This window comes from Nocardia sp. NPDC058499, assembly GCF_042719915.1.
In the GTDB taxonomy this organism is placed as follows: Bacteria; Actinomycetota; Actinomycetes; order Mycobacteriales; family Mycobacteriaceae; genus Nocardia.
On the sequence record NZ_JBHXMZ010000016.1, the window covers coordinates 1 to 56,107 of the forward strand.

Genomic DNA, 56,107 nt, shown 5'->3' on the forward strand with positions numbered 1-56,107 from the left:
TTGCGTCCAGCCATGGTCCCTATCGTCCCTTCTGGCCCTCACCAGGGCCAACGAGACTCTAATTCCGGCTGGTCGCATCCATGGGGAGCGGGTCATCCGTATCCGAGGTCGATACGCCACCGCGACCGGTCACCGGGCTGGGGGAGTACCGCTCGCGGCACGACTGCGGGAGGCAACTCGGGTACGGCATTCGTCGTGCCCACACTTCTCTGTTACCGAATATCAGTTAATTCGGATTGGTGCGTGCTGGCGTAGCGTACCGCCGACCGACCGGCGCGCTACCGAACCAGGGCTTGTGTATGCGATCGAACGCGGCGGCTTGTTCGTCGCCGCGCGTGCGACGCTGGTTCGGATCTGACCCGAACGGCAGCAGTTGTATCAGGTACTCGGTGCCTCGACCGAGTTTCTTTGGGTGTTCGGCCCGGCCGCCCGCGATGTCGGTCTCGCCGAGCGTGGTTCCCCATGGCCTCCGGCTGCGTCCGAACTGGGAGGATGCTCCCGCCTTCGACGTACTGATGCACAACCTGCCGCTCTGAACCAGCTCGACTTCGCGACTACCGTTGCGTATGACCGGTTCCGGGGTTCCACCATTCTTCGAGAGTCGGTCTGGTGACCTCGCCGGACGAGTAGGCCAACGGCTCAGTGATCCCACAGTGTCGAGATCGGGAGCGCCCAGAGTCGATCGCCGAAGGATCGCGAGGCGGTCCCTGTATGGAGTACGACCCCGGCGATGAATCGGTCGCCCAGGAGATCACGGAGGAACGTGAGCCCGTTGAAGTCAGGACTGCGGGGGCTGGTGGTCGTTTTTACCTCGATGCCGACTATGTCGCGCCGGCGGTCTTCGAGGATGATGTCGACCTCGTATCCGCCCCGGCCACGGAAATGCGATACCCGGGTCGACTTCGCCGACCACGTGCTCTGCTTGGCGAGTTCGCCGGTGACGAAGCCCTCGACGAGGCCACCGGTCAGCGTGGACGAGATCTCCCGTTCTAGGCCGTCGACTTCGACGCCGGTCAGGTGGGCGGCGAGTCCGGTATCGGTGATGGCGACCTTCGGCCGGGATATGGCACCGGAGGCGATATTCTTCGACCATCCCGGAATCGACCGTACGAGGAACACTGATTCGAGCGCGCGCAGGTAGGTGGGGATAGACCGTTCGGGGATATCGAGTTCGCGGCCGACACGAGCGGCGACGAACTCGCCCGCGTTACGGGCGGCGATCACGCTGAGCAGTGGTTCGAGACGGTCGGGGTGATAAATGCCGGTGATATCGCTCGAATCTTTCGACACCACGCGTTGCGTGTAGTTGGACAGCCACCGGTCGCGCTGCCGGGCGGTGCGGTCCACGATCTCGGGGAATGTAGGTGTGGTGACGAGTTCCAAGTAGTCGCGGCGAGTGAGGCCGGATCGATCGTCTGGGGTGCCGGTGGTCGGCAGCGACCACGCGAAAGAAGCGAAATCAGCGGATCGGCCGGACAACTCGTCACGGCTGAGTCCCTCGAGCGGGATGGTCTGTGCGCGTCCGGCGAGCGATTCTTGCGCGCCTCGCAGGGACAGTAGGTCGGCGGATCCGGTGACGATGAATCGCCCGGGGCGGCGGTCCCGGTCGACAGCCGCCTTCAATGCGGTGAGCAGCGCGGGGACTCGCTGGATCTCATCGATCGCGAGAAGTCCCCCCGGGTACTGCGCAGCGAACCCATCGGGATCGGCTTCTGCGGCTTCGCGGTCGATGGTGTCGTCGAGACTGACCACACGTGCGTCACGATCACGGACGAGTTGCTGCATGAGGGTGGTCTTGCCGACCTGACGCGCGCCACTGATGACTGTGATCGGTGTATCGGCGAGTGTCTCCTGGGCGAGAGGAGCCGCGTTCCGCCTGATCAGATCGCTTGTCATGCCTGCCATGGTAGGCATGAGTTGCGGATTTTTCGAAGTGCTTCTGCGGATTTTTCGAGCCAACTTTGCGGATTTCTTGAGGGAGAGTTGCGGATTTATCACGCTGACGTTGCGGATTTCTCGAGCATTGGTCGCGCTCCGCAGGGGTGAGGCGAGGATGCGTCTACGCCGGAGTCGGGGCCGCGCGGTGACGGCTCAGCGCGTAGACGACGCACCTGCGTCTCAGTGGACAGAGCGCGCGAACCCCGCTGCGCCGGGCTGTAGTGCGGCGGTGGTGGTGCGCCGCGCCGGTGCCTCTTGATCTGGACGAGGTGATGTTTCCCCATGATCTGCAGGCGGTGGCGGACGGAATGGACTCCCACGATTGGACTGCTGCGGACTGCGTGAAGGTGGGAGCGATGGCCGGGAATCGGAAACACCGTCCGACCTTGGTGCCGAGTGTGGGACTCGAACCCACACGTCCTTTCGGACAACGGTTTTTGAGACCGTCGCGTCTGCCAGTTCCGCCAACTCGGCGCACCGGGTGCAAATGATAGCCCGCGCCGGCCGGATCGCCGAATTCCGGGTCGGGTGCGGGGGTGGGCGGTGCGGTAAGCAGGGTAAATGCGACGGCGTTCCTGGTGAACGGTAGTCTCTACACCACCCGATCGCGTGACGGCGGATCGACGGCCGGGCATCGGTGTCGATCCGCTGTCCGCGATATCGGGACGAGGCATCGGAACCAGAGGGGTCGTTTATGGGCACTAGTGCGGACGCCGCGGCGAAACGTGTGGTTGTCGCCGAGGACGAGGCGTTGATCCGGATGGATCTGGTGGAGATGCTGACCGAGGAGGGCTACCAGGTCGTCGGGGAAGCGGGGGACGGGCAGCAGGCCGTCGACCTGGCGGTGGAGCACCGGCCCGATCTCGTGATCATGGATGTGAAGATGCCGCGCCGCGACGGGATCGATGCGGCGGCCGAGATCGCGTCGAAACGGGTTGCGCCCGTGGTGATTCTGACCGCGTTCAGTCAGCGGGACCTGGTGGAGCGGGCGCGGGACGCCGGTGCCATGGCCTATCTCGTGAAACCGTTCACCAAATCGGATCTGGTGCCGGCGATCGAGCTGGCGGCGAGCCGGTTCCACGAGATCACGGCGCTGGAGAGCGAGGTCGCCAATCTGGGGGAGCGGCTGGAGACCCGCAAGCTCGTCGAGCGGGCCAAGGGGGTGCTGATGCAGACGCAGGGGCTGAGTGAACCGCAGGCGTTCAAGTGGATTCAGCGCACCGCGATGGATCGCCGCACCACGATGAAGGCGGTGGCGGAGGTCGTGCTGGAGAATCTCGCGCCGCAGTGAGACGACCCGCTCGCCGGCGAGTTCCCGGTGAGTGGGACGGTTTTACCAGCTCGAAACAATACTCGGGCAAGAATCCGCGACGAGATCATCGCGATGATCCGAATGTCACGCGCGATCAACATACCGGAGTTATGTTTCTCACAGGCCGGCGTAGTCGGCTACCCCGGTCCGGCCGGGGATTGATGAGGAACATAGGGGTAGATCGTGTTCGTTTCGACATGGTCGGGTATGCCGCGGCGAAGCCGCCGAGTACGCGGAATTCTGGCGGTCGCCGCAGCGGCCACATTGGTTCTGGCAGGTTGCGGGGACAAATCCGCGAGTGATGCGGACGGGTCCGGTGCCGGCGGACTGTCCATCCAACCGCTGATGCAGATCGATGCCGCGGGCAAGGAAGTCCCGGCCGCCGATGCCGCCGCCGCGGCCGATCCGGCGGGCGACGGTAAGGCGACCTGCCCGCCGACCACATCCATTGCCATGGCCGGTGCGCTGACCGGCCCGGATGCGGCACTCGGCATCAATATCGTCAACGGTGTGCACCTGGCGATCGACCAGCACAACAAGGCCAATCCAGGGTGCCAGATCCAGGTGAAGCCGTTCGATACCGAGGGCGACCCACAGAAGGCGAGCCAGGTCATTCCGCAGATCGTGAACGATCCGTCGGTCATCGGTGTGGTCGGCCCCGCGTTCTCCGGCGAGACCAAGGCCACCGGGCAGATCCTCAGTGATGCCGGGCTGGTCGCGGTGTCGTCGTCGGCAACCAACGCGACCCTCACGCAGAACGGCTGGAAGACCTTCTTCCGCGGTCTGGCCAACGACGACGTGCAGGGCCCGTCGGTGGCGAAGTACCTGGTCGATACGGCCGGCTACAAGAAGGTCTGCGTGGTCCAGGACAACACCGATTATGGTGTCGGGCTGGCGAAAAGCATCACGGCGAGTCTGGGTGCGGCTGCCGATCCGGCGTGCGCGGCCAGTATCAAGAAGGGCGACAAGGATTTTTCCGCCACCGTCGCCAAGATCGCGAACGCACAGCCGGACGCAATCTTCTACTCGGGCTATTACGCCGAGGCGGCGCCGCTGGTGCAGCAGCTGCGGGACGGCAATGTGGAAGCGACGTTCGTCTCCGCCGACGGGACCAACGATCCGCAGTTCGTCAGCCAGGCCGGCGATTCGGCGGCCGGTGCGGTGCTGTCCTGCCCGTGCGGTCCGGCGCCGGCAGAGTTCGCCACCGCCTACGAAGAACTGCACGGTCAGGCCCCCGGCGTGTATTCCGTGGAGGCCTACGATCTGGCCACCATCCTCGCGACCGGTATCGACGCCGGTGAATTGACCCGCGCCGACCTGCTGGAATACGTCCGCGGCTACGACGGTGACGGCCTCGCCCGGCACTACAAGTGGGACGCGGACGGCGAACTGTCCGCCGCGTTGATCTGGGTGTACGAGGTCGGCTGACCGCTGCGCGAGCGGTACGCGCACCGGGCCGGGTCCGGGCGCGTACCGCTCGCTGCCCCGGTGCAGATCCGATGGATGAGGGCGGATAGCCGATGACAGCAGCCATTGCGGCCGATGTGGCCGTCTGGGCGCAGGGATCGATCGATTTCAACTACGAGGGGGTCATAGATCAGTTTTGGCGGCTGACCGTCGACGGACTGTCCTACGGCGCGATTTATGCGCTGGTGGCGGTGGGCTACACCCTGGTCTACGGGGTGTTGCGGCTGATCAACTTCGCCCATTCCGAAGTGTTCATGCTCGGGATGTTCGGCCAGTACGTGGGCCTGATGCTGCTGGGTTTCGCGCCCAGCGGTAATGCCTACAGCGAGGGCATCGTGCTCACCGTCGTCTATCTCGGAGTGGCCATGCTCATCGGTATGGCGGTGTCCGGGGCGGCCGCGGTCGGGTTGGAGCGGGTGGCCTACCGGCCGCTGCGGCGCCGCGGCGCGAAACCGCTGACCTTCCTGATCACGGCGATCGGTATGTCGTTCGTACTGCAGGAGTTCGTGCATTTCGTGCTGCCGGAATTGTGGCCGGGCCTCGGCGGGAACAACGCCCAGCAGCAGATCACCCTGGTCGAGCCCGAAACGCAGTTCACCATAGCCGGGGCCGAGGTCACCAATGTGACCCTGGTGATCGTGGTATCGGCGGTGGCGCTGGCGTTGCTGGCCGAGGTGCTGATCAATCGCACCCGGTTCGGCCGCGGTATCCGCGCGGTGGCCCAGGACCCCGATACCGCGACCCTGATGGGGGTTTCGCGGGAGCGGGTCATCATGCTCACGTTCCTCATCGGCGGCCTGCTGGCCGGTGCCGCCGCCATGCTGTACGTGATGAAGATTCCGCATGCCGTGATCTTCAACGGCGGATTCATTCTGGGTATCAAGGCTTTCGCCGCCGCCGTGCTGGGCGGTATCGGCAATGTGCGCGGCGCGGTGCTGGGCGGACTGCTGCTCGGCCTGGTGGAGAACTACGGGCAGATGCTGTTCGGTACCGAATGGCGCGATGTGGTGGCCTTCCTGGTGCTCGTGCTGGTGTTGTTCTTCCGGCCGACCGGCATCCTGGGGGAAAGTCTCGGAAGGGCGCGCACATGAGTATTGCGGCGACCGAGAAGAAAGGTCACGGGTTCGGCGACGAGCTCCGGGCGTGGTGGACCGGGCTCAGCAGGCCGGCGCAGTGGGCGGTCGGGATACCGGCGCTGCTGCTGCTCGCGCTGCTTCCGCTGTTCCCGCCTCCGCTCCTGGACACCCCTGGTACCAGTTTCGGTGGTGTGCTGGCGCAGTTCGCGATGTACGCGCTGATCGCCATCGGCCTGAACGTCGTTGTGGGACAAGCCGGCTTGCTGGACCTCGGTTATGTCGGGTTCTATGCCGTCGGCGCGTACACGGTGGGTCTGCTGACGAGCCCGAACAGCCCGTGGAACCAGACCGAGGGCGGCTGGCTGAACTCCGATTGGGCCTGGCTGGCCTGTGTGCCGCTGGCCATCATGGTGACCGCGGTATCGGGTCTGCTGCTCGGCTCGCCCACTTTGCGCCTGCGCGGTGACTATCTGGCCATCGTGACCCTCGGTTTCGGTGAGATCGTCCGCCTGCTCGCCGACAACCTGGGCGAGCTCACCAACGGCAGCCTGGGCCTGTCCGGTATCGCCTACCCGCGGGTCGGCGAATCCGAGACGCATCCCAACGGCGTGTTCTCCGCCGGGAATGTCGGCGCACCGGAAAGCTCGAATCTGCTCGACCGCGCCAGTTCCGGCACCTGGTGGTATTGGGTCGGAATGTTCGCGGTGGTCGTGGTGCTGCTGGTGGTCGGCAACCTGGAACGGAGCCGGGTCGGCCGGGCCTGGGTGGCGATCCGGGAGGACGAGGACGCCGCCGAGATCATGGGCGTACCCACTTTCAAATTCAAACTGTGGGCGTTCATGATCGGCGCCGCCATCGGCGGTCTGTCCGGGGCGCTGTTCGCCGGGCAGGTGCAGTTCATCAATCCCACCGGATTCAACATCATCAACTCGATGCTGTTCCTGTGCGCGGTGGTGATCGGCGGTCAGGGCAACAAACTCGGGGTCATCGTGGGCGCTTTCCTCGTGGTGTACCTGCCGAACCGGTTGATGTCGGTATCTATCGTCGAGACCCGGGCCGACGCCTATGTGCAGCTGGCGGTCGTTGCGATACTTTGCGCGGCGCTGCTGGCGGGCTGGCGGTGGCGGTTCCGGGGGCTGGCGGGCTGGTCACGGTGGGTGTACCTCGCGGTGAGCGTGCTGGCGGCGGTGTACGCCGTACTGCTGCTGAGCAGTCTGCTGCTCTTCGACGAAGGCGGGGAACAGCGCCTCGGCGACCTGAAGTATCTGTATTTCGGTATCGCACTGGTGGTGATGATGATTCTGCGTCCCCAGGGCCTGTTCCCGGTTCGCCAGAAACTGCTCGCTTTCGGCCGGCAGATCGTGCGGGCGGTTCGGCGCCCGGCGCCGGGGAAGAGCATGGAGGCGACCTCGTGACCGGCCCGCACGCAGGCGATGCCCTGTTCGACAACGAGGATATGGCGGCGGGCTATACCGCCGAACCCCGCGCCGAATCGGTGGGGGAGGTGGACGTGACCGCGGTAGATCCGGCGCTCGCCGACGATGCCGCGGTGGCCGAGGCCGTGGCCGCGCACCGGGAGATCCGGACCGAGGTCGGCGAACCGCTGCTGCGCACGGAGGGGCTCACGGTGCGGTTCGGCGGGCTCACCGCCCTGGATTCGGTGAGTTTCGAGATCCGCCGCGGTGAGATCCTGGGACTGATCGGGCCGAACGGTGCCGGGAAGACCACCTGCTTCAACGCCATCACCGGGGTCTACCGGCCGAGCGCGGGGACGGTGTTCTTCGACGGGAAACCGCTCACCAAGACCAAACGGCACGCGATCACCAGGCTCGGTATCGCGCGGACCTTCCAGAACGTGCGCCTGTTCGGTGAGATGACCGCCCTGGAGAACGTGGTGGTGGGAACCGACGCCCGCCACCGCACCTCCGTACCGGGCGCGATTCTGCGGACCGGGCGGCACCGGCGCGAAGAACACGATGCCATCGCCCGGGGGATGGCCCTGCTGGAATTCGTCGGTATCGCCCCCCGCGCGGTGGAGAAGGCCCGCAATCTGTCCTACGGCGACCAGCGCCGGTTGGAGATCGCCCGGGCACTGGCCACCGAGCCGAAACTGTTGTGCCTGGACGAACCGGCCGCCGGATTCAATCCGAGCGAGAAATCCGCGCTCATGGATCTGATCCGCAAGATCCGCGACGACGGGTTCACGGTCCTGCTGATCGAACACGATATGCGGCTGGTCATGGGCGTGACGGACCGGATCGTGGTGCTGGAATTCGGCCGCAAGATCGCCGATGGCCTGCCCGCCGATATCCGGACCGATCCCGCGGTGATCGCCGCGTATCTCGGGGTGCCCGACGACGAACTGACCGCTGAGGATGTCTCGGTGTCCACCGTGGCGCTGCGCGCGGAACACGATCCGGCCATGGGTGCCGGCGAGGAATCGGAGGACCGGTGATGACCGCACCCGAGCGCGGGAAATCCGGTGGCGAACCGCTGCTCGAGGTCGAGGATATCGTCGTCGGCTACGGCAGAATCGAGGCGCTGCACGGTATTTCACTGCGGGTGGCCGAGGGGGAGCTGGTGACCCTGCTGGGTGCCAACGGTGCCGGGAAGACGACCACCATGCGCGCGCTCTCCGGCCTGCTCCCGCTGACCCGCGGACGCATTCTGTTCGAGGGCAGTGATATCAGCCGGGTCCAGGCGCACCGGCGGGTGCTCGCGGGGCTGGTGCAGGCGCCGGAGGGTCGCGGGGTGTTCCCCGGGATGACGGTGCGGGAGAACCTCGATATGGGGTGCTACGCCCGGCCCTTCCGGAACAAGGGCGATCATGCCGCAGCCTTGGAACGGGTTTTCGAACTCTTCCCGCGGCTGCGGGAACGGGAGAAACAGGTCGGTGGCACGCTGTCGGGCGGCGAGCAACAGATGGTGGCCATCGGCCGCGCGCTGATGGCGCGGCCGCGGCTGCTGCTACTGGACGAACCGTCCATGGGTCTTGCGCCGATGGTGATCCAGCAGATCTTCCGGATCATCGCCGAGATCAATGCCACCGGCACCACCGTGCTGCTGGTGGAACAGAATGCGCGGCAGGCACTGGCCCGCAGTGACCGCGGCTACATCCTGGAGACCGGTGCGGTGACCAAATCCGGGCCCGGTCGCGAGCTGCTCGACGACCCGGCCGTGCAGGCGGCGTATCTGGGCGTCGGTTGACCGCGCAGGTCTGCCGAACCGCCGCCTCGGTCGCGGTTTCGGTGGTCCGGACTCGGCCCGGGTGGTGATTGCCGGCCTGGACGGCAGGCGTTCGTCGGGCACTGGGCGGGAGGGTGTTCGCCGGACGCTGTGCCGACGGTATTCGCCGGGTGGAGTCGGAGGGGCGGACGGTGTTCTGTCAGAGGGCGGGACGGAGTTCGCCGGGTGGGGTCGGACTGTGCTTCTCGGCCGGGTGGGTTCGTTGGCTCGCTGCCGGCCGTTGTATCGGCGACACCTCCTGCCGACGGTTGGGCCGGCGACACTCGCCGGGCCGGCTGTCGGGGGGAGTCCCTAGACTCTCCGGGTGTGACCCCACCGACCACTGCGCAGCCGAGCCTCCCCGCCACCGCCGATACCTCCGGATCGCCGGAAACCCGGCCCACGCTGCTGCTACTGGACGGGCATTCCCTGGCCTACCGTGCGTTCTACGCGCTGCCGGCGGAGAACTTCCAAACCGTCACCGGCCAGACCACGAATGCGGTGTACGGGTTCACCGCCATGCTCATCAACCTGCTGCGCGACGAGAAACCCACCCACGTCGCCGCCGCCTTCGACGTTTCCCGGCAGACGTTCCGCGTGGATGCGTTCCCCGAGTACAAGGCGAATCGGGCGAAAACCCCGGACGAATTCCGCGGCCAGGTCGAACTCACCAAAGAGGTGCTGGGTGCCCTCGGTATCCCGGTGATGGCGATCGAGGGCTATGAGGCCGACGACATCATCGCCACCCTCACCACCCAGGCGGTGCCGCAGGGCTACCGGGTGCTCATCGTCACCGGTGACCGCGATGCCATTCAGCTGGTCGACGAGAACGTCACCGTGCTCTATCCGCGCAAGGGCGTCTCCGAACTCACCCGGTTCACTCCGGAAGAGGTGGACAAGAAGTATGGGCTGAGCCCGGCGCAGTACCCGGACTACGCGGCGCTGCGCGGCGACCCGAGTGACAACCTGCCCGGAATTCCCGGGGTGGGGGAGAAAACCGCGGCCAAATGGATCCGTGAATACGGCGATCTGAACACCCTGGTCGACAAGGTGGACGAGGTACGCGGCAAGGTCGGCGACGCGCTGCGTGCCAATCTCAGCAGTGTGGTGCTAAACCGCCAGCTCACCGAGATGGTCCGCGATGTCCCGCTGCCCTACACCCCGGATCAGCTCGCCCAGGGCGCCTGGAACCGGGAGCGGATCCACCAGTTGTTCGACGATCTGGAATTCCGGGTCCTGCGTGACCGGCTGTTCGAAACCCTGGCCCCGCCCACTGTCGAGGCCGAATCCGGTTTCGAGATCAGCGGGCAGACGCTGACACCGGGCAGTGTCGCGGATTGGCTCGGTGAGCATGCCGGAGCCGGTGCGCGGCACGGTATTTCGATTGTGGGTAGCGGTGCTCCGGCCGCGGGGGATGTGCGTGCGCTCGCGATCTCCGCCGCGGACGAAGAGTCCGCCTATATCGATGTCACCGCCCTCACCCCAGAGGACGAGACAGCGCTCGGGGCCTGGCTGGCCGACCCCGGCCCGGGCAAAGCTCTGCACGAGGCCAAGAGCGCGCTGCACGCGCTACGGGGTCGCGGCTGGACGTTGGCGGGACTCACCAGTGATACCGCCCTCGCCGCCTACCTGGTCCGGCCGGGCCAGCGCAGTTTCAACCTCGACGATCTGTCGTTGCGCTATCTGCATCGTGAATTGCGCACCGAAACCGAGGCGGCGCCGCAGCTTTCGCTCCTGGATGCCGAGGATGCGGTCGATACCGAACTCGCCCAGGGGGAGATGCTGCGCGCTCGCGCCGTGGCCGATCTGTCACACGCACTGGACGAAGAGCTGGACAAGATCGAATCCCGGCCGCTGCTGGACGAAATGGAACTGCCGCTGCTCGGGGTGCTCGCCGAACTCGAGGACGCCGGGATCGCGGTGGACAACGACCAGCTCACCGCGCTGCAGCGGCAGTTCGCCGATAAGGTCGCCGATGCCGCGAACGCCGCCTACGGCGTGATCGGTAAGCAGATCAACCTCGGCTCGCCGAAACAGCTGCAGGTGGTGCTGTTCGACGAGCTCGATATGCCCAAGACCAAACGCACCAAAACCGGCTACACCACCGACGCGGACGCGCTGGAATCCCTGTACGAGAAAACCGAGCACGCCTTCCTGCAGCATCTGCTCGCGCACCGCGATGCCACCCGCCTCAAAGTCACCGTGGACGGCCTGCTGAAAGCCGTCGCCGACGACGGCCGGATCCACACCACCTTCAACCAGACCATCGCCGCCACCGGCCGGTTGTCCTCCACCGAACCCAATCTGCAGAACATCCCGATCCGAACCGATACCGGCCGGATGATCCGGGATACGTTCGTGGTCGGCGACGGCTACGAATCCCTGATGACCGCCGACTACAGCCAGATCGAAATGCGCATCATGGCGCATCTGTCCGGTGACGAGGGACTCATCGAGGCCTTCAACTCGGGTGAGGATCTGCACAGTTTCGTCGCATCCAAGGCCTTCGATATCCCGATCTCCGAGGTGTCGCCGGAACTGCGCCGCCGGATCAAGGCCATGTCCTACGGGCTGGCCTACGGTTTGAGCTCCTACGGGCTGTCGGCCCAGCTGAAGATCAGCACCCAGGAGGCGAAGGAGCAGATGGAGGTCTACTTCGCCCGGTTCGGCGGGATCCGCGATTATCTGCAGGCAGTCGTGGACCAGGCCCGCAAGGTCGGCTACACCCAGACCCTGTTCGGCCGCCGCCGCTACCTGCCCGACCTCGACCACAGCAACCGGCAGCGCCGCGAGTCCGCGGAACGGATGGCGCTCAACGCCCCCATCCAGGGCACGGCCGCGGACATCATCAAGGTCGCCATGATCAACGTGCACCGGGCGCTGGCCGACTCGGGCCTGCGGTCCCGGATGCTGCTGCAGATCCACGACGAACTCGTCCTCGAGGTGGCGCCGGGAGAGCAGGAGCAGCTGCGCGACCTGGTTCGCGACAAGATGTCCTCGGCGATCGAACTGTCTGTGCCGCTCAGCGTTTCGGTCGGTATCGGGCGCAGCTGGGACGCCGCCGCGCACTGAGCCGGCAGTGCCGCGGAGCGCATGGGATATCGGTCGCCGCGCCGGCGCGGCCAACGCGCTCGAGGGGCGGTGACGGTGTTCGAGCGCGGCGGCTCCGCATGGTCAACGCCGCATGGTCAACGCCGAGCTTCCTGCGGGCGGCGGGACTATCGGTGCGGAGTCTGCTGCGTCACCGGCGGGTCCCGGGGAAATTCCGGGTTACGTGTCGATGACCAGCGAAAACACTACTGCGGGGTAGCGCAAACCGCGGCGTGTATGTGGTTGCTATCCGCCGGGTGAGTCTTTATCCTCGACACCGTGCAAATCCACGCCGACGGCCTACGTGCCGCGCCGATTCTCGCGGACCGCGAGGGCGCGGCGCTTCTTGCGCGTATCGCGAAGCCGGCCGGGCGGGTTCTTGCCGTAGTAGTAACCCGCCGTAGCGGGGTCTGATTCGGACCGGCCCCCTCGCTGCGGGCCCCTTTTTCTCGATTTTTGCTGGTCCCCCAACCTGCCGACCTTCTCTGGGAAGACCTACGTGCTCATGACCACACTGACGCTGGACAACGACGCCCTGACCACTGCCGCTCCCCGTAGCCTGCGCACCGAATGCGCCGAGCTCACCGCGGCCCAATTCCACGAACGTTTCGGCGAATGTGCCGGTCCGATCAGTCTCGCGGGCTGGTCGTCCACCGGTGCCCGCGGCGGCGCGTTCACCGCCACCCTCGAATTCCCGGGGTGGTCGCGGTCGGTGGTGGCCGCCGGTAGCCCGATCGCGGCCATGACCTCCGCGCTCTACGAGGCGGGCTACCCCGTGGAGATCCTGCGCTTCCATCAGCGCCGGACCGCTGCGGGAACCGCCACCTTCGTGCAATGCGAATTCGACGGCCGGCGCGGCTGGGGTGTGGCCCTCGCGGCGGACGGTGCGCAATCCTCGGTGCGCGCGATGATCGCCAGCGTGAACCGCTTGGTCGCGCAGCGCTGAACCGTGATCCGGTGCCGGGGCGAGACCCGGCACCGGATATGACACGACGGCGGGCTCTACACCATCCCCGGAAAGTGTGGAGCCCGCCGCCGTGTGTCGATTCTATTCGGCCACTTCGCCGTTGGCTGCTTGCTGCTCGGCGAGTTGCTTACGAACCTCGTCCATATCGAGCGCCTTGACCTGGGAGACCAGATCCTCGAGCGCGGCGGGCGGCAGCGCGCCCGGCTGGGCGAAGACCAGGACGCCTTCGCGGAAAGCCATGATGGTGGGGATGGACTGGATATTGGCGGCCGCGGCCAGGCCCTGTTCGGCCTCGGTATCGACCTTGCCGTGCACGACATCGGGATGTGTGTCCGACGACGCCTCGTAGGTGGGTGCGAAACTGCGGCACGGTCCGCACCAGGAAGCCCAGAAATCGACGAGTACCACGTCGTTGCTGGTGACTACCTCATCGAAATTCTGTTGCGTCAGTGTCTGGGTGGCCATGACGTCCTCTCGTGGTCGGTATACAGGCTGCAACGCCGGCCCCGGCCGCGGTTGTTCCACGGCGGTGTCGTACGCCACCGGGCCCCACCCTACGTTGTCATATATGGGCTTGCCTGGGCGTCCGGTCAGCCGTGTTCGGCGATCGGCCAGGCCCGGCGTCGGTCCCCGTCCCAGCGCCGCAGACCCACCACGGTCGCGGCGGTGTCCCTGTCCGCGGCCACCGCGCTCACCGCCTCCCCGATCCGTTGTGGCAGCACCCGCCGGGCCAGCGTGATGTGGGGCGTCCACTGGTTCGGATGCAGGTTCGCCGGAACATCCGGGCACGGTGCCACGATCTGATACACCCGCCGATGCCAGGCCAGTAGTTGTTCCGACGGCACCACCGCGCGCACCAGAATCGGCCGCCGCGCCCCGAACACCAGGACACCGCCGAGGCGGATCGGGAAGGGCCGGAAAGGCAGACGGTCCAGGTCGGTGTCGATCCGCGGCCAGATCTGCCGGGCCACCGCCACGGTGATATGCGGCCGGTGGCTGTCGGTGTCCCCGGCGCGGGCCCCGCGTCCCAGGCCGGGCAGGCCCGCTTCGGCGAGCAGTTCCCACTGTCGCCGGATCCGCTGCTCGGACGCCTCGTCGAGCAGTAATTCCACCGACTGCACCATGATCTGCAGACGGTAGCCGTTCGACCGCCCGATATCCGGCGGATCGGCCGGGCTCGTGCTGCGCCCGGGTCAAATCTCGGTTACTACGGCCGTGTTGCACCCGCGGTTCGCCTACTGTGCTGACAACGTCCTCGAGTGGAAGTGCCGGCAGTGTCCACCGAGGCGGCTGCGGGCCCGATTCCTTGTGACGGCAGGTGGTGTGACGGTGGCTGATCCCGGTTCCCGGATCCGGCGGATGATGTGCGTGATCGCCGGTGTGCTGCTGACGGCTGGATGCGTGACGAATATCGAGGACACCGGGCCGGTCCCCCCGAAGATCACGGTGCAGACCGTGCCGGAACTCGCGGCCCGCCTGCCACCCGATATCGCCGCGGCGGGGGAGGTGGTGGTCGGGGTGAACGTGCCGTATCAGCCGAACGAGTACCGCGACCGGCACGGCGCGATAGTCGGCTTCGATATCGACCTGATGGATGCGGTGACCGCGGTGCTGGGAATCCGCGCCCGCTACACCGAATCGGCGTTCGAGAAGATCATCCCCGCCGTTCAGGCCGGGACCTACGACGTCGGGATGTCGTCGATCACCGATACCCCCGAACGGGAGCAGCAGGTCGATTTCGTCACCTACTTCAGCGCCGGTGTGCAGTGGGCACAGCGCACCGGTGACGATATCGATCCGGAGAACGCCTGCGGTAAACGCGTGGCGGTCCAGGCCACGACCGTGGAACATATCGAGGAGGTCCCGGCCAAGAGCGAAGCATGTGTCGCCGCCGGGAAGGACCCGATCATCATCGACGCGTTCGACGAGCAGAGCTCGGTCACCAACGCCCTGGTGCTCGGCCAGGTCGACGCCATGTCCGCGGATTCCCCGGTGACGGCGTACGCCATCAAACAGACGGACGGGAAAATCGAACCGGCGGGCCCGGTATTCGATGCGGCACCGTACGGGTGGGCGGTGACCAAGGGTTCCCCGCTCGCGCCGGTCCTGCGGGATGCGGTGCAGCATCTGATGGACAGCGGGCAGTACCGGCAGATCACCGAGAACTGGGGTGTGCAGGAGGGTGCGCTGCGCACCTCCGTGATCAACGGCGCGAGGAGCTGACGCCATGACCACCGACCCGGTCGCGATCCGCGACGACCACGAGCCCGAACCGATCGCGGCTGTTCCCCTCCGGCGCCCGGGCCGATGGTTCGCGGCGGTCCTGATCCTGATCCTGGTGGGCCTTTTCGTCTACGGTGCGGCCACCAACCCCGCTTATCGCTGGGATGTGTACTGGCAGTATCTGCGGGATACCAGGATCGCGTCCGGTGCCGTGGTCACCCTGGAGCTGACCGTGCTGGCGATGGTGATCGCCGTGGCGCTCGGCACCACGCTCGCGGTGATGCGGTTGTCGCCGAACCCGGTACTGCGCGCCACCGCCTGGGTGTATCTCTGGATCTTCCGCGGCACTCCGGTGTATGTGCAGCTGGTGTTCTGGGGCCTGGTGCCGTCGCTGTACCAGCATGTCGCGCTCGGTGTGCCGTTCGGCCCGCGCCTGTTCGAGCTCGATGTACAGAGCCTGCAGGCGGCATTCGCGTTCGCGGTGATCGGGCTGGGCCTCAACGAAGCGGCGTATATGGCCGAGATCGTCCGGGCCGGGATCAACTCGGTCGGGGAGGGGCAGCGGGAAGCCTCCACGGCCCTGGGAATGTCCTGGTCACAGACCATGCGCCGGACCGTGCTGCCGCAGGCCATGCGGGTGATCATCCCGCCGACCGGTAACGAACTCATCAGCATGTTGAAGACCACCGCCCTGGTCACCGCCATCCCGCTCAGCACGGACCTGTTCGGCCGGGCCCGCGATATCTACGGCGTGAACTTCCTGCCCATCCCGCTATTGCTGGTCACCGCGACCTGGTACCTGGCGATCACCAGCGTGCTGATGGTCGGCCAGTACTACCTGGAGAAATACTATTCCCGCGGGATATCGCGGAAGCTGACGGCCAAACAGCTCCAGGAGTTGGCCGACGCACAAGGGGAGGCTCGGGCGAAATGACCGCGACCAGTACGGAGCCGATGGTCCGTGCCGACCGGGTACACAAGAACTTCGGTGCGTTGCGCGTGCTCAACGGGATATCGCTCGAGGTCCACCGCGGTGAGGTGCTGTGCCTCATCGGGCCCTCCGGGTCGGGAAAATCCACCTTCCTGCGCTGTATCAACCATCTCGAACAGGTGAGCGCGGGGCGGTTGTATGTGGCCGGCGAACTCGTCGGCTACCGGGAGAAAGCCGGGCGGCTCTACGAACTGCACCCCCGCGACGCCGCGCGGCAGCGCCAGGGGATCGGGATGGTTTTCCAGCATTTCAACCTGTTCCCGCACCGGACCGCGCTCGGCAATGTCATCGAGGCACCGATGCAGGTGAAGAAGGTGCGCAAGGCCGCGGCGACCGCCCGCGCGAAGGAACTGCTGGATCGAGTCGGATTGGCGGACAAGGCGAATGCCTACCCCGCGCAATTGTCGGGCGGGCAGCAGCAGCGGGTCGCGATCGCGCGCGCCCTGGCGATGGACCCGAAACTCATGCTCTTCGACGAGCCCACCTCCGCCTTGGATCCGGAACTGGTCGGTGAAGTACTCACGGTGATGCGTGAACTCGCCGACTCCGGAATGACCATGGTGGTCGTCACCCACGAGATGGGTTTCGCCCGGGAGGTCGCCGATCAGCTGGTGTTCATGGACGGCGGTGTGGTGGTCGAATCGGGCCCGCCGCGGGAACTGCTGGCGCGTCCGGAACACGCGCGCACCAAAGAGTTCCTGTCACGATTGCTGGAGTAGTGGGTGGGAACTGTTCCAGCGCACGGTATCCGGTTGCCGCGCACCCCTGGGCCGGTCATCGGGACCGCAGCGATCGCGGCACACCGAGCGATCCCCGGTGCGTCGCAGTCGCTGCGGGGGATCGGTCGGTACGCAAACCTTGCGCACAGACCGGCGGCGCGCCCCACTCTGCCCTGACCGGTTGCCGTGCCGGCGAGTCGGTACGCCGGGCCGGTCGGCCGACGTCACAGTGGGCGCCGGTGGACGCGGTGCGCGGCCATCGCCCACATCACCGGAACCGATCCCTGCCCGTTGTTCGCCCGCACCGGCGGTCTCGCGCGTTCCGTGACCGGCGAGCACCAGGGGCCTCGCTCGTAACGCGTCAACGGCGGTGGATGCGTGCGGTGACCTGCTCGGTGAATTCCGCGGTCGAGGCCGGCCCGCCGAGATCCGCGGTGGCGATACCGGCGGCATATGTCGCGGCCACCGCGCGATCGATCCGATCCGCCGCGTGCGCCAGGGGTGGATGCGCGCGGCGCTGTGCGAGCCAGCGCAGGAGCATGGCCGCCGAGAGGTGCAGGGCCACGGGGTTCGCCCGGTTGTGGCCCGCCAGATCCGGTGCCGCGCCGTGTACCGCCTGCGCCATCGCGCGGGTGGCCGAGCAGTTCAGGGAGGCCGCGGTGCCCAGTGATCCGGCGAGCTGGGCGGCGAGGTCGGAGAGGATATCGCCGAAAAGGTTCTCGGTGACCAGGACGTCGTAGTCGCCCGGTGCGCGGACCAGATGGGCGGCCGCCGCGTCGACGTGTTCGTCGTCCACTGCGACGCCGGGGTATTCGCCCGCCACCGCGTAACAGACGTCGCGGAACAGGCCCATGGTCAATGGCAGCACATTCGCCTTGTGCACGATGGTCACCCGGCCACGCCTGGTGGCGGCGAGCCGGAACGCCTCGTGCGCTATCCGCTCACACGCCGCGCGGGTCACCAGGCCGACCGACAAGGCGATATCCGGGGTGGGACAGAATTCGCCCGACCCGACCGCCATGTTCCGGTCCGCGTAGAAACCTTCGCTGTTCTCCCGCACGATCACCAGGTCGATATCGGCCGATACGGCCCGGATTCCGGGAAACGCCTGCGCCGGACGGATATTGGCGTACAGGCCGAAATGACGCCGGATCGCGCCGCCCGGAGCGATGCGGTGCTGCGGGGGATAGGACGCGTTATCGTGCGGGCCGAGGATCCAGCCGTCGGTGCCGGCCAGGCCTTCGAGGGTGGATTCCGGTAGGGCCGAACCGAACTCGTCGATCGCCCGGTGGCCCATCGGCAGGCCGACCCATTCCGCGGCAGGACATCCGGCGGCCGTCAGCGACTCGTCCACCACCTGCCGCGCCGAACCCACCACCTCGGGGCCGATTCCGTCGCCCTCGACGAGGCCCAGTCGAAGCCGCTGTCCCGATGCCATCCCGTCCATCCGGTCATCGTCGCAGAAGTGCGCACCCGGCTCGGTCGGCGTGCTCGCCGCGCTGGGCGAAGCGCACCCGGCCGGCCGTCGATGTACCGGATCACGGTGTCGAGATTCGGCGAGTGCGCGGGCCGGCCGCACCGGGCGGGAGGCAGCGTCGGGTTGCCGAGGTGACCGCTCGTTGCTATCTTAGTGATATCACTTTGATAGAGGGAGGATGTCATGAAGTTCCGGGACGCCGCACGGGTCAACGGGTTCGTGGTGTTGCTGATCTGGCTGGTTCTCACGATCGCGCTGGCGGCCGTGGCAGTGGCCGGTTTCGTCGCCTTCGGGCAGAACCAGAACGCTGCGGCGCTGGCCGGGGCGATCGTGGCCTGTGTGGTGGCTGTACTGCTGTTCCTCGGAGTCACCGGGCTGACCGTGGTGAACCCCAACGAGGCCAAGGTCGTCCAGTTCTTCGGCCGCTATATCGGGTCGGTGAGCCATCCCGGTTTCTTCTCCGTCCTCCCGCTGACCGACCGGCGCAGTATCTCGTTGCGAGTCCGCAACTTCGAAACGCAGAAGCTGAAGGTCAACGACGCCGACGGTAACCCGGTGGAGATCGCCGCGGTGGTGGTCTACAAGGTGGTCGACAGTTTCAAGGCCGCGTTCGCCGTGGATGACTACGAAGAGTATGTGGCGACACAGTCCGAGGCCGCGGTCCGGCATCTGGCCACCACCCACCCCTACGACGCCCACGACGACGACCGCACCAGCCTGCGGGACGGCGCCGAAGTCGCCGGGGAACTCACCGTCGAACTGCGCGAACGCACCGAAACCGCGGGTATCGAGGTCATCGAGGCGCGGATCACCCACCTCGCCTACGCGCCGGAGATCGCCCAGGCGATGCTGGTGCGCCAGCAGGCGAACCAGGTTGTCGCGGCGCGGGCCCGGATCGTGGAGGGCGCGGTCGGCATGGTCGGGATGGCCTTGGAGCGACTCACCGCCGAAGGCATGGTCGACCTGGACGAGGAACGCAAGGCCACCATGGTCTCGAACCTGCTGGTGGTGCTGTGCGGTGACCGGCCGGCGCAGCCCGTGGTCAATGCGGGATCGCTGTACAACTGATGGCCGAACGCAAGAAGGTCCTGCTCCGGCTCGATCCGGCGGTATACGACGCGGTGGCGAAATGGGCGGCCGACGATCTGCGCAGCGTCAACGCGCAGATCGAGTTCGCGCTCCGGCGCGCTCTCGACCAGGCCGCCCGTTCACCGCGGACTTCCCGCAGCGACGACTCCTGAACAGTTCCTCCCATCCTCCGGTCCGCGGACGCCGCGGCCCGGAGGATGCCTTTCTGTGCGGCCAGAACCGCTTACTCCGGTTTATGGCTGACGAATATGGCCGTACCAGGGAAAATCTGTCCCCGCAGCGGGCTCCACTGCCCCCATTCCCGATCGAGCCACTCCGGCCAATCGGGCTCGACGATATCGTCGAGCACCAATCCCGCGCCCACGATTTCCCGGACGCGATCACCGATCGTCCGATGGTGCTCCACATAGGTGCAGCGGCCGTCGCCGTCGAACTCGGTGTACGGGGTGCGGTCGAAATAAGGGAGCACGGCCTCGAGGCCGTCCGGCCCCGGATCGTCGCGGAAGATCCAGCGCATCGGATGGTTCACCGCGAAAACCCAGCGGCCGCCGGGGCGCAGCACCCGCGCAACCTCCCGCATGACGCGCGCGGAATCGGCGACGAAAGGCACGGCACCGAAGGCCGAACATGCCAGATCGAACGATTCGCCGGCGAACGGCAGGTCCTCCGCACCCGCCTGGACCAGCGGGACCCGGGGCCCGCCCCGCTCCATCGCGGCAACCCCCCGAGACAACATCCCCATCGACAGATCCAGGCCCACCGGATGCGCCCCCTGGCCGGCCAGCCAGCGCGCGCACGGCGCCGAACCGCAGCCGAGTTCCAGGATCCGCTTCCCGGCGATCTCGCCGAGCAGGTGCATATCGCCCTCGTGCAGGCCCTCCGGGCACCATACGAACTCACCCCCCGGGCTAGCGGTGCCCAGGAACTCTCCATGGGTATCGTGGTAGTCGCCGGCGTCGGCATCCCACCAGCGTCGGTTCGCCCGCTCGCTTTCTTTCGAATCGACTCGCGAGCGTGCGGCACCCGTGGTTCCCAGTAGTGCGGTGGCCTGAGCGTGGCGATCTTGAACGAGGTCGTCGGACACGACGCGAAGCTTATAGATCCGCAGCGGGGGGTCGTTTGCCCGGCTGGATACGGGTCGCGTACGCTGAACCCGCAAGTGATCACACCCGGAGCCGCTGGGTGTATCGCAGCGTACCGAAAGTCTCAATGTCCGCAACCGATCACAATCCGTCCGGAGCAAACCGCCACATGCCCACCACCGTCACCTCGCCGCAGGTAGCCGTCAACGATATCGGCTCCGCCGAGGATTTCCTCGCCGCCATCGACGCCACGATCAAGTACTTCAACGACGGCGATATCGTCGAAGGAACCATCGTCAAAGTCGACCGCGACGAGGTCCTGCTCGACATCGGTTACAAAACCGAAGGCGTCATTCCGTCTCGCGAGCTCTCCATCAAACACGATGTCGACCCGAACGAGGTCGTTTCCGTGGGCGATGAGGTGGAGGCCCTGGTCCTCACCAAGGAGGACAAAGAGGGTCGCCTCATCCTGTCCAAGAAGCGGGCTCAGTACGAGCGCGCCTGGGGCACGATCGAGGAGCTCAAGGAGAAGGACGAGGCCGTTCGCGGCACCGTGATCGAGGTCGTCAAGGGCGGTCTGATCCTCGATATCGGTCTGCGCGGCTTCCTGCCCGCGTCGCTGGTCGAGATGCGCCGCGTCCGCGATCTGCAGCCGTACGTCGGCAAGGAGATCGAGGCCAAGATCATCGAGCTGGACAAGAACCGCAACAACGTGGTTCTGTCGCGCCGCGCCTGGCTGGAGCAGACCCAGTCCGAGGTGCGCAGCGAATTCCTGCACCAGCTGCAGAAGGGCCAGGTCCGCAAGGGTGTGGTCTCCTCCATCGTCAACTTCGGCGCCTTCGTCGATCTCGGCGGTGTCGACGGTCTGGTGCACGTCTCCGAGCTGTCCTGGAAGCATATCGATCACCCGTCCGAGGTGGTCGAGGTGGGCAACGAGGTCACCGTCGAGGTCCTCGACGTCGACCTGGACCGCGAGCGTGTCTCGCTGTCGCTGAAGGCCACCCAGGAAGATCCGTGGCGGCAGTTCGCCCGCACCCACGCCATCGGCCAGATCGTGCCGGGCAAGGTCACCAAGCTCGTCCCGTTCGGCGCGTTCGTCCGCGTCGAGGAGGGCATCGAGGGCCTGGTGCACATCTCCGAGCTGGCCGAGCGCCACGTGGAGGTCCCGGACCAGGTCGTGGTCGTCGGCGACGACGCGATGGTCAAGGTCATCGATATCGACCTGGAGCGTCGCCGGATCTCGCTGAGCCTCAAGCAGGCCAACGAGGACTACAGCCCCGAGTTCGATCCGTCGAAGTACGGCATGGCCGACAGCTACGACGAGCAGGGCAACTACATCTTCCCCGAGGGCTTCGATCCCGAGACCAACGAATGGCTCGAGGGCTTCGACAAGCAGCGCGAAGAGTGGGAAGGCCGCTACGCCGAGGCGGAGCGCCGGCACAAGATGCACACCGCGCAGATGGAGAAGATGGCGGCCGACGCCGCAGCCGAGGCCGTCAACGGCAGCGGTTCGTCGAACTACTCCTCCGAGAGCGGCGCGCAGTCCAGCGCTCCCGCGGAGTCGGGTGGTTCGCTGGCCAGCGATGCCCAGCTCGCGGCACTGCGGGAGAAGCTGTCCGGTAACGCCTGAGGCGTGATCGGGTAGCCCCGAAGACCGAACAAAGACCCCCGGTTCATTGCGAACCGGGGGTCTTCGTTATCGGTGCCCTGCCGTGAACCGCCGCTGGGTACACCTCGCAAATCGTCCTCGTCCAGCGCTCCACCGCGAGACTCCCGATCGAGGTCGGGACGGCCACCGGTATCGCGCCCAGTCGTTCGCCTCGAGGCGATCCGGGATGCGATGCGATGCCCGAGCACGCTACGGGCGGCCGGATCACCGCCGGCGCGAAAGAATGCAGGCCTGGCGGTGGAGCTCCGGGTTCGGGGCCGGCGAGGGTCTGATTCGGGCGAAGACGGTAACGGGCATCGTAGTCGGGGCGGGCGGTGACCACTCCGGTCGACGCCCGAGGGATGGGTACGGAAAACGGCGACGGCCCGGCACCTCGGTGCCGGGCCGTCCGCCAGTGTTTCCCGTCAGCCCGCGGGCGCGGGAATCCAGCGCATACGGACCCGGGGGACGACGGGCCGGTGCCGTTTGGCGGCGAAACTGTGTTGCGCCGGAACCAGGAAAACGGTGAACCACGAACGCCGATTTTCGCGCAGATATCTCGCGACGGCCGGAATAAAAACGCAATGCACGCGACCCGCCGAACCCAGCCGGTGGCGGCCTGTACGGATTTCTCTGGTGCGCATACTCTTTCCTTTGCTTGTCGTAACAAGTGCTATCGGAAAAAGGGCAATTTCCGTCGATATTGCGGCAAGCGCAGATTATCCGAGTGAATCTCGTGGTCCGGACATTTCCGGATCGGGCCCCCGTGGGCGTGTCGGGCAGCGCCCGCGGTGCGACCTGTTCGGCGGGGGGCGTGCCCCGGATGCGAAACTGACCCAATGTTACGAATCGGCCTCACCGGAGGTATGGGCGCGGGTAAATCGACCGTCGCGCGGGCACTCGCCGAACACGGGGCGGTGATCATCGACTCCGACGTCATCGCACGGGAGGTGGTGGCCCCCGGAACTCCCGGACTGGCCGCCCTCGTCGAGGCGTTCGGCGCGGATATCCTGGCCGCCGACGGCAGCCTCGACCGGCCCGCCCTCGCCGCCAAGGCGTTCCGCGACGACGAATCCCGCGCGACCCTGAACTCCATCACCCATCCCCTGGTGGGGCAGCGCACTGCCGAACTGCTCGCCGCGGCCGCACCGGATGCCATTGTGGTGCAGGATGTTCCGCTTCTGGTGGAGAACAATATGGCGCCGTTCGTGAACTTGGTGCTGGTCGTGGACGCCGCCACCGAAACCCGGTTGCGTCGGCTGGTCGACTTCCGCGGTGTGGACGAGGCGGACGCACGCGCCCGGATCGCGGCGCAGGCCACCGACGAACAGCGCTACGCCGCCGCCGATGTGCTCCTGGACAACAACGGTGCCGCGGGCGCGGTGGAAGCCGAGGTCGCGGGGCTGTGGGAAAGGCGGCTGGTGCCGTTCGAGGCGAACATGCGTGCCGGTATCGCGGTGCGACCCGAGTTCGGCCTCGTGGAAGCCAGGCCCGAGTGGGCCGCGCAGGCGCAGCGGCTGATCGCGCGGTTACAGGTCGCGGCCGGCGCGGCAGCGGTGCGGGTGGACCATGTCGGTGCTACCGCCGTTCCGGGCCTACCCGCACCGGATGTGCTCGAATTGCAGCTCACGGTCGGCGACGAGGCCGCCGCCGGCGGTATTCGGGATGCTTTGGCCGGTGCCGGATTCCCGGAACTTCCGGCGCTGGTCCACGAGCCGGCGCTCGGGGAAGGAGGCGGGCTCACCGAGGGTCTGGTGCACGGTAGTGCGGACCCGGGGCGGCCTGCTTTCGTGTACTTGCGGGTGGCGGGAAGCCCCCGGCAGGAATTCGCTCTGGCGTTCCGCGACCGGTTGCGGGCCGATGAACAGATCCGCGCCGAGTACTCCCAGGTGGTCCATGCGGCGGCGGCAAAGGCCGAGGGTCTCGCGGGGGACGAGGCGTGGGCGGCGTTTACCGCGGCGCGGGAGCCTTGGCTGACCGGAATGGTCCAGCGGGTGGTCGGCCGGAACGCCGAGCGCCGGGGATGATGAGCTGACCGGAAGCTACCGGGCGCCACCCCCCGCCGAGTTCGCGGTTTCGACGGCGCCCGGCTGGTCACGGGTGGTCGCCATGCCCCCGAGTCTGGGGGCCAGGGGTGCCCGCTGACCCCGCCGGGCGTCGCAGTCGCGCCGGGCGTCGCACTCGCGCCGGTCGGCGCTGCGCAACTCCGCGGAACTTCCCGGCCGGGCGCAGCTGAATAACACAGTGACGCGCCCTACCCGGGTTCGGTGTGGCGGACAGTCCGGGATGACCATGGCTCCTGGGCCTCCGACCACGAGGACGGAGTTCACAACCAGGTCAGTGGCATGTCCAGGGACTCGGTCCAGGCCAGGAAGTCGTGACCGTGGGCGGCGATACCGTCGATGGCACGGGTGGCGGTGGCGACAGCTTGTTCGGCGGTGGCCGCGTCGATCAGGCCGGTGGTGTGGGCGGCGAGGAGTTCGTCGACGTCGAGGAGCTGGGTTTCCCGGCCGGTCCGGACCACCAGGTCGAGGTAGTGGTCGACAGAGCGCCAGCGTTTCGGCTCGAATTCGCCGAACTCGCCGATATCGATGTAGTAGTCCTGATCGCGCATATGCGCCGGATGGAAGTGGAACACCGTCGCCCGTAGGCCGAGCGAGGGCAGCAGCCAGGATTCGAGGTAATGGAACTGGGGGTGGTCGGCGGTCCGGGCCATGTACAGGCCCCAGGGCTCGAGGTGGTAGCGCTCGACGGCGCGGACGAACCCCTTCGGATCGGTATTGGTCAGTTCCGCGATATCGAAGTACTCCACCTTCGGCCGGTGGACGTGCACACTGGCTGCGTTGGTCACAGCTGGAGAATCTACCCAGGACGGCGGTGATGTGCGCGACGCCGTTCCCGGTGGGACCGCCGGTCGCCGAGCGGTGTGGCCGCTCCCGTGGTGGAGGCCGGAATCATGTCGGTGGGCGGGCTTAGTCTGGGGATATGGCATTCGCAACCGAACTCCGTGCGGCCGGCGTCAGCGGAACCGAGGCCGACGGGCAAACTCCCCTGGCGAAATCGGAGTTCCGCCCGGTCGGGGAGATCGAGCGGACCGGCGGGCAGTTCCAGGTCGTCAGTCCGTATCAGCCCGCCGGCGATCAGCCCGCCGCGATCGAGGAGCTGGAACGCCGGATCACGGCCGGGGAACCCGATGTGGTGCTGCTGGGCGCCACCGGTACCGGTAAATCCGCCACCACGGCCTGGCTCATCGAACGTTTGCAGCGGCCCACGCTGGTGATGGCCCCGAACAAAACCCTCGCGGCGCAGCTGGCCAACGAACTGCGCGAAATGCTCCCGCACAACGCGGTGGAGTATTTCGTCTCCTATTACGACTACTACCAGCCCGAGGCCTATATCGCGCAGACCGATACCTATATCGAGAAGGACAGCTCGATCAACGACGATGTGGAGCGGCTGCGCCATTCGGCCACCTCCGCGCTGCTGTCCCGGCGCGATGTGGTGGTGGTGGCCTCGGTGTCCTGTATTTACGGCCTGGGCACCCCGCAGTCGTATCTGGATCGCTCGGTGCTGTTGGAGGTGGGCGCGGAGGTCGATCGCGACGCGTTCCTGCGGATGCTGGTGGATGTCCAGTACACGCGTAACGATATGGCCTTCACCAGGGGGTCGTTCCGGGTGCGCGGCGATACGGTCGAGATCATCCCGTCCTACGAGGAACTGGCGGTGCGGATCGAATTCTTCGGCGACGAGATCGAAGAACTCTATTATCTGCACCCGCTCACCGGGGACGTGGTGCGCAAGGTCGATATGGTGCGGATCTTCCCGGCCACCCACTATGTGGCCGGTCCGGACCGGATGGCGCGGGCGGTCACCGATATCGAGGCCGAGCTGGAAGAACGGCTGGCCGAACTGGAAGGTAAAGGAAAACTGCTCGAGGCGCAGCGGTTGCGGATGCGCACCCAATACGACCTGGAAATGATCCGGCAGGTCGGCTTCTGCTCGGGTATCGAGAATTATTCACGGCATATCGACGGGCGGCCCGCGGGTTCGGCCCCGGCTACGCTGCTCGATTATTTCCCGGATGATTTCCTGCTGGTCATCGACGAATCCCATGTCACGGTGCCGCAGATCGGCGGTATGTACGAGGGGGATATGTCGCGCAAACGCAACCTCGTCGAGTACGGGTTCCGGCTGCCGTCGGCGGTGGACAACCGGCCGTTGACGTGGGAGGAGTTCGCCGAACGGATCGGTCAGGCGGTGTACCTGTCGGCCACCCCGGGCGATTACGAACTGGGCCGCGTCGGTGGTGAGGTGGTCGAACAGGTCATTCGCCCGACCGGTCTGGTCGATCCGCAGGTGGTGGTCAAACCCACCAAGGGGCAGATCGACGATCTGGTGCACGAGGTGCGGCAGCGGATCGAACGCGACGAGCGGGTACTGGTCACCACGCTCACCAAGAAGATGGCCGAGGATCTCACCGACTATCTGCTCGGGCTGGGTTTGCGGGTGCGCTACCTGCATTCCGAGATCGATACCTTGCGCCGTGTCGAGTTGCTGCGTCAGTTGCGTCTCGGCGAGTACGACGTGCTCGTCGGTATCAACCTGCTGCGTGAGGGCCTGGACCTGCCGGAGGTTTCCCTGGTGGCCATTCTGGACGCCGATAAGGAAGGGTTCCTGCGCAGCACCAAGAGCCTCATCCAGACCATCGGCCGTGCCGCCCGAAACGTCTCGGGCGAGGTGCACATGTACGCGGACAAGATCACCGATTCGATGCGCGACGCCATCGACGAAACCGAACGCCGCCGGGCCAAACAGCTCGCCTACAACGCGGAAATGGGGATCGATCCGCAACCGCTGCGCAAGAAGATCGCCGATATCCTCGACCAGGTCTATTCCGAGGCCGACGACGAGGTCGCGGTCGGCGGATCCGGTCGTAATGCCAGCCGCGGCCGGCGGGCCCAAGGGGAGCCCGGCCGGGCGGTGAGTGCCGGCATCGTGGAGGGGCGCGATATCAAGTCGATGCCGCGGGCCGAGCTGGCCGATCTGGTGGGCGAGCTCACCGATCAGATGATGAACGCGGCCCGCGAACTGCAGTTCGAGCTCGCCGGCCGGCTCCGCGACGAAATCGCCGACCTGAAGAAGGAGCTGCGCGGAATGGACGCGGCCGGATTGAAATGACCGCGTCGCGTTCCCGCAGGCAGTCAGCCCTGGGTGGCCATCCATTCCTCGACCCGGCGTTCGGCCTCCTCGCGGGAGACGTCCTCCACCCGGGTCATCACCACCCAGCGGTGACCGAACGGGTCCAGCAGGGCCCCGTAGCGATCGCCGGTGACGAAGGTGGCCGGATCGTCGGCGACCTTCGCGCCGTGCTCACGCGCGCGGGTGATGACGGCGTCGACATCCGGGCAGTAGTGCACCAGCGAGGTGTGCACCCATTCACCGGTCGGGGCCAGCACGTTCTGGTCCGGTACCGGCATGCCCAGCTGGATCGTGGAATCGCCGATCTTCAGTTCGGCATGGGCGGGCTGCCCGTCGGGCATATCGTTGCGGGAGAGCACCTCGGCACCGAACACGGCGCTGTAGAAGTCGATGGCGGCTTTGCCGTCGGGGACCGCGATGAACACGGTGATCGAGTGGTAGCCCTCGGGAATCGGATTCACTGTTTCGCTCATGAGTTCGAGTCTGCCGGGGCACGCCGGACGGTTCTTGTAAGAATGCGACAGCCGGCCGAAGCCGGTGACGGGCCGGTCCGGCGCATCGGCGTGGCACCGGTGGCCCTCGTCCGGGGGCCGATCGGCGCACCCGGTCGCGGGTGCTCTGTGGGCGGCGATCGGAGCCGGGGCCCCAGGTGCGCCGGGTCTCGGCGTGCCGGGGCGCGCCCACCGGTTCCGGTAGGAAAGCCCCAGCTCGCCGCAGTCGACGCCGTGACCCGGTACCGGTCGGTGCCGGGCATGGAGGTGCAGCGCGCCGACCCTTTCCGGTGCTTGCACCGCAACAGCCCGTCGCTCAGGGGCAGCGGGTACCTCTATCGCGAGCAGCGGCGTCCGGGCCGAATCGTCGGACGGCCGCCTCGCGGTTTCGGCCCGGATCAGCGGTCCGGCACCACCGCACGCGGGGCGGCCGTCCCCGGCCTGCTGCCCTCCGGAGTTCGAGGGTTCTGCGCATCGGTATCCGGCTCACCGTGGCCGGGACCGCGGGCTCGGCGGTGCCCGGCGGGTCATGGGCGCCGGCGGGACAGGACCGTGCCGTGAGCGGCCCGGAATCCTCGGTGCGCCGCGCCGCGCCCGCGGCGGATGATCGGAAGGCGATTCTGCATCCGCATGAGCAGGAGCGGTATCGCACGCTCGAGCGGTTGCCGACCGGCCCGGACGTTGCCGAGTACATCGAGTGGTATTGGGCCGTGCGGTGGGATATGCGCGGGCGAGCGCCCTACTTCGCCGAGGTGCTTCCGTTTCCTTGTGTGCATCTCACCTTCGAACGCGACGGCGACCGTTTCGGGGGATTCGTCAACGGTGTATGCACCCGGAAATACGTCCGGGAACTCGCCGGTCGCGGGGAGACCTTCGGGGTGCGGTTCCGGCCAGGCGGGTTCGGGGCGTTCACCGGTCTCGATGTCGGCGAGTTGCGGGACCGGGCCGTGCCCGCCGTGGAGGTACTGCCCGATATCGGAGATCTCGCCGAGCGGGTGCTCGCTACGCCCCCCGATCCGGACCGGCGCCGGTTGGTGGAGGACTATCTGCGTACCCACACCCGGCGCGACGACCCGAACTACCGGCTCGTGCTGCGGATCGCGGCCGCGATGACGCAGGAGCCGGAACTCACCCGGGTCGATCAGGTCACCGAGCGGTTCGGTGTCTCGGCGCGGACCCTGCAGCGGCTGTTCCGCCGGTATATCGGTGCGGGACCGAAATGGGTGTTGCGCCGGTACCGGCTCCAGGACGGCGCGGATCTACTGGCCCGCGGCCGCACCGCCGATCTCGCCGCGCTCGCCGCCGACCTCGGATATTTCGATCAGGCGCATTTCACCCGCGAGTTCACCGCGGAGGTCGGAATGGCGCCGCTGGAATATGCGAAGAATTCGTTACGCTCGCGCGATGAGGTGACTTCCAAGGTGCTGCCTGCCTCATAATCGAATTTCGGATTCGGCATATAAGCGGTACCCGTCGGTGAGAGCGAGGAGCTGCACATGGATGTCGTGGTATTGATCGGCCGGGTGATGTTCGTCATCCTGTTTCTGAGCTCGGCGCTGGGGCATTTCACCCAGACGAAAGCAATGGCCGGCTACGCGCAGGCCAAGGGTGTGCCCATGCCGGAGATGGCGGTCCGGGCCTCGGGTGCGCTCATGTTGCTCGGGAGTATCAGCATTCTGCTGGGGATCTGGGCCGACCTGGGTGCGTTGCTGTTGCTGGTGATGATCGTGCCCACCATGATCATGATGCATAGTTTCTGGAAGGAAACCGATCCCGAGGCAACTCAGTCGGAGACCATTCAGTTCAACAAGGATCTCGCCCTCGCGGGTGCCCTGGTGATGCTGTTCGGTTTTTTCTCTCATACCGAGGAATTGGGACTGACGATTACCGGTCCGCTGTTCTAGCAGCGGCCCCTATTCGGTGATCCGGCGCCGGTTGCGGGCGGTGGGTTGTGAGGAAAATCCCACGGCGCCAATGGTGTTCACTCATCTTGTGATGTCTCACATGTTCGATCGTGTGGGCACGGGAAGGTCCAGGTAGACGCGGTCGCTACCGCTCCGGGAAGCAGAAATGTGAAACACTGATGCCGCCCCGAAGCACTGTGATGTAGAACGAATCAGGTTACTCGGGCCTCGGTTACGGCTATGGTCTACGCAGTCGCTGCGCCGTTGCCGACTTTCCGGCAGCGTTCGGCGCAGCCGCGTTTATACCCCGCACAGTTGGAGGAGAGAATGACCGCCTACCGGACCATTGTCGTCGGTACCGACGGCTCGGACTCGTCGTATGTCGCCGTGGACAAGGCCGCCGCATTGGCGGGAGCCGCGGGTTCGACACTGATCCTGGCCTGCGCCTACTACCCGACCGACGACCGTGACGTCGCCGCCGCGAGCGATATGCTCAAGGACGAGGCGTACCAGGTTCGCGGTTCGGCGCCCACCAACGAGATCCTGCGTACCGCGCGGGACCGGGCCGTGGCGGCGGGCGCCAAGGAGATCGTCGAGAAGGCGATGGTCGGCGAACCGGTCGAATCCCTGCTGGACCTGGTCAAGGAAACGCAAGCGGATCTGCTCGTGGTCGGTAACCGGGGCCTGAATACGCTGGCCGGGCGGTTGCTGGGTTCGGTGCCCTCGGATGTGGCGCGTAAGTCGAAGTCCGATGTCCTGATCGTGCACACGGTGCGCTGACCCCGCATCGCCGGCTTTTCGCCCCGCCCGGAACATGATCCGGGCGGGGCGTTCGCTATCGGGCGCGGCCGCCGGTGCACCCGGTCGGCACACCACAGGATCAATCCGTGTGGCGCACGTTACAACGCTGGATGCCCCTGCTGCGGGTCGCCGATGAGCGGTGTCGCCGGACTACCGCTTCGGCTCCGGGAGCTGGGCGATGGCGGCGATTCGAACGCGCGCGGGATACCGGGTGTGATCGGAAACTCGCCCGGGTGACCCGGATCAGCGTCCCAGGCGGTGCAGTTCGGGCGGGAGATCGGCGCTGTGCACCACGGTGAGCTGCTGGGTCGCGCGGGTCAGGGCGACGTACAGATCGTTGCGGCCGCGTGGTGAATCGGCGATCACCGCGCTCGGTTCCACCAGGTACACCGCATCGAATTCCAGGCCCTTGGCCTCGGTCACCGTGAGCACCCGGACCGATTCGCCGGCCAGATGGGCGAGTTCGCCGATGTTCTCGGCCGGGGCCAGTACCGCCGCGGTGCCCGGACCCCGCTGCTCGGCGAGCAGGGCGGCCAGCGTGTCCGCGATCTCCGCCGCCGGCACCCGCTGCGCCTGCGGTAGGCGGCCGGTTTCCCGGACCGAGCGCGGCATCTGGGCGGTGGGGTCGATGGCGGCCAGCACATCCGCCGCGACCGCCATGATCTCGGCGGGGGTGCGGTAGTTCACCGTCAGCTCGGTGCGTTTCCAGCGTTTGGCCACATACGGTTCCAGCATCTGAGCCCACGAATGGGCACCCGCCGGATCACCGGTCTGCGCGATATCGCCGACCACGGTGACCCACCGGTTCGGTATCCGGCGCATCACCATGCGCCAGGCCATCTCCGACAGTTCCTGCGCCTCGTCCACGATCACATGCCCGTAGGTCCAGCTGCGGTCGCCGGCGGCCCGTTCGGCGGTGGTCTGCCGGTTGCGCACCTGCTGACGTTCTGCGAGCTGGCTCGCGTCGATCAGGTCGTAGGCCATCAGGATTTCCGGGTCGAGTTCGTCTTCCAGATCTTGCGGGGCCGAACCGGTCAGGATGTCCAGGGCGTCCTGTGCCTCGGCGAGCTGGGCGCGCCAGCGCCGCCGGGCGCGTTCACGTTCCTCCGCATCGTCGGTGCCCAGGAGTTCGGCGAGCTCGTCGAGCAGGGGCGCGTCGGCGGCGCTGAACTCGCCGGTGCCGGTGCGCAGGAGTTCGGCGCGGTCTTGCGGATCGAGGATCTTGCCGGCGGCCCGGTCGAGCCGTTCGGCGTCGGCGAGTAGATCGCTGAGGACCTGCTGCGGGGTGAGCAGTGGCCACAGTTCGGCCAGCACCCGGGTGACCGTGGCGTCGGCGCGTAGTTCGTCGCTGATCTCGCTGAGATCGGCGGCGCTGAGCAGGCTGCGGCCACCGCCCAGCGGGTCGGCGCCCATAGTCTGCGCCAGCTGGTCGGTGAGCGCTTCGATCACCATCGATACGAAGATCGGGCGGGCCAGATTGTGCGGGCGGCGTGAGGAGCGGGCCCGGCCCCGGGCGCGGGTCACGATCTTGCGGTCCAGGGTCACCGGATAGCCGTCGAAGGTCAGGGTGATGGGCTCGCGCGGCACCTCCTGGCGGTCGCGGACGGCGTTCTTGAGGATGTCGAGAACTTGCAGCGATCCCTTGAGTTCGCCGGCGCGCAGCGAATCGTCCAAGGTCGCCTTCACGCCCGGATACAGGTCGCCGATGGTGGACAGCAGCACCCCGGTCTCACCGAGCGACGGCAGGACCTGGCCGATGTAGTCGAGGAAGGTGGCATTGGGGCCGATGATCAGCACACCGCTCTTCGCCAGCTGCTGGCGATAGGTGTAGAGCAGGTAGGCGGCGCGGTGCAGCGCGACCGCGGTCTTACCGGTACCCGGCCCGCCCTGTACCACCAGAACGCTTTTGTGCTCGGCGCGAATGATCGCGTCCTGTTCGGTCTGGATGGTTTCCACGATGTCGGACATATGCCCGGTGCGTGCCGCGTTGAGCGCCGCGAGCAGCGCGCTCTCGGTGCCGACCCCGCCGTCGGTGGCGGTGGCGCCGGCCCGGCGGGCGGCGTCGAGATCCAGGTATTCGTCGTTGACCGCGGTCACCCGGCGGTTGCGGGAGCGGATATGACGCCGGCGGGCCACGCCGTCGGGCGCGGCGGTGGTGGCCAGATAGAACGGCCGGGCCAGCGGGGCGCGCCAGTCGAGGAGCAGGGTTTCGTAGTCGTTGTCCTCGTCGAGGATGCCGAGACGGCCGATATAGCGCTGTTCGGGGCCCTCCTCGCCGTCGGTGATATCGATCCGTCCGAAGCACAGGCCGTGCTCGGCGGCGTCGTATTTGGCCAGGTCCTCGGTGTAGAGCTGGCTGAACGATTCCCGTTCGGTACGTGCCTGCGGGGTGCCGCCGGTTTCCAGCAGTACCGTGCGCAACCGCTGGTCGGCGTAGGCGCGCATCCCGTCCAGCCGGTCGTACAGCACCGACAGGTACGCCTGCTCCTGATCGATATCTCGGGTCGCCGCATCCGGCGGTGACTCATCGGAGTCCAGGGCGCCTACACGTTCCTGGGTGCGGTTGTCGGGCAAGTTCTGGCTCCTTCTCACCCACGGCGGGACAAGTTCGGCGGACACGAAATCACGATGTGCACGCGTTGCGCTCGGGCGTGCACAGAGTTGTCGAGTCTACTGCGGACTCCGGGGACATGACGTTTCCCCAGGTCGGCGCCCTGTTTTCAGGAGACGTTGCTGTTGTCGCCGCGAAGCCCGCGTCCGCCGGTGGCATCGCGGTGGCCCGGCGGTTTGGCCTCGTACATCGCGATATCGGCGTCGTGCAGGACCGCTTCCGGGGTGCGGGTATCGCCCGGTTCGAGCGTGGTGACCCCGATGGAGGCATTGACCGCGATCCGGTGCCCGCGCGCGACGATCGGCTCCGCCATGGCCGCGCGCAGCCGCTGCACCAGCGGTTCGAGTTCTTCGTCACCCGGGCGCCCGGCCAGCAGGACGAGGAATTCGTCGCCGCCGAGCCGGCCCACGAGGTCCTCGGCACGCAGCGCGCGCAGCAATCGGTGGGCCACGATCCGCAGCACCGTATCGCCGATGGCGTGACCCATGGTGTCGTTGATCGATTTGAAGCCGTCCAGATCGATGAACATCACCGTGGACACTCGGCGGTGCGCCCCGCTGGCCGCCAGCGCCCCCGACAGCTGCGACAGGATCAACGAGCGGTTGGCCAGACCGGTGAGCGGGTCGTGGGTGGCCTGATATTCGAGCTGGCGGCGGCCGGCCAGATATTCGGTGATATCGGTGAACGAGCACACCGCCGCCGCACCAGGTTCGTCCGGGGCGAGCAGGCGGCTCGAAACGCTCAGCCAGCGGCGGCGCCCGTCCGGGCGGCCGATCGCGAAAACGAAGCCGGTGACCGTCTCGCCGGTCGCGAGGGTCCGCGCGACCGGATGCCGGGTGGGGGGTAGGGGTGCACCGTTGGCGTCCAGCCACTCCACCGGCAGCTGGGCGATCTTGGAGCCGACCACCGGCATGTTCTCGTCGATGCCGAGGATGCGCCGGGCCGCCGGATTCGCGGAGCCGATGATGCCGTCCTGGTAGATGACCGCCACCCCCTCCTCGAGCTGTGCCACGACCGCGGTGAAGTGCTGTTCGGCGCGGCGCTGCGCGCGTTCGGCGCGGCGCTGGGCGGACAGATCGTGGAGGACGACCTGGTAGGCCAGGCGATCGTGCCAGGCGGTGAGCACGGAAACGGTTTCCACCGGGACCTCGCGGCCGTCCAGCGCCAGCAGCGTCATCTCGGTGGGGTCGGTGGCGACACCGGCCGCGGTGAGGCCGGCGAGCCGCTCGAACATCGTCTCGCGGGAGTCGGGGTGAATGAAACGGGCGACACGCTGACCCAGGACTCCGGCGAGATTCGTCGCGCCCAGGAGCCGCAGGCATGCCGGATTGGCGTAGACCACGATGCCGCGTTCGTGGACGAAGATTCCGTCCGGGGAGTGTTCGACCAGGGAGCGATACCGATGCGCGAGTTGCTCGGCGGCGGAGGCCCTGCGATCTCCCATACCAACCCCCATCGTCGGTTGACCCGGACATTCAAACACGGCACAACTGCGGCATCCACACACAGAGAACTCGTCTTGTGCACATGATGCCTCCGGCGATCGACCACAACGTATTCCCGCGGTGGGCCGGGCGACCGGGGACCGGGGAGGGGAAATGCTGTGCAAGACACCGGACTTCATCATCGATCTTATGTCGGGCACCGGGATCGGTGCGGTCGACGGCTACGGCTGGGGTCGCGAGACTCGCCGGGAGCGGCGGCGCCGGGTGCGGCAGCGGGCGCGGGCCGGTCCGGCGTGATCGGTGACACGCCCCGGTGACAGGCCCGATTGACCTACCCTGGGAGGGGAGCCCGTCCGGTCCGCCCGTCGTCCTGACGGTGCGCACGGCCAATGTGCGCGGCATCCCGCCGCGCGGTCCGCGAAATCGCACCGTATCCGTCGGGGCTCGGCCGTTCGGCGAAACTTGTCGGTGGCTCGTCCTAGCATCAGCGCGGGCCGATCCGCGGCCCAGCCGGAAAGTGGCGACCGGGTAGCACAGGCCGTCCTCCGCGCCGCCACCCGAACCGGGCCGGTGGCGGCGGCTCCAGCGGAACGACATCATGGCGCGCCTGGCGGCGCGACGACGAACAGATACGAGAAGGGACCCACCTGGTGGCGGAACGCCTGACCGTCCGCGGCGCGCGGGAGCACAACCTCAAAGGGGTCGATATCGACCTGCCCCGCGACAGTCTGATCGTCTTCACCGGCCTGTCGGGGTCGGGGAAGTCCAGCCTGGCCTTCGATACGATTTTCGCCGAGGGGCAGCGCCGGTACGTGGAATCGCTGTCCGCCTACGCCCGGCAGTTCCTGGGCCAGATGGACAAACCCGATGTGGATTTCATCGAAGGCCTCTCGCCCGCGGTCTCGATCGACCAGAAATCCACCAACCGCAACCCGCGTTCCACGGTCGGCACCATCACCGAGGTGCACGACTACCTGCGCCTGCTCTACGCCCGCGCCGGTGTCCCGCACTGCCCGGTGTGCTCCGAACTCATCGCCAAACAGACCCCGCAGCAGATCGTCGATCAGGTGCTGGCCATGGAGCCCGGGGTTCGCTTCCAGGTGCTCGCGCCGGTGGTGCGTACCCGTAAAGGTGAGTTCGTCGACCTGTTCGACCAGCTGAACTCGCAGGGTTACGCCCGGGTCCGGGTGGACGGGGTGGTGTATCCGCTCACCGATCCGCCGAAGCTGAAGAAACAGGAGAAACACGATGTCGAGGTGGTGGTCGACCGCCTCGCCGTCAAACCGACCGCCAAACAGCGGCTCACCGATTCCATCGAGACCGCGCTGCGCCTGGCCGACGGGATCGTCGTCCTCGATTTCGTGGATCGCGACGAACACGCGCACGATCGCGAACGCCGCTTCTCCGAGAAATTGGCCTGCCCGAACGGCCACGCCCTCGATATCGAGGATCTGGAACCGCGGTCGTTCTCGTTCAACTCGCCCTACGGTGCCTGCCCCGACTGCACCGGTCTCGGTATCCGCAAAGAGGTCGATCCGGAACTCGTCGTCCCCGACCCCGAGCTGAGCCTGGCCGAGGGCGCGATCGCGCCGTGGTCGCGCGGGCAGAGCGCCGAATACTTCGTGCGACTGCTCTCCGGGCTGGCCGCCGCGCAGGGTTTCGATCTGGACACCCCATGGCGTGAACTACCGCCGCGGGCGCGTAAAGCCGTGCTCGAAGGCAGTTCGGATCAGGTCCATATCGTCTACACCAACCGTTACGGCCGGAAACGCTCCTACTACGCCGATTTCGAGGGCGTGATGCCGTTCCTGCAGCGGCGGCTGGACAACACCGAATCCGAGCAGATGAAGGAGCACTACGAGGGCTATATGCGGGATGTCCCGTGCCCGGTGTGCAACGGCGCGCGGCTGCGGCCGGAGATCCTGGCCGTAACACTGTCCGCGGCTGCGGAACGGAAATCCATCGCCGAGGTCAGCGAACTCTCGATTCGCGACTGCGCGCAGTTCCTGAACGCGCTGACCCTGGGGGAGCGGCAGGCGGCCATCGCCGGTCAGGTCCTCAAAGAGGTGCAGGCGCGGCTGGGGTTCCTGCTCGACGTGGGCCTGGACTATCTGACCCTGTCCCGTGCCGCGGCCACCCTCTCCGGTGGGGAGGCGCAGCGCATCCGGCTCGCCACCCAGATCGGGTCCGGGCTGGTCGGGGTGCTGTACGTACTGGACGAACCCTCGATCGGGTTGCATCAGCGCGATAACCGCCGGCTGATCGAAACCCTGACCCGGTTGAAGGACCTGGGCAACACCCTGATCGTCGTCGAACACGACGAAGACACCATCCGCGCCTCGGACTGGGTCGTCGATATCGGCCCGTTCGCCGGTGAACACGGCGGCCAGGTGGTGCACAGCGGCCCCTACTCGGAACTGCTCGCCGATCCGGCCTCGCTCACCGGCGCGTACCTCTCCGGCCGGGAACGTATCGAGATCCCGATGATCCGGCGGCCGGTGAACAAGAAGCGGCGGGTCACCGTGGTCGGCGCCACCGAGAACAACCTGCGCGGTATCGATGTGGCGTTCCCGCTGGGCGTGCTCACCGCGGTCACCGGGGTCTCCGGATCCGGTAAATCCACGCTGGTCAACGACATCCTGGCGACCGTGATGGCCAACAAGCTGAACGGTGCGCGCCAGGTGCCGGGCCGGCACACCCGGGTCAACGGGCTGGATCAACTGGACAAGCTCGTGCGGGTGGACCAGTCCCCGATCGGCCGCACCCCGCGGTCCAATCCGGCCACCTACACCGGGGTGTTCGACAAGATCCGCAGCCTGTTCGCCGCCACCACCGAGGCGAAGGTGCGCGGCTATCAGCCGGGCCGGTTCTCGTTCAACGTGAAGGGCGGCCGCTGCGAGGCCTGCTCCGGCGACGGCACCCTGAAGATCGAGATGAACTTCCTGCCGGATGTCTATGTGCCGTGCGAGGTCTGCCAGGGCGCCCGCTACAACCGGGAAACCCTCGAGGTGCACTACAAGGGCAAAACCATCGCCGAGGTCCTGGATATGCCGATCGAGGAGGCCGCCGAGTTCTTCGAACCGGTGACCTCGATCCACCGCTATCTGGCGACCCTCGTCGACGTCGGCCTGGGGTATGTGCGCCTGGGCCAGAGCGCGACCACCCTCTCCGGTGGTGAGGCGCAACGCGTGAAACTGGCGGCCGAACTGCAGAAACGCTCCAACGGCCGCACGGTCTACATCCTCGACGAACCCACCACCGGCCTGCATTTCGAGGACATCCGCAAACTGCTCGCGGTGATCAACGGCCTGGTCGACAAGGGCAACACCGTGATCGTCATCGAACACAACCTGGACGTCGTCAAGACCGCGGACTGGGTGATCGATATGGGACCCGAGGGCGGGTCCGGCGGCGGAACAGTGGTCGGGGAGGGGACGCCCGAGGATATCGCCGCTACCCCCGGCAGCTACACGGGTGAATTCCTGAAGGAGATCCTGGCGCAGCCCGCGGCCACCTCGCCGGCGACGGATACGGGTGCGGTGAAACCGGATACCGCACGGGCACGTAAGTCCACGGCCAAGAAGGCGCCGGCGGCGAAGAAGACGACGAAAGCGCCGGAATCGTCCGATAACGCGGCGAAATCGCCGGACCCGCAGAAGGCCAAGCGCCTGGCCCGGAAGGCCGCGGCGCTGCGCTGAGGGCATCGGCGCCCCGGGTAGACCGGCACCCGGGGCGCCGGTAACCCGCGACGTGGCGGCCCCGCGAACCCTGCAGTCGCCTGCTGGGCCGGAAACGGATCAATGCCTCGAGGCACGGTGTCGGCATGGAGCAACCGCAAATACGAGTGGCCGCATACGTCATCAGGTGCCGCACAGTCTCCGAACTCTTGGCGTTCGATCACGTCGGGATGCCGGAGGCGGGGACCCAGGTCCCGGCCGGCGGTGTGCATCCGGGCGAAGACCTCGAACAAGCGGTCTTACGCGAGGTGGCGGAAGGGACCGGGCTGTTCGGCGTTCCGAGAGCCGGGGCGAAATCGCGCCAGGTATCCGTCAGTAGACCGGGCCGGTGTACTTCTCGCCGGGCCCGGCACCCGGGGCGTCGGGTATGGCGGAACTCTCCCGGAAGGCCTTCTGCAGCGATTGCAGACCCTCCCGTAGCGGCCCGGCGTGCGGGCCGAGGTACTCCACCGATGCGGTGATCAGACCCGCCAAAGCAGTGATGAGGCGCCGCGCCTCGTCCATATCCCGGCGCGGGCTGTTCTCGGGATCGTCGTCGCCGAGCCCGAGCTTCTCCGCGGCCGAACTCATCAGCATCACCGCTGCCCGGCTGATCACCTCCACGGCGGGGATCTCGGCCAGTTCACGGACATCGCCATCGCCCTCGGGCTGTTCGGTCATGGTGTTCAGCCTAAGCGCGCCTCGGCGGCAGGCGTGCCGGGGCCGTGACCGGATGTGCGCCGCGACTCGTTTCTACCGGTCCGCCGCCCCGGCCGCGCGCAGTATCCGCAACTGGCCGATCTCGGTCGCATTCTTCAGCAGTTCCACGTTGACCCATGCCGCCAGGTGGGCGATGGTGAGTCCCGCGTCGGCCGGCCACGGGTAGGACGTGGCCCGGTCGAGTTCTGTGTCATCGCTTCCGTCGAGGACTCGGAGCCACCGCTCGCGCAGGTCGTTGATCCAGGTGAGGGCGGCCGCCGTATCGCCCGGCCAGTAGACCTCGGTGCGGTCGGGTACCGGCCGCTGCTCGGCGTGCGCGATCGCCGAACTCCACCACCAGCCGATATGCCAGGTCAGCCAGGCGATGGTGGTCGCGGGGATCGGATCGGGCTCCGTTTCGGCGAAATCCGGGCGCCAGCGCCCGTCGGGGCCGCGATGGACCGTCCAGATCACCTCCGCGGGTGCCCAGTGGGTATCGTCGTCGGTCAGGGCGTCGAAATGGAGCTGGGACAGCGACCAGACCAGGTCGAACTGCCAGCGGAGTAGGTCGCGTCGGCTGCTCACGGGCGTCGACCCTGTCAGGCGCCCTCGCCGATGGGCAACCGGTTTTCGTACCGGGCTGCGACCGGGCGATTCGTTCATCCGGTGCGGAACTGTTAGACTCGTCGGCGACGACCGCCCCGGTCCTGTCCGGGGCAGACAAGTGGAGCCCGACTCCCACCGTTGCCGGCGAGTGATCGCCTGGTCAAACGGTCCGGTCACCCACCTTCGTGGTGGGACCACGGTCCCGGATGAACCGGGGCGTGGCGCAGGTATCGCACCTGCGTGGATCGGTCGACATCGGGCCCCGTCGGCGGTGAAATACCGCGGCGGGGTTTTCGTGTTGAACAAGGGGTTCATTTCGAGCGGTCGTCGGATGACACCGCTAGACCTAGGAGGCCCCATCAGCACTGAGACCCGCATCAACGATCGCATTCGTGTTCCCGAGGTCCGGCTCATCGGACCCGGCGGCGAACAGGTTGGGATCGTGCGTGTTGAAGATGCACTCCGCGTCGCCCTGGAGGCAGACCTGGACCTCGTAGAGGTCGCACCGGACGCACGTCCACCGGTCTGCAAGATCATGGATTACGGCAAGTTCAAGTACGAGACCGCGCAGAAAGCGCGCGAGTCCCGGAAGAACCAGGTCCAGACCGTGATCAAGGAACAGAAGCTGCGGCCCAAGATCGACAATCACGACTACGAGACCAAGAAGTCCAATGTCGTGCGCTTCCTGGAAGCCGGGGCGAAGGTCAAGGTCACCATCATGTTCCGGGGACGCGAACAGTCCCGGCCCGAACTCGGTTTCCGGCTGCTGCAGCGGCTGGCCTCCGATGTGGCGGAATTGGGTTTCGTCGAGACCTCGGCCAAGCAGGACGGCCGCAACATGACGATGGTCCTCGCCCCGCACAAGGGCGCGAAGACGCGGGCCAAGGCCGCGCAGGATTCGGCCCGGCCGCAGCCCGGCGGCGCGGCGCCGAATGCCGGTCGGCCGGTCGCGCAATAACAACGGCGTAGCCGTGAACACTGCGGCGCACCGCCGCACCCGCGGCGTACGCCGCAGCGATATTGCGTCGAGCCCGCAATAACGCTGATCAGCACACCTGGTCCGCCCCTGCGCGGGCACGACACAGATTGAGGTTGCCATGCCGAAGATGAAGAGCCACAGCGGCGCTTCGAAGCGTTTCAAGGTGACCGGTAAGGGCAAGCTGCGCCGTCAGCAGGCCAACCGCCGGCACCTGTTCGAGTACAAGTCCTCCCGCCGGACCCGTCGCCTGGAAGGTACGGAGGCCGTCGCTCCCGCCGACGTCCGCCGGGTGAAGAAGCTGCTGGGTATCTGATTCCCCGCTCCGGGGCAGATACCGTCCGGTACCGCCTACGCGACCGGACGCCGATGAACCGACCCACTCGGGTGCGCCCAACCAGCACCCCCAAGATCGATTAGGACTGACCAGTGGCACGCGTCAAAAGGGCCGTCAACGCTCAGAAGAAGCGCCGTTCGATCCTCGAGGCCTCCAAGGGCTATCGCGGGCAGCGCTCGCGCCTGTACCGCAAGGCCAAGGAACAGCAGCTGCATTCGCTCACCTACGCCTACCGGGACCGCCGGGCGCGTAAGGGCGATTTCCGCAAGCTGTGGATCGCGCGTATCAACGCCGCGGCCCGCGCCAACGACATCACCTACAACCGCTTCGTGCAGGGCCTGAAGGCCGCCGGTGTGGAGGTCGACCGCAAGAACCTCGCCGAGCTGGCCGTCTCCGACGCCGAAGCGTTCGCCGGCCTGGTCGCCGTCGCCAAGGCAGCGCTGCCGGCCGATGTCAACGCCCCGGCCGCCTGAGTGGTGAATCCGTAGCCGGACCTCGCACCGGCTCCGATGTGGTGAAGGCCCCCTTCTCTGTGTGAACTCGCGGAGAAGGGGGCCTTTGTCGTTGCCGGAGGAAGTCCGGGCTTCCTGTTCCCCGTGAACTACTTGCGGTATGCAGTGCCGTCGACTAATACTTAGCCATATGGCAAAGTATTCGGAGTCGCTGGACGGTGTGTTCGCCGCGCTGTCGGACCCCTCCCGGCGGGTGGTGGTCCAGCGACTCGGGGCCGGGCCCGTCAGCGTCAGCGAACTGGCGCGGGACCTGCCTATCACCCTGCCGTCGTTCATGAAGCACATCCGTGTCCTGGAAGACAGCGGGCTGATCCGGACGGTCAAGGTCGGGCGGGTGCGCCGATGCACGCTCGATCGCGAACGATTCGCGCTGATCGACGGCTGGCTGGCCGAACAGCGGCGTATCTGGGAAGACCGCACGGACCGGCTCGAACAATTCCTCCTCGAAACCCCGGAGCCCACCGATGAATCCTGATCTCGATCTCACTCTGCACCGCGTGATCCACGCACCGCGTACCCGTGTGTGGAACGCCTGGACCGACCCGGACAGCCTGGCCTGCTGGTGGCTGCCCGCCCCGGCCCGGTGCCGCGTCGAGCGGCTGGAAGTTCGCCCGGTCGGCGCCTTCGTGACCAGAATGAGCGAGGACGGTACCGAATTCGTCCCGCACCTCGATGCCTGCTTCCTGCTGGCGGATCGGAACGAACGCCTGGTTTTCACCACCGCGCTCGACAGCGCACTGCGCCCGGCCGCCGGCGATATCCTCATGACCGCCGAGATCACCCTGCGCGACCATCCCGAGGGCACGGATTACCGCGTCCTGGTCCGGCACGGTGATCCGGCCGCCCGGGCCCGGCACCAGGAACTCGGCTTCGAATACGGGTGGGGGACGGTCACCGGTCAGCTCGCGGCGTTCGTCGAGAACGAGGTCCGGGTATGAAACTGGTGCTCACCGCGTTCCTCACGCTCGACGGCGTCGCCCAGGGGCCCGGTTCACCCGAGGAGGACACCAGCGACGGCTTCGGTCGCGGCGGCTGGATGGTGCCCTATCTGGACGAGGTCTTCGTCCGGCGGACGTCGGAATGGCTCGACGCCGCCGACGGGCTGCTGTTCGGCCGCCGAACCTACACGGCGTTCGCACGCGACTGGCCCGCCGTGACCGACCCTCGTGATCCGTTCGCGGCACGGATGAACGCCCTTCCGAAATACGTTGTATCCGAGACCCTGACAGAGGGGCGGTGGGCGCCGGCAACCCTGCTGCCGGGCGACCCGGTGGCGGCGGTCGCCGAACTGTTGCGGCGGCCGGGCCGGGAACTGCAGATCCACGGCAGCGCCCAGCTCGCCGACACGCTGCTCGCCGCCGGTCTGGTCGAGACTGTCCGCCTCGCCGTAGCGCCCACCGTGCTACGGGCGGGGCGGCGGCTGCTCGCCGGGACCGGACCGGCGACCGGCCTCCGGCTGACTCGCCACGAGGCCACCGATCATGGGCTGCTCCTGCTCGAATACGACGTGCTCGGTGCCGCGCCGCTGGCCGAGTACGACGGTGTCACCCAGTTCGTCTGACCAGTGGAGCAGGCCATCGGTGTTACCGGGGCGCCGCGCGAGGTCTCGCGGGCACCCGGCCCTGTTGGATCGAACGCCGGGACCTGCCGCGCCGGTGGCCGTCTCGATCGGGTGCGCATCGAACCGAGTTCGCCCTCGGCTGCCCCGAGTGTGCGCAACGGTGGAGCGAAGTGGTCGGCTCGGAGATAGGCGGGGTGAGCCGCCGGTGTCTTGCGTTCGAACTCCAGGAGTGCGTCCGTGTTCTCTGTGGCCGGCTGCCGATGATGAGGATGCCTCACCGCGACCGGGCGTAGCCGGTCGGCCGCTATCGCACTGGTCGTCACGTCACTACGGTGCGGCTCACCGGCCCTGCCGGTGTCGACGGGTGACCGGACGAACCTGCGTCGGGTATGACCGTGGAAAATCAATTGGCTTCCCGGCCACGGCAGCTGGCAGCCTTGCCGGATGCGTGAACAGCGGGTTTCGGTGCCGGGCGGACCACGGGTTTGCTACACGGATTTCGGCGGATCAGGGCTCCCGGTGCTGGCGCTGCACGGAACGTTCGGTCGGGGAAGCATTTTCGCCGGATTGGCGCGTGAGCTCGCCGGCGTGGCCCGCATCATCGCACCGGATCAGCGTGGGCACGGCCGCACCGATCGGCGAGAAAGCTACACCTGCGCCGATTTCGTCGCGGATGCCGCCGCGGTGCTGGAGCGGCTCGAGCTCGCACCGGTTGTGGTTCTCGGCCATTCCCGGGGTGGAATCACCGCCTATCAGCTCGCCGCGCGGCACCCGGAACTCGTTGCGGGGCTGATCATCGAGGATGTCGGTCCGGTCATGCGGCAGCCCGAGATCGCTCACCCCGTGCTGCCGGTGCAGGGCTGGCCGGCGACGGCGCCGACCGAGGCGGATCTGGCGGCGGCGCTGCAGGCGCGGGGAATCCCGGAGGCCGGCTATTTCCTGCAGAGCGCTGTCACGACTCCGGACGGGCGGTGCCGGTTCCTCTTCGATTGGGAGGACATGATGGCGGTGCAGCTCAGCGGTGTCGGGGACTGGTGGGCGGATTGGCTCGGCTCGGCGTGCCCGGCGCTGGTCGTACGCGGGGAACGCAGCAGTATGCTGCCGGCGCGGCTCGCGACGCGGATGGCTGCGCAACGGCCGGGCGCTCGCCTCGTCGATATCGCGGGCGCCGGGCACTGGGTCCATGACGATGCGCCACGTGCCATGGCGGCGGCCATCCGCGACTTCCTGGCCGACCCGGCGACCGGTCCCGGCCCGGGGCGGGCTCTACGATCTCCTGGTGGGTGACCGACAAGAACCGATAGATCTACGGAACTCGCGGGTGGTCGCGGCGGCGAAGCTGCACCGCGGTGCGGCACGTAAGCGGGCGGGCAGGTTCCTCGCCGAAGGCGCCAACTCGGTGGGGGCGGCGCTCGATACCGGACGGGTCCGGGAACTCTTCTACTCGGCCGACGGTGCCGCCCGTGAGCATGCGCTGATCGCCGGTGCCGCGGCGGCCGGTGTGCGGACGACGCTCGTCACCGATCGCGCCGCGGAGGCGCTGGGGGAGACGGTCACACCGCCCGGGCTGGTGGCCGTCTGCGATCTGGTGGATGTACCGCTCGACCGTGTTCTGCCTGCGGTCCCCGGGGCGGATACGCCCAGGATGCTGGCGGTGCCGGTCGGTATCGCGGATCCGGGTAATGCGGGGACGCTCATTCGGGTGGTCGACGCGGTGGGCGCGGACGCGGTGGTGCTGGTGGGGGACAGCGTCGACCCGCACAACGGAAAATGTGTCCGATCGTGCGCGGGCAGCCTGTTCCATGTGCCGATCGTGCGTGCGCGTGAGACATATTCGGTGCTGGATCGGATCGAGGCGGCCGGGATCGCCACCGTGGCCACCGCGGCCGACGGCGAGCTCGACCTCGAGGACGCCGGGGAACTGTTCACCGGTCCGGTGGCCTGGCTGTTCGGCAACGAAGCGCACGGTCTCGATCCGGAGGTGGCGCGCCGGGCGCGGCACCGGGTGCGGATACCGATCCGCGGGCGGGCCGAAAGCCTCAATATCGCCGCGGCCGCCGCGATCTGCCTGTATGCGAATTCCCGGGTTCGGCACGGGACGGCGACCTAGCTACCGGGATCGGTCGCGACCGCGCCCCGCAGCAATTCGACAACCCGATCCACGCCGTTCACGACGAACAATTCCGCTGTGCCGTCACGTAGTACGATCCGCAGCCGGGTGCGCAGACCGCCGTTGAACTTCTCCCCGGTGGGCGCCTGCGTTCCGATATCCGCCATTTCCGCGAGCGCGCTGCTCCAGGATCGGCCGCCGGTGAGGGCGTCGATATGGTTGGGCTCGAACAGGAGTCGTTCGCCTGTCAGGTACAACCTCCCGCCGACTGCTCGGTTCGCCGACTGTGTGCGATTGGCCGAGCGCTGCCAGGTAATCGTCTCCGAGGTAGTCAGTTTCGGTGACTTCACCCAAATCCCCATAGCGGCAGAGCGTACCGGCCACCGCTGTCCAGTGCCCGGTTCGCAGCGAATTCGAGGGGGCTGAGCACATCCCGGGGCCGGATATGCGCGGCGACCTCTCCGGGGCCCGATTCACATGCCGGACTCGTAAAGGTCGGTCAGCATTTCCCCGGCCCAGTCGGCGGGGATCGCTTCCGGTCCGGTCACCCGGAGCGCGGCCATCACGGTGAGCAGCATGCCGGTTGCGAGGAAGCGGCGGGCTTCGGCGATCGGGGCGCCGGTGAGTTCGCGGATCAGGCGGTAGATGCGGCCGTAGCGGTCGCGGATGACGGGGCCGATATCGGGGTCGCCCGCGGCGGCGAAGGCGTGCAGGAGGACCAGCAGCAGGCTGCGGTCGGTGAGGAACCGGTCGTAGGCCTCCGACAGTGCGTCGAGTGGTGCGCCCGGGCCGGCGGTCGTGGCGGCTTCGGTGAAAACTTCCTCGATACGGTCGCAGACCTGGCTCACCGCGGCGAGGAACAGGCGTTGTTTGGAGCCGAAGAGGCGGATGACATAGGGCTGGGAGACGCCCGCGCGGCGAGCGATCTCGTCGGTGCGGGTGGCCGCGTAGCCGCTTTCGGCGAAGGCGGCGACCGCCGCCTCCAGTACCTGGGCGCCGCGTTCCTCGGCGGTCATCCTGATCCTGCTCGATTCCGGCATGGTCCTCCTCGGTTTCGGTCGGGCTGTTGACATGTTATCAGTCGATGCATACCGTTGCGGATAGGTAGTTATCAGTCGATTACAACAAGGATTCGACATGACCGAAACACTGACTTCACCCACCCCCATCACCGGCCGGAACGCCACGGAACCCCGCCGCGGCAGCGTCGAGCCGCGGCAGCCGCTGGCGCTGGTTCTCGCCGCGGTCGGCATCCCCATGTTCATGGTCACGCTCGACAACCTGGTGGTCACCAACGCACTACCGGTGATCCGCACCGATCTGGGCGCCTCGCTCAGCGATCTGCAATGGTTCGTCAACGCCTACACGCTGTCGTTCGCCGCCCTGCTGCTCACCGCGTCCGCACTCGGCGATCGGCTCGGCCGCCGCCGCGTCTTCCTGGCCGGGATCGCGCTGTTCACGCTCGCCTCCGCCGCCTGCGCACTGGCGACCGACCCGGCCATGCTCACCGCCGCCCGGGTGGTGCAAGGCCTGGGCGGTGCGGCGGTGATGCCCCTTTCGCTCACCCTGCTCTCCGATGCCGTACCGGAACGCCTGCGCAGCGCCGCGATCGGTATCTGGGGCGGGATCTCCGGCCTCGGGGTCGCCCTCGGGCCCCTGCTCGGCGGGGCGGTGGTCGACGGTTTGAGCTGGCAGTGGATCTTCTGGATCAATGTGCCGATCGGGATCCTGGTACTGCCGCTGGTCGCCCGCGTGTTGCGCGATTCGCGCGGCGGTGCGGGGCGGCTGGATCCGCTCGGCTTGATCCTGGCCTCGGGTGGCGTGGTCGCGATCGTCTGGGGGATCGTGCACGGCGCCGACGACGGGTGGACCTCGGGCGGTGTGCTGGCCGCGCTCTTCGGCGGTGGGTTGCTGCTGGCGACGTTGATCGGCTGGGAGCACCGGGCGGCGGCCCCCATGCTGGCGCCGCGCTTGTTCGGGGTTCGCGCCTTCAGCGTCGCGAACGTGGTGGCCTTCGCGTTCTCCGTCGGCGTCTTCGGGTCGATCTTCCTGCTCGCCCAGTATTTCCAGGTGGTGCAGGGATACAGTCCGCTGGAATCCGGTATCCGCACCATGCCGTGGACCATGGCGCCGATGGTGGTGGCGCCGCTCGCGGGCCTGGTGATCGATCGGGTCGGGGCCCGGATGCTGCTGGTGACGGGGCAGGCACTGCTGGCGGCCGCGCTGGCCTGGATGGCGGCGGTGACCACGGTCGACCTCGCCTACGGCTCCTTCGTCGCCCCGCTGCTCTTGGCCGGTATCGGAATGGGCCTGACCTTCGCCCCGCTGGCGACCGTCGTCATGGCCGCCGTGCCGGAGGCCGATCGTTCCGTGGCCTCGGGAACCAACAACACGGTGCGCGAAGTCGGCGTCGCCATGGGGATCGCGGTACTGGCGTCGGTGTTCGCCTCCTACGGCGCCTACACCGACCCTCAGGGGTACGTGGACGGACTGGTGCCCGCGGTATGGGTGGGCGCGGCGATTGTGGCCGCCGGAGCGTTGGCCGCGGCGCTGCTACCCGGGCGGGTGCGGACAGAATGAAGGCTCGGCGGGGAGCCGGCGTGGAATTCCGCGCCGGCTCCCCGCGTGCGACGACCACTGTGGCGGCCGGGCATCGGCCACCGTGGTGGCCGATCAGCCTTTGTGGACCGTGACCAGGGATCCGTCCGCCGGGGCGGGGGTGGGCAGGGATGTGCTCTGTGTGCGGCGCCCGGCGGCGGTCGCATACAGCACGACGAGCAGCACGCTGAACCAGACGTAGCCGTTGCCGATCACCTGTTCCCATACCGACCAATCCAGCTCCCGGCCGTCGTTACCGGGGAGGTCGCTGTGTTCGGCGAGGACGAACACCACGGCGGTGGCCACCACCGCGGCATACCAGCCCGCGGCCCGTGGCCACGGCAGCGTGGTCGCGAAACCGGCCATCGCCAGCAGGGCCGGCGCCACCCACACCCAGTGGTGCGACCAGGAGATCGGTGAGACGAGCAGCGCGACCACCGCGTTCACGGCGAGCGCGATCATCGGCGGTGTCCCGGCCCGCCGGAGGGCGACCACGGCCAGGGCGACCATGGCGGCGGCGGCCAGCAGCCACAGCGCCGTGGCCGGTGTGCCGGTGATCCCGAAACGGGCCAGTACGGCCTGGATGGACTGGTTGGTCTGATACTCCGACCCGCTCAGTCCGCCGACATTGCCGAACCCGCCGAACCAGTACCGCACCGATTCGTCGGGCATGACCGCGAAACCGATGATGGTGGCCACCGCGCCGCTCGCGGCGGCCGTCGCCGCGGCTTTGTAGTCCTTGCGGATCAGGAAGAACAACACGAATGCGGCCGGAGTGAGTTTGATCGCGGCGGCCAGGCCCAGCAGCATGCCGCGTGGCCAGCGCGGGTTACGGGTCAGGCAATCGGCCGCCACCAGGCCCATCAGGATCAGATTGACCTGGCCGAAGTCCAGCGTCGACCAGATGGGCTCCAGCAGCAGCGCCAGCGGGGTGGCCGTCGCGCACACCAGCAGGGCGAGCTTGCGCTGGTCCTGGGCGGGCCACAGCTGCCGGGCCACCAGGTAGAGCGTGATTGCCAGCGCACCCACCGACACCGCGAGATAGGCGATCACCGCGGCCGCCCACGGCAGCAGGGCGTAGATACCGAGTGCCAGCGCGGCGAACGGCGGATAGATGAACGGCAGGCTGATATCGGCGGCCGTCTCCGGCAGCTGCCCGTAGAGATCGCCGCCGGAACGCCACTCCTCGACCCCCAGCCGGTACACCTCGAGATCGATGTATTCGCCGCTGATCCCGCGGAACGGGTCCAGCGATCGCGACATCAGTACCCATGTCACGATCATCGCCAGTAGCGGTAGCAGCCAGATCGCCTGCTGGCGGGCACGTCCGGCGAGCGTCTCGGTGCGGGTCGGGGCGTTCGTCATCGTGAGGGACTTTACCGGTTCGAGGTGTCGTCGCATTCCGGCAGTGATCGCCGGGGGATATCGGCGTGAACCGGCCACCGGCTATCGAATACGATTCCACCAGCAGCAATACGGGCGCCGGAGCCTACCGGGGTCCGCTCACAGAAGCCTAGGGGAGAGACGAGTAGACCGTGGCCGACGACACCGACGCAGGCACAGCGACCGGCGGGCAGCAATCCGCGCTCACCGAGGAAGCCCTGGCCGCAGCGGCCGCGGCCGCCGAAAAAGCCTTCGCGGCCGCCGCCGACCTGGACGCCCTCGCCACCGCGAAAACCGATCATATGGGTGGTAAATCGCCGATCTCGCTGGCGCAGCGGTCGCTGGGCAGCTTGCCGAAGTCCGAGAAGGCCGACGCCGGTAAGCGGGTCAATGTCGCGCGCGGCCGTGTCTCGCGGGCGTTCGAGGAACGCCGGGAGGCCCTGGTGGCCGAACGCGATGCGGCGGTGCTGGTGGCCGAGGCGATCGATGTCACCCTGCCGGCGAACCGGGGGCCGGTCGGCGCCCGGCATCCGATCACGGTCATCTCCGAACAGGTCGCCGATGTGTTCGTCGGGATGGGCTGGGAGATCGCCGAAGGCCCCGAGGTGGAAACCGAGCATTTCAACTTCGATGCGCTCAACTTCCTCCCGGACCATCCCGCGCGCACCATGCAGGACACCTTCCATATCGCGCCCGCCGGGTCGCGACAGGTGCTGCGCACCCATACCTCGCCGGTACAGGTGCGTTCGATGCTCGAACGCGATCTGCCGATCTACGTGGTGTGCCCGGGCCGGACCTTCCGCACCGACGAGCTGGACGCCACCCACACACCGGTGTTCTCCCAGATCGAAGGCCTGGCCATCGACAAGGGCCTGACCATGGCGCATCTGCGCGGCACCCTCGACGCGTTCGCGCGGGCGCTGTTCGGTCCCGACACCACCACCCGGATCCGGCCCAACTACTTCCCGTTCACCGAGCCCTCCGCCGAGGTGGACGTCTGGTTCCCGGACAAGAAGGGCGGCGCGGGCTGGGTCGAATGGGGCGGCTGCGGCATGGTCAACCCCAAGGTGCTGATCGCCAGCGGTATCGACCCCGACGAATACAGCGGTTTCGCGTTCGGGATGGGGCTGGAGCGCACGCTGCAGTTCCGCAACGGCATCCCCGATATGCGCGACATCGTCGAGGGTGATGTGCGGTTCACCCTGCCCTTCGGTATCCGGTCCTGATTTCCCGAGCGAGAGAGCGAACGTCACAGTGCGAGTAGCGCAGTCCTGGCTGACCGAAACGATCCGCCGCACCGTCCCGGACTGGGAGGTCACGCCGGAGGAACTCGACGCCGGATTCGTCCGGGTCGGGCTCGAGGTCGAAGAGGTCGACCGGCTCGAACCGGTGGGCGGCGAGATCGAGCATCCGCTGGTGGTCGGCCGGGTGGCCGAGATCACCGAACTCACCGAGTTCAAAAAACCCATCCGTTTCTGCAAGGTCGATATCGGGGCGGACGAGCTCCAGGAGATCGTGTGCGGAGCGACCAACTTCGCGGTCGGCGATCTGGTGGTCGTGGTGTTGCCGGGCGGTGTGCTGCCCGGCGGGTTCGCCATCTCCTCGCGCAAAACCTACGGGCATACCTCCAACGGCATGATCTGCTCGGTTGCCGAACTCGGTATCGGTAAGGACCACTCCGGGATCCTCGTCCTGGAACCCGGTACCGCCGAGCCCGGTACCGACGCCAACGAACTGCTCGGCCTCGGCGATACCGTCATCGAACTGAACATCACCCCCGACCGCGGCTACTGCTTCTCGGTGCGCGGCCTGGCCCGCGAACTGGCCTGCGGATTCGATCTCGAATACGCCGATCCCGCCGTCCGCAGCCTGCCCGAGGGGCCGGAGGCGTGGCCGGTGCGGGTGGAATCGGAATCGCGCTGCACCCGGTTCGGGGTCCGCCGGGTGACCGGGATCGACCCGCATGCGGTGAGCCCGTGGTGGTTGCAGCGGCGGTTGCTGCTGTCCGGGGTACGGCCGATCTCGCCCGCGGTCGACGTGACCAATTACGTGATGCTCGAACTGGGGCAGCCGCTGCACGCGTTCGATGCCGCGAAACTCAGCGGTGGCCTGGTGGTCCGGCGCGCCCGGACCGGCGAAACCCTGCGCACCCTCGACGACGCCGAACGCGAACTCGACGCCGAGGATGTGGTGATCGCGGACAGCACCGGAGTGGTCTCGCTGGCCGGTGTGATGGGCGGCGCCTCCACCGAGGTGAACGCCGAAACCACCGATGTGGTGCTGGAGGCCGCCACCTGGGATCCGCTGCTCATCTACCGCACCGCGCGCCGGCACAAACTGGTGTCGGAGGCGAGTAAACGCTACGAGCGGGTGGTGGATCCGGAACTCAATCTGGCCGCGCTGGACCGCGCCGCGACCCTGCTCGCCGAAATCGCCGGCGGCACGGTCGAACCCACACTCACCGATATCCGCACCCAGCTCGACCCGGTGGCCCCGATCCGGATCGATATCGATCTACCCGATCGCGTGGCCGGGGTCCACTACCCCCCGGGGACCTCCGCGGGCCGGCTCACCCAGATCGGCTGCCAGGTGGAGGTCGCCGTGGACGAGAGCAGCGGTCACGGACAGCTGGTGGTGACCCCGCCGTCCTGGCGGCCGGATCTGGCCCAGCCCGCCGATCTGGTGGAAGAGGTACTGCGGCTGGAGGGTCTCGAGCAGATTCCGCTGGTGCTGCCGCAGGCGCCGGCCGGCCGCGGACTGACCGCGGTGCAGCGCCGCCGCCGCGCGGTGAGCCGTGCGCTGGCCTTCGCCGGCTGCGTCGAGGTGCCGCCGCCGGTGTTCCTGCCCGCGGGTGTTTTCGACACCTGGGGTCTGGCGGCCGATGACCCGCGCCGCACGACCACCCGGGTGCTGAACCCGCTCGACGTGGAACGCGCCGAACTGGCCACCACCCTGTTGCCGGGACTGCTCGAGATCGCCGCCCGCAATATCTCGCGCGGCTCCCGCGATCTCTCGCTGTACGGGATCGCCCAGGTGGTGTTCCCGGGGCCGGAGACCAAACCGGTGGATCCGCTGCCGGTGGATCGCCGTCCCTCCGATGCGGAGATCACCGAACTGCTGGATTCGCTGCCCGCGCAGCCGCAGCATGTGGCGCTGGTCCTGACCGGCCGCCGGGAACCGCGCGGCCCGTGGGGGCCGGGCCGGGCGGCCGAGGCCGCCGACGCCTTCGCCCTGGCCGATGTGATCGCCGAGGCGGCCGGTGTCCGGATCGAGCGGCGGCCCGGGAAGTACCTGCCCTGGCATCCCGGTCGCTGCGCCGAACTCGTGGTGGGCGATACGGTCGTCGGGTATGCGGGTGAACTGCATCCCGGTGTGCTGGAACGGTCGGGTCTGCCGCCGCGTACCTGCGCCGTGGAACTCGACCTGGACGCCCTGCCGCTGACCGAATCCCGGCCGGCGCCCGCCATTTCCCCGTTCCCGGCTGTGCTGCAGGACGTATCGGTGAGTGTGCCGGCGGAGGTCCCGGCGGCGGCGGTCGAAACGGCGTTGCGGTCCGGCGGCGGAGAACTGCTCGAAGATATCGCGCTGTTCGACGTCTACGAGGGCGCGCAGGCCGGTGCAGGACGTAAATCGTTCACCTACGCACTGCGGTTCCGCGCCGCCGACCGCACCCTCACCGAGGACGAAGCCAGTGCCGCCCGCGATGCCGCGGTGGCCGCCGCCGCGGACGCGGTGGGCGCCGTGATCCGTTCCTGAGCCTCGGCCTTCCGGTCCGTCCGAACGGGCGGGCCGGAAGTCGTAGGCTGGTCGGCATGAGTGAACCGAACGCAGGCGATCCGGGCGCGCTCGCCGCGCGGTTGGCGGCCCTACCCGACGAACAGTTGCTGGCCGTGCTGGTCGTCGCCACGGCGGGCCGGGAGGAACTGGCTCCCCTGTACGAGGTCGCGACCCGGTTGCTGTCGGAAACCGGCCGCGCCACACCGGCCGTGATCGCCGGAAACGCCCCGGCGGGGATTCCCACCGGTGGCGAGATCGGGGCGGCAACTCCGATCGGCGGTATCGGCACCGTGGCCGGAACCGGCGGCGCCGATTACACCGGCGGCGGTATGCCGACCTTCGATTCTGTCCGTGACAAGTTCCAGCGGCGGATCGGCACTGCGTTCGGCCACCGGGAGCTCGATCGGCAGGCCGCGGCCGGTCGCGGTATCGAAGAACAGTGGGAGGTCCGGGAACAGGCGGCGCGGGAACGCCTCGAACAGATCCGGACCTCTCTGCACGAGGGCGACCGCCGGTAGTACGGGCGGCCTGTGATTCTGCGCACCCGAGTGCTTGTGGGCTATCGCCGGGCTGGCAGGCTTGGCGATTTTCGCAGGTCAGAGGGTGGGATGTGGGTTGTTTCCGGGGCGGCCGGGCCGGGACTCCGCAGGCGACGGGATCCGTCTCAGACAAGCGTGCCGGTGGTGCCGGACCCGGTATAGGGTCGTCTCGCTACAGCGCCCCCACGGCCGGTCCCGGCTCGTGGCGGGCCGGTACCACCGTCGAAAAGGGATGATCCGATGACCGAAACCGCCGACCCGACCGCTCGCGCGCTCGCCGACCGGCTCCTCGACGCGCAGGTGCGGTGGCTGCTCGACGAGGTGAGCGGCGACCGGTTCGCCGAGGTCGTCACCCGCGATGTGGCGGCCGTCCTGGACGTGGCGGCCACCGTGCGCGCCGGTGACGTGGTCGGGGTCGAGCAGCTCGAAACCACGGTCGCCACCGTCGTGGACAAGGTCGGTGGTAGTGCCGTGCTCGCCGATACGGTCGGGGTGTTCGCCGATGCGATCTACGACAGTATCGCCGCGAACGAAGACCACACGCTGGGCGAACTCGTCGAACGCGAACCGGTCGAAGCGCTGCTGCAGAAGATCGTCGATATGCACCAGACTCAGGAGCGGGTACTGGAACGCCTCACGGACAGTCCGCTCGTGGCCACCGTCGCGTCCAAATTCGTGGACAAACTGGTCGGCGATTTCGTGGAGGCCAACCGGCAGCGCGCCGAGAAGATCCCCGGTATGGGCACATTGATGTCGCTCGGCCAATCCGCCGCCGATCGGGCCCGGAAAGCGGCCGAGAGCAACACCATCCTGGGTGATATGGCCGGTAAGGGCGCAATGTACGCGCTCAAACGCACCAACAACGCGATCCGCGAAATGTTGCGCGACGCCCCCGTCCACGATGCAACGATGGAATTCTGGGACCTGCACGCCGACGAACCGATCAGTGGCCTACGCGAATACCTCACCAAACAGGATCTGAACGAACTGGTTCAGCTGTGCTACCGGATCGCGGTGACCACCCGGGAAAAGGAGTACTTCGGCCTGCTCGTCGACGAATGCGTGCAAGTGTTCCACGAGAAATACCGCGACCACACCCTCGCCGCCGTGCTCGGGGAGCTGGGGTTGACGGGCGAGGACATCATCACCGAGATCCTGCGCTACGGCCCGGCAGTAGTGGAGTCCGCGAAACGCGACGGTGTGCTGGAACAGCTCCTCCGGGAACGGCTGGAGCCGTTCTATTACTCGGACGAGGTCCTGAAGATCCTGACACCCGCGGGGTGACGGTCACTGCACCCGCGCGGACTCCTTCTCCGAGCCGTTGCCACCGGAGCCGTTCTGCGGCACGGTGGCCCCGGCGGCCAGCAGATCGCGGATCTCGATCAGCAGTTCGGTATCGGTCGGTACCGGTTTCTCCGTATCGGCGCCCTTACGGGCCAGGTACCGCTTCTGCACGGTTTTCATCGGCAGGATCAACGCGAAGTACAGCACCGCCGCGACCATGATGAAATTGATGGCGGCGCTGATGATCGGCCCGAGCGCGATGAAGGTCGCGGGTCTACCGGCGACCAGGGTGACGCCGAAACCGAGCTGGCCGCTGCCGCCCAAAACGGCCAGCAGGGGTTCCAGCACACCTTTGGTCACCGAGGTGACGATGGCGGTGAACGCGGTACCCATCACCACCGCGACGGCGAGGTCGATGACATTGCCGCGCATCAGAAAGTCTTTGAAACCCTTGAGCATGCACCCAACTCCGTATCGAAACGCTGCTGTACACCGCCCGGGCGGGACTCCCGGCGGCAGATCGATCGTGGTGACCGTCCGAGGCCGGGCACCATACGGCAGGTGATAGTGGCAGCCCAGCAGACGGCGCGCAAACCGGCCGCGGGAGCGCGGGGACAGTCCGGCCCCACATCCCGCAGGGGTCCGGCACCTCGGCGCCGGACCACTTCGCTGCGGAACCGGCGGCCCGGCCTGTCGTCCGCGATCGGCGGAGACTCCGGGCAGCCGCTAGGGTCGGAATCATCCGGGCATATCGCTATCGACCAGGAGGATTCCGTGACATCGACACCGATGGGCCGTGCGGTTCGGGGGTTCAACAGCGCAATGGTGGCCCTGCTGCGCGCCCCGGTTCTGGGACCGCTGCTCGGCAAGGTGTTCGCCGAAGTCGAATATGTGGGCCGGCGGTCGGGCCGGGTTTTCCGTACTCCGGTCAACTTCGTGAAGAAGGGTGACGAATACGTCATCGGCGTCGCCATGCCCGACAAGAAAACGTGGTGGCGCAACTTCCTCGGCGAGGGCAGCCCGATCCTGCTGCATTTCCGGGAGGGGCAGGTGCGCGGGCATGCGACGGCGCGGCGCGACGAGAAAGGCCGGGTAACGGTGCGGGTCCGGCCGGATACCAGCGCCTGAGCGGTACCCGGCGCCGGAAAAGGTGATGCGCCGCGAGCGGGGTAGTGGGTAACCTGCCGGGCATGTCGAGTCCAGAAGCATCCAGGGCAGGGCTGCCGGTCACCCCCGTCAGCCCCTGATTCCTCG

52 protein-coding genes, 1 tRNA gene and 1 pseudogene are annotated in these 56,107 nt (G+C 67.4%); 37 read left to right on the forward strand and 17 right to left on the reverse strand.

The window, feature by feature from the left end; genetic code table 11:
- Nucleotides 1-639: 639 nt before the first annotated feature.
- Nucleotides 640-1,896, reverse strand: a complete 1,257-nt coding sequence (locus tag ACFWPH_RS31485; RefSeq protein WP_378755880.1) for an ATP-binding protein — start codon at nucleotides 1,894-1,896, stop codon at nucleotides 640-642.
- A gap of 429 nt (nucleotides 1,897-2,325) precedes the next feature.
- A tRNA-Leu gene (locus ACFWPH_RS31490) sits at nucleotides 2,326-2,412 on the reverse strand.
- Nucleotides 2,413-2,632: 220 nt separating this feature from the next.
- On the opposite strand from ACFWPH_RS31490, the gene ACFWPH_RS31495 reads away from it, so the two are divergent.
- From ACFWPH_RS31495 to ACFWPH_RS31535, 9 genes are all read left to right on the forward strand, one after another.
- Entirely contained in the window at nucleotides 2,633-3,229 is a 597-nt protein-coding gene (locus ACFWPH_RS31495) for an ANTAR domain-containing response regulator (RefSeq protein ID WP_033245191.1), read from the forward strand.
- A gap of 228 nt (nucleotides 3,230-3,457) precedes the next feature.
- Nucleotides 3,458-4,678 carry a branched-chain amino acid ABC transporter substrate-binding protein gene (locus tag ACFWPH_RS31500; protein WP_378755881.1) on the forward strand — a complete coding sequence of 407 codons (1,221 nt, stop codon included), beginning with the start codon at nucleotides 3,458-3,460 and terminating at the stop codon, nucleotides 4,676-4,678.
- Between the two features lie 92 nt (nucleotides 4,679-4,770).
- On the forward strand, nucleotides 4,771-5,808 hold the full coding sequence (locus ACFWPH_RS31505) for a branched-chain amino acid ABC transporter permease (protein ID WP_378755882.1): 1,038 nt from the start codon (nucleotides 4,771-4,773) through the stop codon (nucleotides 5,806-5,808).
- Complete coding sequence (locus ACFWPH_RS31510) at nucleotides 5,805-7,208, forward strand: branched-chain amino acid ABC transporter permease (RefSeq protein ID WP_378755883.1); 1,404 nt, start codon at nucleotides 5,805-5,807, stop codon at nucleotides 7,206-7,208. The genes ACFWPH_RS31505 and ACFWPH_RS31510 overlap by 4 nt, the downstream gene beginning before the upstream one ends.
- Entirely contained in the window at nucleotides 7,205-8,248 is a 1,044-nt protein-coding gene (locus ACFWPH_RS31515; protein ID WP_378755885.1) for an ABC transporter ATP-binding protein, read from the forward strand. The genes ACFWPH_RS31510 and ACFWPH_RS31515 overlap by 4 nt, the downstream gene beginning before the upstream one ends.
- The gene (locus ACFWPH_RS31520; RefSeq protein ID WP_378755886.1) at nucleotides 8,248-9,000 is read left to right on the forward strand and encodes an ABC transporter ATP-binding protein; all 753 of its coding nucleotides are present in this window, start codon (nucleotides 8,248-8,250) and stop codon (nucleotides 8,998-9,000) included. The genes ACFWPH_RS31515 and ACFWPH_RS31520 overlap by 1 nt, the downstream gene beginning before the upstream one ends.
- Before the next feature lie 345 nt (nucleotides 9,001-9,345).
- Complete coding sequence (gene polA, locus ACFWPH_RS31525; RefSeq protein ID WP_378755888.1) at nucleotides 9,346-12,090, forward strand: DNA polymerase I; 2,745 nt, start codon at nucleotides 9,346-9,348, stop codon at nucleotides 12,088-12,090.
- Between the two features lie 297 nt (nucleotides 12,091-12,387).
- The gene (locus ACFWPH_RS31530; RefSeq protein WP_255218523.1) at nucleotides 12,388-12,522 is read left to right on the forward strand and encodes a hypothetical protein; all 135 of its coding nucleotides are present in this window, start codon (nucleotides 12,388-12,390) and stop codon (nucleotides 12,520-12,522) included.
- Nucleotides 12,523-12,613: 91 nt separating this feature from the next.
- Nucleotides 12,614-13,054, forward strand: coding sequence for a 2-keto-3-deoxygluconate kinase (locus ACFWPH_RS31535; protein ID WP_378755889.1), 441 nt, complete (start codon nucleotides 12,614-12,616; stop codon nucleotides 13,052-13,054).
- 102 nt (nucleotides 13,055-13,156) lie between these two features.
- Here ACFWPH_RS31535 and trxA read toward each other — a convergent pair whose 3' ends face one another.
- Both trxA and ACFWPH_RS31545 read right to left on the reverse strand, forming a co-directional pair.
- Nucleotides 13,157-13,540, reverse strand: coding sequence for a thioredoxin (gene trxA / locus ACFWPH_RS31540; protein WP_378755890.1), 384 nt, complete (start codon nucleotides 13,538-13,540; stop codon nucleotides 13,157-13,159).
- Nucleotides 13,541-13,665: 125 nt separating this feature from the next.
- Nucleotides 13,666-14,199 (reverse strand): 2'-5' RNA ligase family protein, encoded by a 534-nt coding sequence (locus ACFWPH_RS31545; protein WP_378755891.1) that lies wholly within the window; start codon nucleotides 14,197-14,199, stop codon nucleotides 13,666-13,668.
- A gap of 235 nt (nucleotides 14,200-14,434) precedes the next feature.
- Between ACFWPH_RS31545 and ACFWPH_RS31550 the strand changes: the two genes are divergently transcribed.
- The 3 genes from ACFWPH_RS31550 to ACFWPH_RS31560 are packed head-to-tail and all read left to right on the forward strand — an operon-like array spanning nucleotide 14,435 to nucleotide 17,008.
- Nucleotides 14,435-15,298: an ABC transporter substrate-binding protein gene (locus tag ACFWPH_RS31550; protein ID WP_378755977.1), complete on the forward strand. Its 864-nt coding sequence runs from the start codon at nucleotides 14,435-14,437 to the stop codon at nucleotides 15,296-15,298.
- Between the two features lie 4 nt (nucleotides 15,299-15,302).
- Nucleotides 15,303-16,232, forward strand: coding sequence for an amino acid ABC transporter permease (locus tag ACFWPH_RS31555; protein ID WP_378755892.1), 930 nt, complete (start codon nucleotides 15,303-15,305; stop codon nucleotides 16,230-16,232).
- 20 nt (nucleotides 16,233-16,252) lie between these two features.
- Entirely contained in the window at nucleotides 16,253-17,008 is a 756-nt protein-coding gene (locus tag ACFWPH_RS31560) for an amino acid ABC transporter ATP-binding protein (protein WP_378755978.1), read from the forward strand.
- A gap of 361 nt (nucleotides 17,009-17,369) precedes the next feature.
- Here the strand turns inward: ACFWPH_RS31560 and ACFWPH_RS31565 are convergent, their stop codons facing one another.
- Nucleotides 17,370-18,455 carry an isocitrate/isopropylmalate dehydrogenase family protein gene (locus ACFWPH_RS31565; RefSeq protein WP_378755893.1) on the reverse strand — a complete coding sequence of 362 codons (1,086 nt, stop codon included), beginning with the start codon at nucleotides 18,453-18,455 and terminating at the stop codon, nucleotides 17,370-17,372.
- Nucleotides 18,456-18,668: 213 nt separating this feature from the next.
- Here ACFWPH_RS31565 and ACFWPH_RS31570 point away from each other — a divergent pair, with 213 nt between their 5' ends.
- Together ACFWPH_RS31570 and ACFWPH_RS31575 are read left to right on the forward strand one after the other, a co-directional pair.
- Nucleotides 18,669-19,553, forward strand: a complete 885-nt coding sequence (locus ACFWPH_RS31570; protein ID WP_378755894.1) for an SPFH domain-containing protein — start codon at nucleotides 18,669-18,671, stop codon at nucleotides 19,551-19,553.
- Nucleotides 19,553-19,726, forward strand: coding sequence for a hypothetical protein (locus ACFWPH_RS31575; protein WP_378755895.1), 174 nt, complete (start codon nucleotides 19,553-19,555; stop codon nucleotides 19,724-19,726). Before ACFWPH_RS31570 ends, ACFWPH_RS31575 begins: the two co-directional genes overlap by 1 nt.
- Before the next feature lie 71 nt (nucleotides 19,727-19,797).
- Here ACFWPH_RS31575 and ACFWPH_RS31580 read toward each other — a convergent pair whose 3' ends face one another.
- Nucleotides 19,798-20,658: a class I SAM-dependent methyltransferase gene (locus ACFWPH_RS31580; RefSeq protein ID WP_378755896.1), complete on the reverse strand. Its 861-nt coding sequence runs from the start codon at nucleotides 20,656-20,658 to the stop codon at nucleotides 19,798-19,800.
- 167 nt (nucleotides 20,659-20,825) lie between these two features.
- On the opposite strand from ACFWPH_RS31580, the gene rpsA reads away from it, so the two are divergent.
- The gene (gene rpsA, locus ACFWPH_RS31585; protein ID WP_062978742.1) at nucleotides 20,826-22,286 is read left to right on the forward strand and encodes a 30S ribosomal protein S1; all 1,461 of its coding nucleotides are present in this window, start codon (nucleotides 20,826-20,828) and stop codon (nucleotides 22,284-22,286) included.
- A 443-nt stretch (nucleotides 22,287-22,729) separates the two neighbouring features.
- Here rpsA and ACFWPH_RS31590 read toward each other — a convergent pair whose 3' ends face one another.
- Nucleotides 22,730-22,948 carry a hypothetical protein gene (locus ACFWPH_RS31590; protein WP_081595458.1) on the reverse strand — a complete coding sequence of 73 codons (219 nt, stop codon included), beginning with the start codon at nucleotides 22,946-22,948 and terminating at the stop codon, nucleotides 22,730-22,732.
- A gap of 195 nt (nucleotides 22,949-23,143) precedes the next feature.
- On the opposite strand from ACFWPH_RS31590, the gene coaE reads away from it, so the two are divergent.
- Nucleotides 23,144-24,331 (forward strand): dephospho-CoA kinase, encoded by a 1,188-nt coding sequence (coaE, locus tag ACFWPH_RS31595; RefSeq protein WP_378755897.1) that lies wholly within the window; start codon nucleotides 23,144-23,146, stop codon nucleotides 24,329-24,331.
- A 299-nt stretch (nucleotides 24,332-24,630) separates the two neighbouring features.
- Here the strand turns inward: coaE and ACFWPH_RS31600 are convergent, their stop codons facing one another.
- A complete protein-coding gene (locus tag ACFWPH_RS31600) occupies nucleotides 24,631-25,155 on the reverse strand; it encodes a DUF402 domain-containing protein (RefSeq protein ID WP_378755898.1) in 525 nt (174 codons plus the stop codon).
- Between the two features lie 134 nt (nucleotides 25,156-25,289).
- Between ACFWPH_RS31600 and uvrB the strand changes: the two genes are divergently transcribed.
- Entirely contained in the window at nucleotides 25,290-27,482 is a 2,193-nt protein-coding gene (gene uvrB / locus ACFWPH_RS31605) for an excinuclease ABC subunit UvrB (RefSeq protein WP_378755899.1), read from the forward strand.
- Between the two features lie 23 nt (nucleotides 27,483-27,505).
- Here the strand turns inward: uvrB and ACFWPH_RS31610 are convergent, their stop codons facing one another.
- A complete protein-coding gene (locus ACFWPH_RS31610; RefSeq protein ID WP_378755900.1) occupies nucleotides 27,506-27,976 on the reverse strand; it encodes a VOC family protein in 471 nt (156 codons plus the stop codon).
- 575 nt (nucleotides 27,977-28,551) lie between these two features.
- Between ACFWPH_RS31610 and ACFWPH_RS31615 the strand changes: the two genes are divergently transcribed.
- The 3 genes from ACFWPH_RS31615 to ACFWPH_RS31625 all read left to right on the forward strand — a co-directional run bounded on the left by ACFWPH_RS31615 (nucleotide 28,552) and on the right by ACFWPH_RS31625 (nucleotide 30,678).
- Nucleotides 28,552-29,433, forward strand: a complete 882-nt coding sequence (locus tag ACFWPH_RS31615) for a DUF6597 domain-containing transcriptional factor (RefSeq protein WP_378755901.1) — start codon at nucleotides 28,552-28,554, stop codon at nucleotides 29,431-29,433.
- Nucleotides 29,434-29,490: 57 nt separating this feature from the next.
- Nucleotides 29,491-29,898, forward strand: coding sequence for a DoxX family protein (locus ACFWPH_RS31620; protein ID WP_280416287.1), 408 nt, complete (start codon nucleotides 29,491-29,493; stop codon nucleotides 29,896-29,898).
- Between the two features lie 327 nt (nucleotides 29,899-30,225).
- Nucleotides 30,226-30,678, forward strand: coding sequence for a universal stress protein (locus ACFWPH_RS31625; protein ID WP_033245472.1), 453 nt, complete (start codon nucleotides 30,226-30,228; stop codon nucleotides 30,676-30,678).
- A 264-nt stretch (nucleotides 30,679-30,942) separates the two neighbouring features.
- Here the strand turns inward: ACFWPH_RS31625 and ACFWPH_RS31630 are convergent, their stop codons facing one another.
- Together ACFWPH_RS31630 and ACFWPH_RS31635 are read right to left on the reverse strand one after the other, a co-directional pair.
- Nucleotides 30,943-33,273 (reverse strand): HelD family protein, encoded by a 2,331-nt coding sequence (locus ACFWPH_RS31630; protein WP_378755902.1) that lies wholly within the window; start codon nucleotides 33,271-33,273, stop codon nucleotides 30,943-30,945.
- Nucleotides 33,274-33,419: 146 nt separating this feature from the next.
- Complete coding sequence (locus tag ACFWPH_RS31635) at nucleotides 33,420-34,754, reverse strand: diguanylate cyclase domain-containing protein (RefSeq protein ID WP_378755903.1); 1,335 nt, start codon at nucleotides 34,752-34,754, stop codon at nucleotides 33,420-33,422.
- 154 nt (nucleotides 34,755-34,908) lie between these two features.
- On the opposite strand from ACFWPH_RS31635, the gene ACFWPH_RS31640 reads away from it, so the two are divergent.
- The 3 genes and pseudogenes from ACFWPH_RS31640 to ACFWPH_RS31650 form a co-directional block, all read left to right on the forward strand.
- The gene (locus ACFWPH_RS31640; protein ID WP_378755904.1) at nucleotides 34,909-35,052 is read left to right on the forward strand and encodes a hypothetical protein; all 144 of its coding nucleotides are present in this window, start codon (nucleotides 34,909-34,911) and stop codon (nucleotides 35,050-35,052) included.
- A gap of 353 nt (nucleotides 35,053-35,405) precedes the next feature.
- Nucleotides 35,406-38,453 (forward strand): excinuclease ABC subunit UvrA, encoded by a 3,048-nt coding sequence (gene uvrA, locus ACFWPH_RS31645; protein WP_378755905.1) that lies wholly within the window; start codon nucleotides 35,406-35,408, stop codon nucleotides 38,451-38,453.
- 125 nt (nucleotides 38,454-38,578) lie between these two features.
- Nucleotides 38,579-38,749, forward strand: a pseudogene (locus ACFWPH_RS31650) (NUDIX domain-containing protein); the annotation flags it as partial.
- 55 nt (nucleotides 38,750-38,804) lie between these two features.
- On the opposite strand, the gene ACFWPH_RS31655 reads toward ACFWPH_RS31650, so the two are convergent.
- Together ACFWPH_RS31655 and ACFWPH_RS31660 are read right to left on the reverse strand one after the other, a co-directional pair.
- Nucleotides 38,805-39,152, reverse strand: coding sequence for a DUF1844 domain-containing protein (locus tag ACFWPH_RS31655; protein ID WP_378755906.1), 348 nt, complete (start codon nucleotides 39,150-39,152; stop codon nucleotides 38,805-38,807).
- 72 nt (nucleotides 39,153-39,224) lie between these two features.
- On the reverse strand, nucleotides 39,225-39,755 hold the full coding sequence (locus tag ACFWPH_RS31660) for a DinB family protein (protein ID WP_378755908.1): 531 nt from the start codon (nucleotides 39,753-39,755) through the stop codon (nucleotides 39,225-39,227).
- A 352-nt stretch (nucleotides 39,756-40,107) separates the two neighbouring features.
- Between ACFWPH_RS31660 and infC the strand changes: the two genes are divergently transcribed.
- From infC to ACFWPH_RS31700, 8 genes are all read left to right on the forward strand, one after another.
- Nucleotides 40,108-40,734 carry a translation initiation factor IF-3 gene (infC, locus tag ACFWPH_RS31665; protein ID WP_378755979.1) on the forward strand — a complete coding sequence of 209 codons (627 nt, stop codon included), beginning with the start codon at nucleotides 40,108-40,110 and terminating at the stop codon, nucleotides 40,732-40,734.
- Between the two features lie 139 nt (nucleotides 40,735-40,873).
- Nucleotides 40,874-41,068 (forward strand): 50S ribosomal protein L35, encoded by a 195-nt coding sequence (gene rpmI / locus ACFWPH_RS31670; RefSeq protein ID WP_033245213.1) that lies wholly within the window; start codon nucleotides 40,874-40,876, stop codon nucleotides 41,066-41,068.
- A gap of 113 nt (nucleotides 41,069-41,181) precedes the next feature.
- Nucleotides 41,182-41,562, forward strand: a complete 381-nt coding sequence (gene rplT / locus ACFWPH_RS31675; protein WP_033245214.1) for a 50S ribosomal protein L20 — start codon at nucleotides 41,182-41,184, stop codon at nucleotides 41,560-41,562.
- A gap of 169 nt (nucleotides 41,563-41,731) precedes the next feature.
- The gene (locus ACFWPH_RS31680) at nucleotides 41,732-42,076 is read left to right on the forward strand and encodes an ArsR/SmtB family transcription factor (protein ID WP_378755909.1); all 345 of its coding nucleotides are present in this window, start codon (nucleotides 41,732-41,734) and stop codon (nucleotides 42,074-42,076) included.
- Nucleotides 42,066-42,539: an SRPBCC domain-containing protein gene (locus ACFWPH_RS31685; RefSeq protein ID WP_378755910.1), complete on the forward strand. Its 474-nt coding sequence runs from the start codon at nucleotides 42,066-42,068 to the stop codon at nucleotides 42,537-42,539. The genes ACFWPH_RS31680 and ACFWPH_RS31685 overlap by 11 nt, the downstream gene beginning before the upstream one ends.
- On the forward strand, nucleotides 42,536-43,162 hold the full coding sequence (locus ACFWPH_RS31690) for a dihydrofolate reductase family protein (RefSeq protein WP_378755912.1): 627 nt from the start codon (nucleotides 42,536-42,538) through the stop codon (nucleotides 43,160-43,162). Before ACFWPH_RS31685 ends, ACFWPH_RS31690 begins: the two co-directional genes overlap by 4 nt.
- Nucleotides 43,163-43,606: 444 nt before the next feature.
- Complete coding sequence (locus ACFWPH_RS31695; protein WP_378755913.1) at nucleotides 43,607-44,449, forward strand: alpha/beta fold hydrolase; 843 nt, start codon at nucleotides 43,607-43,609, stop codon at nucleotides 44,447-44,449.
- A complete protein-coding gene (locus ACFWPH_RS31700; RefSeq protein WP_378755914.1) occupies nucleotides 44,442-45,272 on the forward strand; it encodes a TrmH family RNA methyltransferase in 831 nt (276 codons plus the stop codon). Before ACFWPH_RS31695 ends, ACFWPH_RS31700 begins: the two co-directional genes overlap by 8 nt.
- On the opposite strand, the gene ACFWPH_RS31705 is transcribed toward ACFWPH_RS31700, so the two are convergent.
- Together ACFWPH_RS31705 and ACFWPH_RS31710 are read right to left on the reverse strand one after the other, a co-directional pair.
- Nucleotides 45,269-45,622, reverse strand: coding sequence for a hypothetical protein (locus ACFWPH_RS31705; protein ID WP_378755916.1), 354 nt, complete (start codon nucleotides 45,620-45,622; stop codon nucleotides 45,269-45,271). The two genes, ACFWPH_RS31700 and ACFWPH_RS31705, sit on opposite strands and share 4 nt — an antisense overlap.
- 123 nt (nucleotides 45,623-45,745) lie before the next feature.
- Nucleotides 45,746-46,312: a TetR/AcrR family transcriptional regulator gene (locus ACFWPH_RS31710; protein WP_378755917.1), complete on the reverse strand. Its 567-nt coding sequence runs from the start codon at nucleotides 46,310-46,312 to the stop codon at nucleotides 45,746-45,748.
- A gap of 97 nt (nucleotides 46,313-46,409) precedes the next feature.
- Between ACFWPH_RS31710 and ACFWPH_RS31715 the strand changes: the two genes are divergently transcribed.
- On the forward strand, nucleotides 46,410-47,852 hold the full coding sequence (locus ACFWPH_RS31715) for a DHA2 family efflux MFS transporter permease subunit (protein ID WP_378755918.1): 1,443 nt from the start codon (nucleotides 46,410-46,412) through the stop codon (nucleotides 47,850-47,852).
- 93 nt (nucleotides 47,853-47,945) lie between these two features.
- Here ACFWPH_RS31715 and ACFWPH_RS31720 read toward each other — a convergent pair whose 3' ends face one another.
- Complete coding sequence (locus ACFWPH_RS31720) at nucleotides 47,946-49,235, reverse strand: glycosyltransferase 87 family protein (protein WP_378755920.1); 1,290 nt, start codon at nucleotides 49,233-49,235, stop codon at nucleotides 47,946-47,948.
- Between the two features lie 170 nt (nucleotides 49,236-49,405).
- On the opposite strand from ACFWPH_RS31720, the gene pheS reads away from it, so the two are divergent.
- From pheS to ACFWPH_RS31740, 4 genes are all read left to right on the forward strand, one after another.
- Nucleotides 49,406-50,479 carry a phenylalanine--tRNA ligase subunit alpha gene (pheS, locus tag ACFWPH_RS31725; RefSeq protein ID WP_378755921.1) on the forward strand — a complete coding sequence of 358 codons (1,074 nt, stop codon included), beginning with the start codon at nucleotides 49,406-49,408 and terminating at the stop codon, nucleotides 50,477-50,479.
- A 28-nt stretch (nucleotides 50,480-50,507) separates the two neighbouring features.
- Complete coding sequence (pheT, locus tag ACFWPH_RS31730) at nucleotides 50,508-53,009, forward strand: phenylalanine--tRNA ligase subunit beta (protein WP_378755922.1); 2,502 nt, start codon at nucleotides 50,508-50,510, stop codon at nucleotides 53,007-53,009.
- Nucleotides 53,010-53,065: 56 nt separating this feature from the next.
- Nucleotides 53,066-53,548: a hypothetical protein gene (locus ACFWPH_RS31735; RefSeq protein WP_378755923.1), complete on the forward strand. Its 483-nt coding sequence runs from the start codon at nucleotides 53,066-53,068 to the stop codon at nucleotides 53,546-53,548.
- A gap of 261 nt (nucleotides 53,549-53,809) precedes the next feature.
- Nucleotides 53,810-54,853, forward strand: coding sequence for a hypothetical protein (locus ACFWPH_RS31740; RefSeq protein ID WP_378755924.1), 1,044 nt, complete (start codon nucleotides 53,810-53,812; stop codon nucleotides 54,851-54,853).
- Between the two features lie 3 nt (nucleotides 54,854-54,856).
- On the opposite strand, the gene mscL is transcribed toward ACFWPH_RS31740, so the two are convergent.
- Complete coding sequence (mscL, locus tag ACFWPH_RS31745) at nucleotides 54,857-55,312, reverse strand: large conductance mechanosensitive channel protein MscL (RefSeq protein WP_378755926.1); 456 nt, start codon at nucleotides 55,310-55,312, stop codon at nucleotides 54,857-54,859.
- A gap of 330 nt (nucleotides 55,313-55,642) precedes the next feature.
- Between mscL and ACFWPH_RS31750 the strand changes: the two genes are divergently transcribed.
- Nucleotides 55,643-55,981, forward strand: coding sequence for a hypothetical protein (locus ACFWPH_RS31750; protein WP_378755980.1), 339 nt, complete (start codon nucleotides 55,643-55,645; stop codon nucleotides 55,979-55,981).
- Nucleotides 55,982-56,107 lie beyond the last annotated feature (126 nt).

Excerpts from the sequence above, each read along its gene's own strand:
- ACFWPH_RS31485 (WP_378755880.1), bottom strand. The coding sequence starts at position 1,896 with ATGACAAGCGATCTGATCAGGCGGAACGCGGCTCCTCTCGCCCAGGAG.
- ACFWPH_RS31495 (WP_033245191.1), top strand. The coding sequence starts at position 2,633 with ATGGGCACTAGTGCGGACGCCGCGGCGAAACGTGTGGTTGTCGCCGAG.
- ACFWPH_RS31500 (WP_378755881.1), top strand. The coding sequence starts at position 3,458 with ATGCCGCGGCGAAGCCGCCGAGTACGCGGAATTCTGGCGGTCGCCGCA.
- ACFWPH_RS31505 (WP_378755882.1), top strand. The coding sequence starts at position 4,771 with ATGACAGCAGCCATTGCGGCCGATGTGGCCGTCTGGGCGCAGGGATCG.
- ACFWPH_RS31510 (WP_378755883.1), top strand. The coding sequence starts at position 5,805 with ATGAGTATTGCGGCGACCGAGAAGAAAGGTCACGGGTTCGGCGACGAG.
- ACFWPH_RS31520 (WP_378755886.1), top strand. The coding sequence starts at position 8,248 with ATGACCGCACCCGAGCGCGGGAAATCCGGTGGCGAACCGCTGCTCGAG.
- ACFWPH_RS31535 (WP_378755889.1), top strand. The coding sequence starts at position 12,614 with ATGACCACACTGACGCTGGACAACGACGCCCTGACCACTGCCGCTCCC.
- trxA (WP_378755890.1), bottom strand. The coding sequence starts at position 13,540 with ATGGCCACCCAGACACTGACGCAACAGAATTTCGATGAGGTAGTCACC.
- ACFWPH_RS31545 (WP_378755891.1), bottom strand. The coding sequence starts at position 14,199 with ATGGTGCAGTCGGTGGAATTACTGCTCGACGAGGCGTCCGAGCAGCGG.
- ACFWPH_RS31550 (WP_378755977.1), top strand. The coding sequence starts at position 14,435 with ATGATGTGCGTGATCGCCGGTGTGCTGCTGACGGCTGGATGCGTGACG.
- ACFWPH_RS31555 (WP_378755892.1), top strand. The coding sequence starts at position 15,303 with ATGACCACCGACCCGGTCGCGATCCGCGACGACCACGAGCCCGAACCG.
- ACFWPH_RS31560 (WP_378755978.1), top strand. The coding sequence starts at position 16,253 with ATGGTCCGTGCCGACCGGGTACACAAGAACTTCGGTGCGTTGCGCGTG.
- ACFWPH_RS31565 (WP_378755893.1), bottom strand. The coding sequence starts at position 18,455 with ATGGACGGGATGGCATCGGGACAGCGGCTTCGACTGGGCCTCGTCGAG.
- ACFWPH_RS31570 (WP_378755894.1), top strand. The coding sequence starts at position 18,669 with ATGAAGTTCCGGGACGCCGCACGGGTCAACGGGTTCGTGGTGTTGCTG.
- ACFWPH_RS31575 (WP_378755895.1), top strand. The coding sequence starts at position 19,553 with ATGGCCGAACGCAAGAAGGTCCTGCTCCGGCTCGATCCGGCGGTATAC.
- rpsA (WP_062978742.1), top strand. The coding sequence starts at position 20,826 with ATGCCCACCACCGTCACCTCGCCGCAGGTAGCCGTCAACGATATCGGC.
- ACFWPH_RS31590 (WP_081595458.1), bottom strand. The coding sequence starts at position 22,948 with ATGCGCACCAGAGAAATCCGTACAGGCCGCCACCGGCTGGGTTCGGCG.
- coaE (WP_378755897.1), top strand. The coding sequence starts at position 23,144 with ATGTTACGAATCGGCCTCACCGGAGGTATGGGCGCGGGTAAATCGACC.
- uvrB (WP_378755899.1), top strand. The coding sequence starts at position 25,290 with ATGGCATTCGCAACCGAACTCCGTGCGGCCGGCGTCAGCGGAACCGAG.
- ACFWPH_RS31610 (WP_378755900.1), bottom strand. The coding sequence starts at position 27,976 with ATGAGCGAAACAGTGAATCCGATTCCCGAGGGCTACCACTCGATCACC.
- ACFWPH_RS31620 (WP_280416287.1), top strand. The coding sequence starts at position 29,491 with ATGGATGTCGTGGTATTGATCGGCCGGGTGATGTTCGTCATCCTGTTT.
- ACFWPH_RS31625 (WP_033245472.1), top strand. The coding sequence starts at position 30,226 with ATGACCGCCTACCGGACCATTGTCGTCGGTACCGACGGCTCGGACTCG.
- ACFWPH_RS31635 (WP_378755903.1), bottom strand. The coding sequence starts at position 34,754 with ATGGGAGATCGCAGGGCCTCCGCCGCCGAGCAACTCGCGCATCGGTAT.
- ACFWPH_RS31640 (WP_378755904.1), top strand. The coding sequence starts at position 34,909 with ATGCTGTGCAAGACACCGGACTTCATCATCGATCTTATGTCGGGCACC.
- ACFWPH_RS31655 (WP_378755906.1), bottom strand. The coding sequence starts at position 39,152 with ATGACCGAACAGCCCGAGGGCGATGGCGATGTCCGTGAACTGGCCGAG.
- infC (WP_378755979.1), top strand. The coding sequence starts at position 40,108 with ATGACACCGCTAGACCTAGGAGGCCCCATCAGCACTGAGACCCGCATC.
- rpmI (WP_033245213.1), top strand. The coding sequence starts at position 40,874 with ATGCCGAAGATGAAGAGCCACAGCGGCGCTTCGAAGCGTTTCAAGGTG.
- ACFWPH_RS31680 (WP_378755909.1), top strand. The coding sequence starts at position 41,732 with ATGGCAAAGTATTCGGAGTCGCTGGACGGTGTGTTCGCCGCGCTGTCG.
- ACFWPH_RS31685 (WP_378755910.1), top strand. The coding sequence starts at position 42,066 with ATGAATCCTGATCTCGATCTCACTCTGCACCGCGTGATCCACGCACCG.
- ACFWPH_RS31690 (WP_378755912.1), top strand. The coding sequence starts at position 42,536 with ATGAAACTGGTGCTCACCGCGTTCCTCACGCTCGACGGCGTCGCCCAG.
- ACFWPH_RS31695 (WP_378755913.1), top strand. The coding sequence starts at position 43,607 with ATGCGTGAACAGCGGGTTTCGGTGCCGGGCGGACCACGGGTTTGCTAC.
- ACFWPH_RS31710 (WP_378755917.1), bottom strand. The coding sequence starts at position 46,312 with ATGCCGGAATCGAGCAGGATCAGGATGACCGCCGAGGAACGCGGCGCC.
- ACFWPH_RS31715 (WP_378755918.1), top strand. The coding sequence starts at position 46,410 with ATGACCGAAACACTGACTTCACCCACCCCCATCACCGGCCGGAACGCC.
- ACFWPH_RS31720 (WP_378755920.1), bottom strand. The coding sequence starts at position 49,235 with ATGACGAACGCCCCGACCCGCACCGAGACGCTCGCCGGACGTGCCCGC.
- ACFWPH_RS31735 (WP_378755923.1), top strand. The coding sequence starts at position 53,066 with ATGAGTGAACCGAACGCAGGCGATCCGGGCGCGCTCGCCGCGCGGTTG.
- ACFWPH_RS31740 (WP_378755924.1), top strand. The coding sequence starts at position 53,810 with ATGACCGAAACCGCCGACCCGACCGCTCGCGCGCTCGCCGACCGGCTC.
- mscL (WP_378755926.1), bottom strand. The coding sequence starts at position 55,312 with ATGCTCAAGGGTTTCAAAGACTTTCTGATGCGCGGCAATGTCATCGAC.
- ACFWPH_RS31750 (WP_378755980.1), top strand. The coding sequence starts at position 55,643 with ATGGGCCGTGCGGTTCGGGGGTTCAACAGCGCAATGGTGGCCCTGCTG.